Here is a 57,671-nt window from a genome sequence, read left to right as displayed (position 1 = left end):
TAACCAAAGCGCTTATTCATGCTCTAGAGAGTAATAAACCTAAAATTAGATATCGAATTACCGTACCCACTAAATTGTTTGCAGTTTTTAAACGTATTTTACCAACGCACTGGTTAGACAAGCTATTATCAAAAGGCTAGGGGCTGTTGATCTTTCGCGGTTAAATTTTGTTCGAGATAAAAGCGTTTTAATCGCGGCGGACAGTGTGTTGCCTAGTCATTCTAAGCAAATACTGTTCAACAAAGAATAAAACGCTTTTAGCCGAATCCTTCGGACAGCGTTTGTTGGTCATTTTTACTGCGTTATCACCTTTTTATGTGGAACAACCACACGACAAAGGCTCTGCCTTGTATAAATACCCAACAAAAAGCTGCAAAAACAATCTCGAAAGATCAACAGCCCCTAGTAGTGTTTATGCTAATTTTTATATAAACAGCAAATCAACATGAATAAAGCTCCTTTATTTATGTTGATGAAGTATTAATGCATCAACTCTTCATCACTTTCAATAAATTCAGTAATACTACCATTTGGGTGTAAATCGGCAATATACTCAGGCGAGCCATCTTCATTAAGCTCCAAATAACCTAAGGCCGCTTTAGGCATCAAACGCTGATGACCTAAGCTCAGTGGTTTATGTTTTTTCTGATCACCACTCTCATTTTTGGTAACTAACTTTCGCCCGGTTACACGCATAGCACGGCGTTTAGTAAATAAGTTTAGCGGCGAATAAGGCCCATAAAGCACACGGTTCAGACGATCTAAAATACCAATAAGTGGTTGTGGAAACTGGTTTTTAATACCGCTGGAAGTAATTTGCCAAATTTTAGGAGAGTTACGGCTAAAACGTAGTTCAATGTCGTAAACAAAAGAGTAATGCACATCGCCTGATAATATAACAAAATGTTGTGGCGTTTTCGGGTGTTTAAAAATATTTAAAATAGTACTGGCAGAGCCTGAATGTGCCATCCAGTTTTCAGCATCAACCGCAAGTGGTTTACCTATGATGGTTGCCATGCGCTGAATGGTTTCAATCACTTTAACCCCAAAAATAGGCGCAGGTGAAGCAAGTAAAATAGCATCATGGCCAATCAACTCTTGCTGTAATTCACATAACGCCTCCCAGTCCATTAACCCTGAAGGCTCAGCCAGTGATTGCTCTGAGCGCCAGCGCCGAGTTCTGCTATCAAGTACCACTAATTTAGGCGAGGTATCAACAGTGTATTGCCATTGAGAAAAGCCAAGTAGGTAATCAATCACATTATCTTGGTTTTCAGCATTAGGGGATTGTTGATAGTTATTCATCATTTGCCAGAAGTCGCCTTTGAAATTCTTAGGTTCGTTACCCCACCCTTGGCATAGCCAATAAGCAAATAAACTATTTCCAATAATGCGTTTGGCTAATGGATTTTCATAAACCGCTTGTTCCCACTGCGCTGTTAAATTCCAGTCATCGGTTACATCGTGATCATCAAAAATCATATAAGTAGGGATATGAGCTAATAAGCGCTGAACATTAGCTAAACCTTCAATAAAACCTTCTAAGGCAGCCACTTCATTTTGATGAGTTTTTTCATGCTCTGCAGGCACACTAAAACCTGTTAACTCAACTTCTTGCCACAGTGTCGGCGACCAAACTAATAAGTACATTGCCATCATTTCAGCAAAAGTGATTAAATGGTTATGTGCATACGTTGAAGTAAAAATAGGTTGTGCCGATGATGGACTATACCACGGACTTGATAGTGTCGTTCTAGGTAAAACGTTTTCACGTTTAAAGTACTTGTCGGTTAACTGGTACAGCTGCTCACTATCGGTTAACGTTATGGTATTCGCTTTAGCTGGCCGCTGGTACGATTTTTTATTATTATCTGACTTTTTAGCTGAGCTTATACCTGAACTTATGCCTGAGTCTTTGGGGTGGTTTTCTTCATCAACAAAGTCAACATTAGTAAATTTTTCACCATATAAGCCCAATAATTCAATAACTTGATGAATAGCATACAAAGTAGCGCCTGCAACATGATCCGCATAAATTTGATCACCGTTCATCATCAATAGTGACGGCCTTTGTGTCACATCGGTTAATGCGTCTGCGACTTTTTTATCGCCCACTAATAGGCTATCACCACTACTGTTATGTGGGTTTCGACACGAGCCATGTAATAAGTTAGTAATAGTTGACTGAATAATAAAAGAAGGTCTAGTGCAATTATCATAGGTTATATGCGGCACTGTTTCTGATAAAGGTTTACGCACTTTTTTATCTGTTGCGGTTATCAGCAGGTCATATTCAAGGTAGGTTTCGCTCGGTAGGCTAATATCAATATCGAGTAAGTGTACCACCGCGTATTCGCCTACTCTAAAGGTTGATAAGTTATCACTCGTTAACTCAACCGTTAGTATTTTTTCATCTTCCTCAAAACAACAGAACTCCCCTTGACACTCATAGGGACTTAGCCACCATAATACGAGTTGCTGCTCGGTTAATCGGCGTAATATCGGCCCTGCTAAAATATCTGCTAACACCTAAAAAACACCTCTACTACTAACAATTAATAAAAAATAAAAGCCTGTTATCCCTTACTTTACAGGTAATAGCAAGGGTAACTTGTTACTAAATTTATCTTCTTAAACCTTAAATGGTAATTTAACGATACAAGCTTTCCACAATGATTTTTATACCTTGTACGCACTCGGTCTCACTCATTGCAGCAAATCCCAAACGAACAAAACGATAATCCTCCTTTTCGCTATCTGTAGCTAAGCTGAATTCAACTTCGGTTTGTAAGTAAACGTTTTTACTTAACAGCGTTTCTTTTAGTCCGACGATTGATTTTCCCATATTAACCCAAAGCGCCATACCTCCGGCAGGACAAGTAAAAGATATTGGCAGTCCTTGCTGCTGATAACCTTTTAGTACATTAATCATAAAGTCACGCCGCTTGTGGTATAAACGGGTCATTCGCCTTAAATGTCGCTCAAAACCACCTTGTTGCATCCATTTAGCCACCGTTTGCTGCATCATAACGTTCGTTTTATGATTAATTAACGCTTTATAGGCTGTTAATTTAGCGATTAACTCTGTATTTGCCACTACGTAGCCAATACGCGCACCACCAAACATCAATTTAGAAAAAGTAGACACATAAATCACTAAACCTAGCGGATCGTCTGCCGCCATAGGTGCAATGGGCTGACTGTTATAATGAAATTCATGATCATAATCATCCTCAATAATACCAACGCCATATTGAGCAGCGAGTTGGTAAATTTTCATTCGTCGACTTACCACTAAAGTCACTGTCGTTGGGTATTGGTGCAAAGGCGTTAAATAAATCAGTTTGATATTGCAATGGGATAATTGCACCGCCAAATGCTCAGGTATAATGCCATATTTATCTTGCTTAATAGTGACTAAGTTAGCGCCAGTACTTTTAAATGCAGCCCAGGCCGGTGGGTAGCCACGCTCTTCAACAGCTACTCCATCACCTACTCCCAGCAATAATTGTGAGATTAAATAAAGCCCTTCTTGTGAGCCATTGCAAACTAATAGCTCTTTATTTTTGATCGAACGAACACGCCTTAAATACTTAGAAATTTCACTAATTAGCTCAGGCTCGCCTGCCGAGTCACCATAAGATAATGAAGGTATTTTAGGGCGCTGACAAAAATCATTAAAACAGCTTTTAAATTCATCAAAAGGAAAGCTATTCATATCAGGGTAACCGCCAGAAAAATTGTAGCGATAATCACTGGCCTTTTTAGCTAGCGATACTGCAACAGTTGCTTGACGACGAAACCGCCATTGAAAAGTCGCTGGATTTATTTCATTGATCACACTTTTATTACCCTTTTTTATGATAATAGGGCTCAGCGACTTACTTGTTTGAATAGGTAAAGCAGCCGCAACACGATAACCCGAGCGTAATTTTGTTTCTAACCAACCTTGAGCGACCAATTCAGCTAACGCTGCCATTACCGTATGACGGTTAACATTAAGCTGTTTAGCAAGTGTTCGGCTTGAAGGTAAAGGCTCATCTGGCATCAAAAAACCTTGCTTTATCGTCTCTCTAAACGCTGCTGCGATTTGTAAGTACTTAGCCTGCTTTTTAACGGTGATCATTTGCTGCGCGAGGTATTGCTTTTCTAAATTAAGAGATAGGGCTTTCACTTTGGTATAGCTACTTTATATTTTTTGGTTGTAGTTGTTATACCAAAAATAACGATAATCACAACATACTTAATATATACACCTCGTAATTTATTTTGCCATCCAGAAGGAAATGACATGTTAACGAAAACAATACTCGAAAGTCAGCTTATTAAGCTTGAGCCGATGACCCTTGCACACCTCAATGATTTTTACTTCGCAGGAAAATCCCCTAAAGTATGGCAGCATATGCCGACAAATCGCTGTCAAGATAAAGCAACCGCTCAAGCTTGGATGCAAATAGCTATTAATGAGATGAGCCAAGGGCAACAACTTGCTTTTATAACGCGCGATAAAGTGAGTAATACTGTGGTCGGCTCAACGCGGCTTTTTAGGCTCAACCAGCAAGATAAAACTATTGAAATAGGTCATACCTTTATCACTCCTTCATATCAGCGGAGTTATGTTAATTCTCACGCTAAGTTTTTAATGCTTCAATATGCTTTTGAGGTATTAGGTATGGTGCGTGTTGAAATTTGTACTCATGAAAATAACCAACAATCACGCAGTGCCATCACTCGCATAGGTGGCACCTTTGAAGGAATATTACGCAAGCATAGGCGTAGCCCTTGCGGTTACTCTCGTAATACGGCGATTTTTAGTATTATTGACGATGAATGGCCGAAGATAAAAGCTCATTTACTCAAAAGCGGTAAAAGTGAAGAGGAGTTTTGCTATGTATCCAGCTAAACATTTCATAATTGGTGCTAACCGCTTAACTCATCACTGTAAAATTGAACTTCCACTCATTAATTTAATTGAGCAGAACCCGTTAGCGACATTGATTGTTCAGCAAACCTTATCGACTGAGGTTGTAAAGAGCACAGTGACAAACGCTTTAACAAATAAACCACTACACATTAGCCATATACCTTGTCACTTCAAACAAATAAAAGATCAAGAGGATCATCAGAAAAACAAACAACTTATCACTCATGTAAGTAATCAGCATCCGTTAGCAAAAATGTTAATGGCAAACAGAGATAGCAAGCAAAATGATATTGACAATATTTGTGTCAACTTAGTGTTTCACGGAGAGCAAGGCTATATTTCACCTAATGATCTTACTGCACAAAATAGAGAGGATCATAAAGTACCAACGTGGAATTATTGTAAAGTACAGTTAACCGCTGTGGCTACCGAGGTGGCCGATGAAGCACAAAAATATCACTTAATGAGTCAAACCAGTCAGTATTTTGAGCGCAATAGTGATAATCCATGGCTAATCACTGATGTTCCTGTCAGTGCAATTAAACAAATGCTAAAAGCGATTACTTTTATTGAGTTAACCATTACCATGATTGAAGGAAATTTTAAGCTAAGCCAAAACAAGCCAAACGTAATTACCAAGCAGTTAGCACAGCAGCTAATCGTCAAAAATAATGCACCTTTGGCAAAACAAATGCTAATGCAAATATCAAATAATGAACTAAAAAAGTAATGAACTAAAAAAGTAATGAACTAAAAATGCCTAGTTTATTGAATAATAAGCAAAGCAAGTGATACCGTTACGTTATTAACGTTGAAAAACCTGACTATACTACTTTAAAATAAGTAGGCTAAACTTACTTTATAGACGGATAAGGTGTCACTTTATGTTCAAAACATTGCTACTCAGTCTATTATTTTTAATAAAAATAACATCAGCTGTAAGTGCTGAGGAGAGTAGCTTTAAAGTAGTTTTTTTAAACCCTGGTCACGCTAAAGAGAATAGTACCGGAAGCTTTTGGCCAAACGTCAGCTTATTTATGGATGCTGCTGCAAAAGACTTAAATATAGAGTTGATCACCTTATATGCTGAGCGAAATCATATTGTAATGAAGTCACTCGCAACAAAAATACTTGCTCACGATCCTAAATATATTATTTTAGTTAATGAAAAGGGGATGGCTTTAAACCTTATTAAAGAGCTATCCCCCCATAATATCCCTGTATTCATGTTATTAAATAGCTTTAGTGAGCAAGAGTTAAGCTTATTAAACAAACAAGAGCAAAGCATTATCAAGGGGAGTCTAGTCCCTAATAATTACCTTGCTGGTAAAAGGCTAACAGATGGTTTACTGGATATTTACTATGCGCCATCAAATAAAGAAAAACATCGCCCTTCGCCAAACTTATTAGCGCTAACGGGCGACTATAGTACACCAGCAGCTCTTGAACGGGAGCAAGGCTTATTAGACGCAATAAAAACAAGGCCTACGATAAATATATTAGATAAAACCGCCGCTAATTGGTCTAAAGAGCAAGCTTACAATAAAGTAAAAGGCATATTACATCATGCCCGTATAGATATTATTTGGGCCGCCAACGATGCTATGGCATTTGGCGCAAAAAAAGCGGTAATGGAATCTGCGCTTAGCAACCCTGTTATTATTGGCGGGGTGAACTGGGATATAGATGATATAGACTACCCTGTTAACTTATCTTTTGGCGGGCATGTCACCTTAGGAGCATTATCGTTAGTGATGCTTAAAGATATTGAACAAAACAACTTACCTGTTGCACAACGCTTTAAAGTCATTGATATCTTTGAGTCGAGTTTGCACACCACTTTTACACCTTTTACCAAGTACTTACAGTTAAAAAAAATTAACAACTTTAACTTTTCGAGGTTTTCTCAAAGCTCAACACAACGCTTAAACGTTACCATAGAGGGCTTAATTCAAAGCTATCAAGAAGATTAACCTTTACATTCGTTACACATGATATTTTTCAAGACTGCTAAATAAAAAAGTAAACGATAATAAAAGTAAACGATAATAAAGGTATAGTACTGAACAAGTGCTGCTTCACTCAGCAATACACATGTTTATTACTTTATTAACACTATACTGAGCTTATGCCATTATTTATAAAGTATTTATTACTAACCTTATTAACATCATACTCTTGTTTTGCATTAGCTAAATTTGACGAGTGTAAAACCTCATTAAGACTATCATCAACATCTGAATGGTACCCTTATATTTATCAAGATGAAAACGGGGTAAGTACAGGTACTGATGTTGAATTACTCTCACTCATTTTAACGCGTATGGGATGCAAGTTAGAGGTTTTCCACTTTCCTGAACGTCGTGCCTTATTAGAATTAAAGCTTGGGCGATTTGATATTGTACTGGGCGCTAGTAAAACGGCAGATCGAGCTAAAGAATTTTTTTATTCAACCGCTTATCGTAATGAAATAAACAAATTTGCCTATCGCGCAGATGATGCTGATATCACACCGACAAAAAGCTTACAGCGGCTATTAAACTTGAACAAGATCATAGCCATTAATTATGCGGGTTGGTATGGCGAAGAAATCGAAACAGCTAAAAGTAAATACCCAAACTTCAGTTATAGCCCTACAACGACTAATCGGTTAAAAATGTTACACTTAGGTCGTGTCGATGCCGTAATAGATGACGAAATGGTATTATGCAGTGAGTTACAGCGTAATGATTATCGCAATATAGTTATTAACACTGAAGTCCTTTTTGAAACCCCTATATATTTTATTTTTAACAAAGAGTCCGTTACCCCTGAGTTTGTGACAGAGTTCAATAACACCCTCGAGAGTATGAAAGTTGATAAGAGTTTAGCTGAACACTTTTATCAACAACTCCCTAAACGCTGCAAAGCAGAACTGGCAACAAGCTGAGCAATAATATTAAACCTTCAAACAAAACACTCTTTTAGGAGTTTAGGCTTACAACGGCAACTTAATTACTGTTAATGCTTTTTAAGCTCATTCGCTTTAAGTAGCATTAATTTGCTTTCTTCCAAGAAAGTTTCAGCATAATCACCAAACCAATCAGAAACGTGCTTGAACATATCAACAAAGGCATCTTTGTCATCTTGCTCAACATCTTCTAATAACTCTAAGAAACGATAAGCAAAGCGCTTCATCATATTCACATTTTCTTTGTTTGAGAAAATAATATCTGCATACAGTACTGGGTCTTGCGCAAAGAGTCGCCCAACCATAATCAGCTCTAAGCGATAAATAGGTGAACTCATATCTACCAGTTTTTCTATATCAGCACCTTCAGCCATTAAATGATAGCCGTAAGCGATAGTAGAAAAATGACGCATCACTTGCACCATTGACATCGCTTGATCATGCTCATGGGCTTCAACGGGATAAATTTTTGCTCCCCACACTTGAAACTGTTGTAGTAGCCACTGATATTTTTCAGGAAAACGCCCTTCACAAGCAATAATTGTTTGCTTAATTAACCCGGTTACATCAGGACCGAACATTGGGTGTAAACCAACGACAGGTCCTTGGTGCGCTTTTTTCATTTCATACAAAGGTGACTCTTTAATGCTGGTTAAATCAGCCAAGATACAATCAGAAGGTAATTGATTTAAATGATGAATAACCATTGAGGTTAGGCGAATAGGCACCGCAACAATCACAACACTGGCATCAGCCAAAATAGCTGCGCTATTTGGCCAATCTTCTTGTTCAATAATCGCCACTTGATAATTTGAACGAGTAAAAAGATCAACAAAAACACTGCCTAATTGACCTTTACCACCAACCACAACCACTTTGTTGCAGTCGGGGTTTACACAACGATAACCGCTCGCATCTTGACTTACGTAGGAGTCGCGCATTAAACGGCGCAGCACATCTTCAATAAGCGCTGGAGATAAGCCCGCTTCGCTCGCTTGTTGTCGGCGTTTTTTAAACAAGCTCGCCTCACGTACAGGGTCATAAATAGGCATCCCAACACCGCTTTTTAACTCACCCACTTTAGTGGTAACGCTTAAACGTCGACGCAATAAATTGACTAACTCACTGTCAATATCATCAATTTCATTACGCAATGCATTAAGCTTATTATCAAAATCAGCATTGTTGTCAATATTACTCATAAATTCCTATTCTTTAAGCTTCCAACGAGCTATTTTTAATCACTATGCAATACGTGCGCTTAAACAGCTAGACAATTTAGTATTAGCATCAGCTAAGAGTTGCTCTGTGGTTTCAAAATCAATACAAGCATCTGTTACTGACATACCATATTGTAGCGCTTCTTTAGGTAGTTCACTGCTTTGATTACCCGCAACCAAATTACTTTCCAGCATAATACCAATAATAGACTTATTACCAGCACAAATTTGTTCTATAACGTCATTGGCAACAATACTTTGGCGAGTGTAGTCTTTGGTTGAATTACCATGACTACAATCAACAATAATTGTTGGGTCAAGCCCTTGCTTCGCTAAAGCTTCTTCACAGGCTAAAATACTATCAGCGTCATAATTTGACTTGCCGCCACCGCCTCGCAAAATCACATGGCCATCGGGATTGCCAGAGGTTTGAATAAGTGCCACCTGCCCTTCACGATTAATGCCCATAAAATGATGTGGAGATGCCGCTGACTGCATTGCATTAACAGCAACACCTAAACTACCGTTTGTGCCATTTTTAAAACCAATAGGCATAGATAAACCACTCGCCATTTCACGATGCGTTTGCGATTCAGTAGTACGAGCGCCAATAGCAGACCAACTAAATACCTCTGCTAAATATTGCGGGCTAATTGGGTCAAGTGCTTCGGTTGCTAACGGTAAACCTAGCTCTGTTAAGTACAAAATAAGTTCACGTGCTTTACGTAAACCTGTTTCAACATCAAACGAGCCATCCATATGCGGATCGTTGATTAAACCTTTCCAGCCAACTGTAGTGCGTGGTTTTTCAAAGTAAACACGCATCACTACATATAACGAACCTTGATATTTGTTATGCAACGCTTTTAACTTTCTCGCATAAGCTTTAGCCGCTTCAACATCGTGCACTGAACATGGCCCAGAAATCACTAATAAACGAGGGTCTCGTTTGTGAACAATATCAGCAATAGTTTTTCGAGCTTGTAATACAAACTCTCGACCACTGTCTGACAAAGGCAACTCTGCTCGTAAAGCAGCTGGTGTAATTAAAACGTGCTCAGCATTAACGTGAATGTTATTAGCACTATTTTTTACTGAATTATTTGCTATTGCAGTAACTGAGTTGGAGGCGGTCATGGCTGTTCCTTTTAAATAAGTTATTAGGGTAGTCCGCTAACTAAATAACATGAGCCGAATATCAAGATTTACCTTAACCATTACACTGTGTTTTTAACGCTACACAGACAAGAAAAACCAAAAACAAGAAATCGTAAACAATTATTTACGCGATTTGTAATTATAATTTTACATTCTTTTTTGCACTTGTATAGTGCTAATTTGTTAAAAACACCTTAATTTGAGTAAAAACTTTAAAAAAACTCGGTAATGCCCCCCTCAATGGCGTAAAAGTGCGTTAAAAGGAAGAATTAATCTGAATAAAGTAGATCGTCTTGCGCTTTGTTGGTGCATAGCTTAAATTGAGATAGTGCATAAAAACAGACACAAGAACGCAGACACAAAAAACAAGCAACTCATACGAAAAAGGGTTTACTAGGGAGTGATATGGTACTTATTGACGTAGTATTAAGTGTATTGGGGTTAGCTCCTCCCCAAGGCCTCGCGGACTCAATGAGTCAGTCAAAAACATTAACCTTAATGGTAGTTATTGGTTTGCTTTTATTTGCTGGTTTTATTGGCTTTTAGTTTATATGGCAGGCCTATCATAAAAAACGCTACTAATATCCGGTAATAGAGCTTCCCTCCCCTTGCTGGCAAGCTACCCCAAAAAACACTCTTTCCCCAGTAAAATCGCTAAATAATACTATTTCACTGCTAATTAATTTATCATAGCGCCATTGAACAGTTGTCCTTCCTATAAAGCATGAATATAAGTGAAAGCGAGCGTGATGCGCTCTACAAAGTGATATTCTCTCGTCGTGATGTTAGAAGTGAATTTTTACCAACCCCCATTCCAAACGATGTACTTTCTAACCTTTTAAAAGCGGCACACCACGCGCCAAGTGTTGGCTTTATGCAGCCGTGGGACTTTATTGTAGTCGATAATGAACAAACAAAAGTAGCCATTAAAGCAGGATTTACTCAAGCTAATGAGCAAGCAGAATCTCTGTTTTCAGCCGACAAGCGCTCACAATATAAAAAACTAAAACTTGAAGGTATTATTGAAGCGCCATTAGGTATTTGTGTTACTTGCGATAAAAGCAGAAACGGCCCAGTGGTATTAGGTCGTACTGTCAAAGCAGAAATGGATTTATACAGTGCAGTTTGCGCCATACAAAATATGTGGTTAGCCGCTCGAGCCGAAAACTTAGGTTTAGGTTGGGTTAGCATTATTGAAGATGCTGTATTACGCGATGTGCTAGGGATTCCTGAGCATATTGATATTATCGCTTATCTTTGTATCGGCTATGTCTCTGAATTTAAAAATAAACCAGAGTTAGAAGAAAAAGGCTGGTTACCTCGTATGGATATTAATGATGTGATTCATTTCAACCGTTGGTCAAAAACTTAACATTAATGAACTTACTCAGTCTTATAGGTTGTATTTATGATTGAAATAATAATACTGGCTCTTGCCTTAAGTATGGATGCTTTCGCTGTTGCTATAGGTTTAGGCTCAAAACATGATAAAAAAACAAAATCATTAGCACTCATGGTTGCACTTTACTTTGGCCTATTCCAAGGTGTTATGCCTTTAATTGGCTATGTAGGGAGTAAAGGGCTCTTAGGTTGGGTGGCCTCATATTCCCATTGGCTTGCTTTTGCTTTGCTACTACTTATTGGCATAAAGATGATTTATGAATCCTTAAGTGAGGGCATAGAAGAAAGTATTGCCAAAATAAGTCACAAGGTAATTTTAGTGTTGGCGATAGCAACCAGTATTGATGCAATGGCCGCAGGGTTCACCTTAACCTTACTAGATGTTAACCCCTTTATAGCCTGTTTTATTATTGGCATTACTACATTGTTTTTCAGTTGGATAGGTGTGTTTATTGGCGCAAGAAGTGGTACTTGGCTTGAAAGTAAAGCCGAACTACTTGGTGGAATTATCTTAGTTTTAATTGGCTTTAACATATTATTGTTCTAATATTTTAGATGAGATAAGCATGAAGAACGCGCAAGTAAATGGAGCTTTATTACTTAGTGTTACGCTTAAAGGGCCCTCCTTAAAGTAAGTATTAAAAAAACCATGCTTTTCATCCTCGCCAACTTAAACAAAAGGAGCATTTGTTATGGCTAACAATACGACTGTAAAAGATAAAAGTGGCTATGTATTTATTGCTAGCGGCATTATATTTGGTGTCGCCGCCTTTATTAGCGCTGAACTTGCTTTTTATGCTATTGGGGTAATGTTTATTATTTTAGGTTTAGTTAACTTACATAATAATAAGCATATTAATGAGTAAGACAACATTAAATAATACCCAATAAAATTGACCCGCCCTAGTATGGGTTGGTAGTAATTGAATAAAAAAAAGCGCCTTACGGCGCTTTTTCAAATTTATCAGTCACAAAGCGATAGCCACTAAGCATATCGCTTTGCTAATTCAGTGTTATTAACCGCCATGAATAATACGTTGGTCAATTAAGTTTTCAACAACACTTGGGTCTGCCAATGTTGAAGTATCACCTAAAGTATCAACGTCATTTTCAGCAATTTTACGTAAAATACGACGCATTATCTTACCTGAACGTGTTTTAGGTAAACCCGGTGCCCACTGAATGTAATCAGGCTTAGCAAAACGTCCTAATTCTTTAGCAACAAATTCTTTAAGCTCAGTGTTAAGCTCATCAGACTCTATAGCATTACCCATTAAGGTAACATAGCAGTATACGCCTTGACCTTTAATTTCATGAGGGTAACCAACAACTGCCGCTTCAGCTACAGCAGGATGAAGCACTAAAGCACTTTCAATTTCAGCTGTACCTAATCTGTGACCTGATACGTTTAATACGTCATCAACACGACCTGTAATCCAGTAAAAACCATCTTCATCACGCTTAGCGCCATCACCGGTAAAGTAGTTACCCGGGTATTGACCTAAATACGTTTGGTAGAAACGGTTATGATCGCCATAAACGGTACGTAATTGACCCGGCCAGCTTGCCGTCATCACTAATAAACCTTGGTTTTCACCTTCAAGGGTATTACCGTCTTTATCAAATAAAGCAGGTTGAACACCAAAGAAAGGTTTACCAGCACAACCTGGTTTCATATCAACCGCGCCTGGTAATGAGGTAATTAAAATACCGCCGGTCTCTGTTTGCCACCAAGTATCAACAATTGGACAGTTACGCTTACCAACAACTTCGTAATACCAGTTCCACGCTTCAGGATTAATTGGCTCGCCTACTGAGCCTAATAAACGTAACGACGATAAATCAGACTGGTTAACTAATTCGTCACCAACGCTCATTAATGCACGAATGGCTGTTGGCGCTGTATAAAATACGTTAACTTTATGCTTTTCACATACTTGCCAAAAACGACCTGCATCAGGATATGTTGGAACACCTTCAAATACTAGCGTAGTGGCACCGTTTGCTAACGGGCCGTAGAAAATATATGAGTGACCTGTGATCCAGCCAGCATCGGCTGTACACCAGTAAATTTCACCTGGCTTGTAATCAAAGACATATTTATGTGTCATTGCCGCATAAAGAATGTAACCACCACAAGTATGTACAACACCTTTTGGCGTACCCGTTGAACCCGAGGTATAAAGAATGAATAATGGATCTTCTGCATCCATCACTTCAGGCTCACAAATCGCAGATTGCTTAGCTACCGCTTCTTCATAATTAATATCAGTTTTTTCATTCCAAGCAACATCGCCACCCGTACGAGCAACCACAATAACTGAATGTACATTTGGACAATCAGCAACCGCAGCATCAACATTTGCTTTTAATGGAATGCGCTTACCACCACGTAAACTTTCATCGGCAGTAATAACCACTTTACAGTCGGCGTCAAGGACACGGGCTTTAATTGATTCTGTAGAAAAACCACCAAATACTACAGAGTGAATTGCACCAATACGTGCACACGCTAACATCGCGTAGCCTACTTCTGGGATCATTGGCATGTAAATACATACGCGGTCACCTTTTTTAACGCCGCGCTCTTTTAATAAGTTAGCAAAACGACAAACATGATCATGTAGCTCTTGATAAGTAACTTTAAGGTCTTCAGTTGGATCGTCACCTTCAAAAATAATCGCAGTATCGTTTGCTTTTGTCGCTAAATGACGATCAATACAGTTATAACTTACGTTTAATTTTGCGCCTGAGAACCAGTTAATTTCAGAATTTTTTAAATCAACCTTACTAACGCTATCCCATGGTTGGTACCAATCGATAAACTCTTTAGCTTGCTCACCCCAAAAAACATCAGGTTGCTCAATAGATTGCTTATACATTGCATCGTAAGTAGCCGCGTCAATATGAGTATGCGCTTTAGCTTTTTCTGACACTGGATAACGAGATTGTAATTCTTTCATTATTTCTTCCTTCGGACTTAACTTGAGGTTATTAACTTGAAGTATTAGTTTATTTTTATAAGTTTAATTATTTTTAATATTAGTTTTTCTATATGGCTTGTTAGCAATTTTATCTGTGCTACAAAATTTTATCTGTGCTACAAAAAGTACATTTAATAAAAATATTAAACACTTTTATCGCGATAAAACACTTACCACAAACGATAAAGAGTACGTTTTCATTATTTGATAGCCAACATGCTAGAATTTTTATGACGCTTTTTATATACGCCTTTAGTCTTAATTTACGTTTTTACTCTATTAAATAAGAAATAAACAATAAATTAGTCTTACTAACCCATAACCATAACACTGAAAAATAATACTGACAACGCTGTCATCTAAACAATAACAGCTTCTGCTATAGTTGAATGTAACAACATATGACCCAGCAAGGAATTAAAAGCTTAGCTCAATGTTAAATACCATCGAACGACCAAAAATAGCACGCGTATAAAAATTAGCATTATCGCTATAAGCAATACCATCACGAGGGTTACCTTCAGTGATCCCAACCGTATTGGTGATGTTTTTAGCCAGTAATGCAAGCTTAATGTTATCGGTTAATGCTGTACTAATACCTAAATCAACTACAGTGTAAGCAGGTAAAGCAAAACGGTTGGCAATATCTGAATAGCGCTTACCTATATAAGCTAAGGTCATAAACACTTCGCTATTATCGAATTGGTAACTTGGCATTAATCGCAACTGTAATTCAGGTGTTCGTGTTATTTGGTTACCGTTATAAGTACTTTCTTTCAGTGCATTTGGAATGCCACTAAAAATAGCTTTTTGCCAAACACCTAAGCCAGAAAGATGAAAGCGATCAGTGAGGTTTATATCAAACTCAAACTCAACGCCTCGGGTATTAGTGTCAATAAACAAGCTTTCTTGATTGTCGTATAGCCCTCGAAAAACCGTAAAAGCTAGCGGATTAAACCGTGTTTCAAAAAGGGTTGCGGTCATACGCCAATTATTATCAGCCATACGCAAACCACCTTCGGCAAAATTCAAGGTAACTGGTTCGCCAAAACCCACTTCAGCTGGAATACTATCTAAGTAATCGCCCCAACCTATTTCATTGCCAAAGGTGATTAACTTAGGCATTTCAAAGCCACTAGCAAAATGAAAAAATAGTGCTGACTGTTTTGTTAATTGATAATTACCACCAACACTCCATGCCAGCTCAGTAAAGCTCTCCTTTTTAGTAAAAGTGTAGTCACTCTTATAAACAGCTTGAAATTGACTATCATCAAGGTCGTATATTTTATCAGTACTGGCACTCGACTGTAGTGATAGGTGCTCTAATCGTATTCCTAAATCAACAATGAGCTTATCTAGCGGTTGCCATTCAATATTCCCATATAAAGAGTGAGACAACACCCTACCGTCACCATCTAAATAACCAGGCCCAGCATAAGAGGTAAAGCCATTTTCACTGTAAGTTTCGATAATTTGACTTTCTTGATCAAGCGCAACAATATCTAAACGCTTAGGTTGATGTTTAACTTCAGTTAATATTTCACCTTGCCACTTGTCTAGCGGTAAACTATCAAAACTATTTAACGCTAAAATGTGGCCAAAACTTAAGCGCCAATGTTCTAATTCAATATCAGCATTAAGGTGGTTAAGCCATTGTTGCTGCTGATAATGTGAATACAAAGGATAAGCAAAAGTGACTAAACCATTACCGTTGAGGTGTTCGGGAGCGTTAACAATACTCTGATCATGACTATAACTATAAGCCGCTTTAATGATTTTATTGGGGTGTTCTGCTTGAGTTTTATTAATAAAATTTTGCACAAATGGGCTGTTAAGTTGCTCTGTGGCATTAAGAATGGTGTCATTACCTAAGTTCATCATTGCATACATAGTATTAGCCATATCAGCCACACTAAACTTATTATTGAGGTGAACAATATCGCTAATATCCCACTGTAAATTCATATCAAATCGTGTCATTTTCGTTTTTTGGCCATCATCAATATCTCTTACGACGATACCCTCAGGAGTTTTAAAGTGCAGCTGATTAAAATCACTACTTAACAATGTCCCATAGTTAGCATTAATACCCGAAATTGCCTGAGGCTCTTCAGCATTAGTCATCGCTATGGGAGGGAAAAAGGTCGTTGTATCGTTTAAATGTTTCAGTGAAAAATTCGCTTCCCCCTGTGTAAAGCGTTTGGTTAGGTTAAGTGTTACTTGTCCGCCCTTATCTGCAATATAACCCGGCGATCTAACCCCATCATTAAAGCGATAAAAGCCACCAAGCGCGTAATACCAGTTGTCAGTAATAGCGCCACTTGATAATGCGTCTATACGGGTAAAGTCATGATCAACACCTTGGCTGAATCGCCATTGATTTTTGCTAACATCAGAGCCCTTCTCACTAATAAAGTTAACCACGGCGGCAGGACCATTGACCGTTAAAATAGCACTATTACCACCTCTAATTGTTTCGACTCCAGCCGTCATAAGGTCTTGTCGTAGGAAAAAATCTGGCCAAACACCATCATAGACAACAGGTAAACCATCCATCATTAAACTGATAAAACGGAAACCTTCCCCACCTCTTAGCCCTCGAGGAGCAACATTATTATTGGTTTCACCGCCTGAGCCTTCAACCCAAAACCCAGGGACTTGTTGTAAAATTTCAGCCGTACTCTCACGTGATAATTTGGCTAATTTATCACGATTTAAATAAGTAACAGAGGTAGATGACGCCAAAATACTCCGATGCTGACTACCTTGCGCCGTAATTAAAATGTGCTCCCAAGCATCATTTTCAAGTATTTGCTCGCCATGAGTACTTAACGCATCATTAGGTTGTAGTACCGCAGCTTTCAAGCTAATTAAAATTACCTGCTCGTCAAATAACAACTGATATTCAAAACCACTATCGGTTAACAAAGTGGTTAAAATATCACTTAACGGAGCGGTTAAGGTTAGCGGAGTTAACGATGCCTTAGATGACACTGAACGCATAACTAATTGCATATTAGTTTGCTGAGCGAGCTGTAATAGTGCTTGCTCGAGTTGTCCACCTAAAAAAACAAATGTAAATATCTCCGTGGCGTTAATAACATCCCGCTTAGCTTTTTTTACATTAAGTTGAGCTAACTCAGCTTTAACCGGATCGACGCTAGCTTGTTCAGCCAAGACAGAAAAACCAGAAAGTAGCAGACATACAAAAGCACCATTAAGAACAAAACGTTTAATGGTGCTTATCCAGGTGAGAAAACGTGGAGACCTGTTTTTAATCATATTACCTAAAACAAATAAGCATCGTTTGATGCTTTATCTTTGTTGTTTTTATTATTTTGTTTTTAGTTTTTTACTTTTTACTTTATATTATTTTATCTACAGTATTCTGCGCTCTGCAATATGTAAGCTATAAAATGGCTCTTTTAAGAGAGAATGCTATTTATTCGTTTACCGTTATTGCTCCTTACTTGCTCTAATAACCACCGTATTACCATAGCGCTCAACTTCAACAGGGAAAATATAAGGTAAGGCAATTAACCAATCGTCAACTTTATCGTAAATAATGCTGCCGGTATAACCCATATCAGCCACCGCTTGGTCGGCAATATGAATATTTAAATTCGAGTAACGCTTTAAGTCAAAAATTACATTAGCTAAATTAGTATCAACATAGCTACTACGCCCCTGTTGCCAAGCCATTTCGTCGCTTAGCATCATAGTTAACGCGGCACTTATCTCTCCGCTTTCTTTAACCTGCACAGTTTCTCCGGCATTAAGCTCAACGCTGTTATCAATAAGTCGAGGACTTTCATCTGCACTTTGTTCTACATAGCGTTGCGATTTAACTTTAACAATCCCTTCAAGTACCGCAACAGCAAGTAACGTTTTAGACTCTTTTACATTAAAAATGGTACCAATAGCCTGCACGGTTCTCCCATTATTGTGCACAATAAACGGGCGGTTTTTATCTTTAGCAACGGTAAATAATGCCTCGCCTTGATGTAAATAAATATTACGCTCATGCTCGGTAAAACTAACCGTAAGGTGTGTTTTTGCTGCTAAATAAATAACAGTGCCATCGGCAGTAGTTATCGTTTTATGTTCTGCAACATCGGTAAGCCACTCGTTATTAGCCAGCTTAAGGTTTTGTTGCTCATCACTTTGTTGCTGCGCAATAAGTGATTGCGTAGAGATGTTTCCTGTAGAAATAACTAACAATGACACCATCAATAAGGCCGTGCTAAATGCAGCATAATATTGAACTTTTTTTATTGTAAAGGCGCCAAATAATTGATGTGCACTTTGTTGTAGCTTTGCGATCAAGCTCTGCTTCTCAGGTAACATAGCCAGATCTTCAGCGAAGTCATCAATTGCTAATGCATCAGCAATTTCCCACATATGCTGTGCTTTTTCAAAAGCACTTTGATGCTGCGGATTATTTTGTAACCATTGTTCAAAAGCTTGACGCTGTTGTGTGCTTGGCTCATTTTCAAGCGTCAGTAACCACAGTGAGGCTTGCTCATTAATGTGCTCGATTGAGTCTTTATCTTTTAGCGCTTGCTCGGAAATATCAGTGTTTTTCATAGTTTACTCTAGCCATAATGACTACTTTTTTGTCCATTAAATTACAAGTCAGATTGAAGTTCATCAAAACAATGTCGTACCGCACGTAGCACATATTTTCTTACCATACTTTCAGATATATTCATCTGGGTAGCAATTTCGGTATAACTTAAACCTTTAATTTTATATAAGATAAAGGCTTGTCGACATTTTAACGGCAGTGATTTTATCGACAATGTCATTTTTTCTAATAGCTGTAACGACTCATTTTTTCGCTCAGGCGAGGTAACATCGTTATAAAACAGCTCTTGCTCAATGCCTTCATCTTCTGGGCTACGGGCATTATGGCGCATCTTATCAATCGCTAAATTAAAAGCTATGCGATATAAATATGCCTGAATGTAATTGCTAATGTCTTTATTATCGAGCCCTAATAGACGAACAAATGCTTCTTGAACAACTTCTTCAGCCTCACGCTTACCGAGTCCTTTAGCCATCACTCTTTGCATTAAATTTTGGTGGTGATTTTGATATAGCGCTTTAACCTCAGCAACGCGTTGCTCGCTACTTGAGAGCGTATCAAACGACAGTTCGTCAAAGCTTTTCATTGCTTCATTCATCATAATCCCTAATGTAACTCATTAAACCTACCTTGTTTTCAAGCCTCTTACTTATATAACGATTGAGACGGCTACTTTGGGAATTTTAAAGTAACTTAAATTTTTAAGCGCATGTTTTTAGATACACCTTGCACTATGCTCTTATACCGTGCAGCTAACAATTAACCTAAGCTTTAACCTTGTACGATGCGAAAAAAGGGTTTCGCATCGTACAAGCTAGAGTATTAAATATACCAGTTAATAAACGACTATTTCATCAATATATAAAGGTAATTCAGGTATTTGTGGATCAGCAGAGTTTTTACGGTTTTGCGCAACAACGCGTAAATAACGATAATTTACTGGCCTAAATTTCATATTAAGTACAGGATGATTTAAGGCGGCGTCAGCTTCGGTCAATAATGCCAGTGACTGCCACTGCTGGGCATCATTTGAGCCAAAAATTTCAACACGTTTCGGCGGATGAAGCTGTCTATGTTTACCAGTATCAACTCCCATAACGACTTGGCTAATTTTAGTCTCTTCAACAAAATCTATCGTGGCATCTAAGTCTTCATCATAAAAAACGGCAAAGTCTTCAACATTATAATATTGATCGTAGGCCATTACGCCATCGAGAATTCGCTCACGCCCAGAACGCGGTTCATGCACAAAACTAATTTTTTTCCCTAACGCTTTATGGGGAGCTACCGTAAGTTGAGTATTACCAAAATACTGACCACCTTGTGGTGCTTGAGTAACAACTTGATAGGTTGTTGGCATATTCACTGTTATTGCCTTTTGGTATGGTTGCCATTGCGTTAATGGCTGTTCTGAAGCTTTTTCAGAAAACTGCTCAGCAAAAATGGGGAGATAAGTACGATAAAATATATGTTGCGAGCTTATCTCACTTTGCATGCTTACGCTCAATAAAGCAGCGTTACTGGACTGCGCACCTTGCTTAATAATATTCGCTGTGGCTGTGGCATTAAAGGCGCTATAGCTTGGGTTCAATCCCATATATTGGTAACGTGTTAGCAGCGCTTTAATGCCGCCGCTATAACGTTGCCAGTTTTTCTGCTCGGGCTTACTCCACATCACCTCAGCTAGTGCACTTAAACGAGGAAAAAGCATATATTCAGCATGACGCGCGGTTTTTACATACTCAGTCCATAAAGCTCCTTGTACACCTAAAATATGCTTAGCGCTGTCTTTGGGTAAATCCGCAGGTACAGGCTCATAGTCGTAAACCATTTTCAATGGTAAAAAGCCGTGAATCGCTTTAGGCTCGTCAACAGAACGAGATTGATAAGCATCTAAATAGGTAAACTGATAAGGGCTCATAATGGCATCGTGATCTTTTTTACTGGCACTAATACCACCTTGCGTACCGCGCCACGACATAATTACCGCATCCTTAGCAATACCTCCTTCCATAATTTCATCCCAGCCAATTAAGGTTTTATTAAGCTGGCTAATAATAGCGCTGACCCGTTTAATAAAATAACTTTGCACTTCTTCTGGGCTATTTAAATTTTGCTCTTGCATTAACTGTTGAACAAAGTAACTTTCAAGCCACTGCTTTTTAATCACCTCATCGCCACCAATATGAATGTATTTAGAGGGGAACAACGCCGCCACTTCTTGATAAATTTTAGTCAGCATGGCAAATGTTGCTTCTGTTGGGCAAAGTACATTTTCAAAAATACCGAAACGCTCTACCACTTGAACCGCTTGTTGATGGCATGAATATTGTGGATAAGCCGCCAGTAATGCTGAGGTATGCCCTGGTACATCAATTTCTGGAATAACTTCTACATGGCGAGCTTTAGCGTAAGCCACTACATCTTTAATTTGCGCTTGTGTATAAAAGCCACTGTGCGCTTTATTGTCAAATAACGATTGATAATCGTAGGTATGCCCAACGACGGTTTGCTTTCGATATGCCCCTGTACGAGTTAACTCAGGCATGCTGTTAATTTCAATGCGCCAGCCCTGATCATCGGTTAAATGCCATTGAAAAACATTCATCTTATGAAAGGCCAACCAATCAATATAGCGTTTTACAAACCCAACATTAAAAAAGTGGCGACTTACATCTAAATGCATCCCCCGGTGATTAAAGCGCGGTGAATCATTAATTTCTACGCCGTTAATTAGCCAATGGCTTTTATTAATCGGCATTCTCGTTTCTATTTCTGCGGGCAGTAACTGTCTTAATGTTTGCACGCCATAAAATAGTCCAACCTCACTATTAGCACGCAAAAATATTTTTTTGTCGGTGACTTTAAGGTAATAACTCTCGGTTTTATCTCTTGATTTTATAAGAGAGAATTCAATAACATTACTGTTATCTCCGTTATTGTCTCTTACTTCATTAGTATTTTTTTGAGCACTTATGTCGATAAGCTCGGGTACGTACCCAGTAGCAGGTTGAATAAAGTCACTAAAATAATGCGCTACGGTGCTAGCTTCTTCACTGTTATAAGTGAAGCGAGTATTTTGGTTAAATTTGAAATGCTGTTCGCGCCAAATAACGGTTTGTGGTTGAGGAAACAACCGTTGTTGCTGGTGTTGTGGTAACTCCTGTTGGAATACTTCACTCGCTTGTTTGGCGGCACTAGGAAAGGTCACTCCTAAAGATATAGAAACCGCTAATACTAGGTGAGTTAAACAATTAATTGTTGGTAAAATCTTCACTCTCGCTATCCTTAAAAATAAAAAACCCGCACATGATTTAGGGAGAGTGCGGGGGCAAATAAAGGGTGAAGCATTAACATAACGCGCGTTAATACTTCACAATGCCATAAACGTGTGTTCGGGTGGCTCTAAATTATTTAAAAATCAAAGGTTAGTGAAGCATTAAACGTACGCCCTAGTATTGGGCGAGCATAGTAATAATCAAAACCTGCCTGTTGGTCGTTTATCGCTCTTGGGTTACCTTCTGTTAAGCCTATTTCATTTGATAAATTAGTGCCTTTAAGGTGCAAGCTTAGCCCTTCTGTAAACTGATAAATAACCCCAGCGTCAATCGTAGTATAAGCGGGTAATTCAAACTCATTTTGCCCGTCAGAGAAACGTTCACCTAAATGATGAACGGTTAAGTAAACATTACCGTTATCAAAATGGTAGGTAGGGGTTAAACGTAGTTGTACTTTAGGGGTACGCTTAACTTGATTACCTTCCCAGTGACTAAAGTCGCCATCAAAGCCTTCCATTTCAGGGTTTTGTAGCACACCAGTCAGCTCAAATGATAAATCATCAGTCGGCTGCCAAATCGCTTCAAACTCTACACCCGTTGTAATGGCATCAACCGTTTGGTTAGACACTTCACCATTACTGCCAGTAAAGTTACGCTCAGTTAAGTCTTCAAAGTTAGTATTAAATAGCGTTACAGATGTTCCTAAAGTATCACCTGAGTAACGTACACCTATTTCACCAAACGTTAAGTGTACGGTGTCATTAAAGTCGGCATCTGCTCCTGAATGAATACCTTGACCATGGCTTAATAAACGTGGCATTTCAAATGCGTCCGCATAACGACCAAACATCGCAATATCTTCATTGAAGGTATAATTAAAACCTATAGTCCATGCCGTTTCGGTAACATCTGTTTTTTTATTGTAAAAAACATCTGATGGCATATCGGTATAGTTATTGGCCATGATGTTATCGGTATCATTGCCATTGGCATCAAAAGCGCCATCAACTTCTTGCGCAAATAATGTTCCCGATGCGGTACTATCTAGCGTTAGCCTTTCAATACGTATACCACCATCAAGTCGCAAATTATCAGTCGCTTGAAACTCTTCATTGATAAATAATGAATGTGAGCTTGTTGTACCGTAGGCTGTTGCTTGCCCCCAACCTGGCGCATAACCCGTTGAGCCTTGGTCTGTTAATTGCCCAACGACTTCATTTTGACTATTTAAAGCAACAATATCTAAACGGCGAGCATTATCTCTTACTTCGGTTAAATACTGTGATTCCCATTTATCAACGGGTAAGTCATCAGCATCTACACCAGCGTATAGCCAGCCAAAGGTTAAGCTGTGTTGCTCATTTTCGTAGGTAAAGCTTAATTTACTCACCAATTGCTCAGCTTCATAACGAGAATAAAGTGGGTAGCTTGTGGTCACTAAACCATTACCATTTAAGGTACTTGGATTTTGTAATAACTCTCCTGAGTTAACAAATCGATAAGCGGCATTGACCGCACCTTGATCGGCAAAATGCGCCAGCATAGTGTGAACATCATCGGCTTGTAGGCGAGTATTCGCATCAACGAGCGTCGAGTTGTCAAAATTTAATAAAATATACATGTCGTTTTCAAATTTTGAATAACGCGCTTTTGCATTCATGAACCAGTAATCAGATAAATCCCAATCAAAATCAAAGCCAACACTGCTCATTTTAGTGTGCTGACCATCTTCTAAATCACGGGTTAAATAACTACCATCTTGTTTTAAGTAACCGAGCTTTTGTTGATCTTTGCCCAACAAAGTCCCCGATTGAGGATCAACCCCAGGAATACCTTGTGGGTCGCTTTGATTCTGCAACGGAATAGGAACATAAAAAGTAGTATGGTCATCAAGATATTTAGCTGATATGGTTAATTGACCATCATCAAAGTCGCGTACTAAATTCGCACGAATTTGACCGCCATTATCCGCGGTAAACTCCGTATCACGAACCCCGTCTGATTGACGATAAAAGCCACCTAACGACATTTTCCAGTTTTCACTAATTGGCGCACCATAAAAACCATCAAAGCGCATCATGCCATAATCGGCATAAGAAAGTTTTACCGTTCCCTCGGCTTCATCAGTGGGTTTACGCGTAATAAAGTTAACTAATGCTGCTGGGCCATTGGTTGTTAATAAACCACTGGTGCCGCCTCGTACTGCTTCCATACGGTCAATGGTAACATCTTGTCGTTGGTAAAAATCAACCCAAACACCATCATAAACCACCGGTAAACCGTCTTCTTCAACGCCAATATAACGAAAGCCTTCACCGCCACGTAAACCACGTGGAGCAACATTGTTATTAGTTTCTCCGCCTGAGTCCTCAACCCAAAAACCGGGCACAGACTCTAATAAGTCAGCAGTCCCTAAAGGCATTTCACGTGCCATTTGCTCGGCATTAAGTGAGGTAACAGAAACTGACGACTCTAAAATAGTTTGACCTCGCCCCGCACTACCAGTCACCACAATACGTTCTAAATCGACTAACGACTCTTTTTTCTGTGACGGTTTATCCTCGGCTTGTTCAGCAAAAGAGTGTGGTGCAATAAATAATGCGGTCATTACAGCGCAATACAGTGCAGACTTTTTTATTTGGTGTTTTTGAATACTCATCATGTCCCTCATAACACTCTTGATAGAGCGTACTTTCATTGAATGGGCTTTAATCGCACTATCTTGGTAAGCACGCAATTGCCCATTACTTAATTATTGTTTTAGGTGTTTTTATAAGGTCTTGACGATATGGCTTATGCCCTAGCGCACTTTTATAAACCTTACGTAATATAGAAACGAACAGCAGTGGTATTTTGGGAATTGCTTTTCAATTATTTTTCAAGCTGAATTAACAAAGCGAAAAAAAACAAACACTTAATTTAAATTAATATTTTTAGAATTAGAGAGAGTCACTAAAGTGATTTAAATGAAGTGACTTAAATGAAGTAATTAGTGAGATAAAACACTAACTCTTGAACTAACGCATTGATATAGTACTAATTCATTAATATTTCACTGAAAAGACAATTTGCATGCATTCTTCAACATTTAGCAATCAATCGATTGACTCACAAACCTTGCCTGATCTTGAGTTACTACCCAAACAGCCATTATCGAGTCGTTATGCTAAAACCAATATGGTCGTTATTTTGGTGAGTACAATATTAGCGATATTGGTGGTGTTAGCTGTTAAGTATCAGCCATTTTTAGAAATACCAGCGCATATTACCAACTTACTCGGCTTTGCCATTTGGTTAATAGCGGCCTTGGGCTTCATCATGATAGTTTATCGACGATTAGCCGATCCTCTGAAAAGCTACGCTTTACGGGAACATGATTTAAGCTATAGCGCAGGACTCGTATTTAAAAAAACAGTAACTCAACCGATAGTACGCATTCAGCACATAGAATTAAAACGAGGGCCAATTGAGCGCAAAGTAGGTTTAGCTACTATCCAAGTATTTAGCGCAGGTGGTGCATTAGAAACCTTTCAAATCCCTGGGTTACCTTTAGCACAGGCACAAAAGCTACGTGAATTCATTTTACGTCACAAAGGTTCTATTGAGCATGCCTAATACCAAACTCTCAGGCAATGATGTCGCAAATACTCATGAAGAAACTACTAGTGAAGTTAATGCTCATGAGAGTAGCCACTTAACCGGTAGCCACCAGAATAATCAAGCACAAACAAAACAGTGGCAACGCTTATCGCCCATTGCTATTTTGTTTTTTGCTATGAGTTTTATCCAAGGATTATTCGGGCAGCTTATTTATATTGCGCCAGCCTTGATTATTGGTTACAAGCAAATTACTGAAAACCCAACACTGTGGTTGCCTATTGTTATCACCTTATTAACGGTATTAGCCATTTCTGCTGTGCTTAAGTTTTATTATTTTCAATACCGCTTATCTAAAAATACCATTGAGATTCGTGCCGGTGTTTTTAAAAAATCACACACTAATTTACCTTTTTCACGCATTCAAAATGTTAAGTTAGAGCAGCCTATTTATTACCGCTTAACCGGCTATGCTTGTCTACAGCTTGATACTGCGGGCTCAAGTAAGCAAGAAGTAAAAATTGCAGCGTTGCCATTAGCCTTTGCAGAAGCTTTAAAGAAAGAAATTTTAGCTCAACATGAAAAACATAATAATGAAGACTGTTCTGATGATAAAAAACCTTTAGCAAGTACCCTAAGTACTCATGACACTAACTTAACTAGTGCCCAACAAGAAACCTTGCTAAATACACGTTCAGTAAAAGATTTAATTATTCATGGAGTTACCAGCAACCGTATTTGGATTTTTTTAGGCGCAAGTGCTCCTTTTTTTGATAATGCTTATGCCTTTATCAATGAAAAACTCAGTAATTACGGCATTAATTTAGCGGCCGCTTTTGATTTGAACACTCATTCATGGCTAGAAGTTGGTTTATATGCTCTAACGATTACCTTTTTAATGATGTTCGCCTTAACACTATTTTCTATTTTGGGCTCGGTAATGACCTTCTATGGCTACACCTTATCTAAAGTAGGCGATAAATATATTCGCCGTAGCGGACTGTTTACCAAACACGAAGTCACTATGCGCTTGTCTCGTTTGCAAATGATTATACAAAAGCAAGACTGGCTTGATATGGTACTCAAGCGCATTAACCTAAAATTTGAACAAAGTGGTGCTAAGCTTTACGGCGCCAGCACTCAGGCACTTAATAATAAAATTATGGTGCCATCAATTACCCCTGAGCAAAGTCTGCAATTAATTAATGAAGTGTACCCCGAAAACAATCTCTCAACGGTAAACTTTACCGCGATTAGCAAACACTTTTTAGTTCGTTACTTGGCGTATATGCTATTGCCACTATTTGCTTTTTGTCAAAGTACCTTATTGTATACGGCGCAATATGAGCTTGCCGCAAGCCTAATTGTTCCATTTGTTTTTATCGGTTTTCTTATTGTAATGCGCTGGTATCGCTGGGGCTATGCAAGTGACGAACACTTTATTTATGTGCGTAAAGGTTATGTAGGTGTAGATTACTATTGTTTTCCTATTTACAAAGTACAACAAACCACCCTTAAGCAAAGTATTATGATGGAAAAAAGCCAACTCGCTACTACAAGGTTTATTCTCGCTGCTGGCGTAATAACTATCCCTTACCTATCGCAAAACGCTGCTTATCAATTACTCAATAAAACCTTAATACAAGTAGAGTCGAGCGATAAGTCATGGATGTAATGATTAAAGCATAGGCACAAAAAAACCGACGCATAGCGTCGGTTTTTTACTCGAAAAGTTAGCTAGCGCGATTAACGTGAAGCGCTTGTATTAACTTTTTATCTTAATTTTTTGTCTTAACTTCTTATATTAACTATTTAAATTAACTATTTAAATTAACTAGTTAAATTAACAACTAATATTAACGATTAATCTTCGCTATCAAAGTCTTCATCATCTAAGTCAAAGTCATCATCTGACAATGCACGTACAGGCTTGTTGGCCGCTTTAGCGATAACTTCAATATAAAACGACGTTAATTTTTCAACTTGCGTTTGATCAATTAACTTATTTATTTGTGATAAATGTACTGTTTTCGCTTCAGCTTGGGTATTACCAAACTTACAATCAAAGTCCCAAAAGTCAGCACCTTCAGGTAACGTTTTTTTGCGCTCTCTTTTTAAGTATTTTTTTACTTCATGTTTAACAGCATCAACACGTCTTTCAATTTTAATTTTTGGATGAGTTAATTCAAATGTTTTTTTCATAATGCCCTTCAAAGCAAGTCATACTGAGCAATACGTTAAAATTAGCCCAATAAAGTGTAAATATCCGTTAAGTACAGCTTAACGGTAATAAAATAATAGCGCTATTTTACGTTAAATTTTACTAAGTAGCGACAGAGTAATATCATTTGATTTAACGTTATATTTATTTAATGATTTTAATGCCAAATACTTGTACTTGTACTTGTACTTGTACTTGTACTTGTACTCAATTATATTATGAATTGCTTATAGGAATAAGCTTTTATCTAACAAGGAATGAACCATGATAAAGAAAATACTATTTACTACATTCATACTACTATCTACACAAACACTTGCAAAGAACCTCCCGCTGTACTCATGTGATAGCTGTAATAGCGCCAAAAGTGTCTCTTTAGCAAAAGAGCTAGCGCCACCTTTACAGTGCCATAGCAATACTAAACCAGGCGAGATAACCGAGATTGGTGATGAGGTTTGTTACGCCACCAATAAAATACTTTTTATTGCTAATCCATTAACTAAACAAGCTTATAAATATCAAGTCGATAGTGATACCAATGGATACAATAAAGTCATAACAGTTCACCCCTTAACAATATCGGCAGATGAACAAGAACTCATTGATGCATTTTATAAGATTGATGCTCAGTATAGAAAAGCCGCTAATACTATGGTCGATGTTGGCGTAAATGCTAGTTTGTCGATTAGTACTTTAAGTAACCAAGCTTCGGCAACATCTGACAACCATTTTTTTAATTTAAGTAATGAAACAGCATCTAGTGATAGCTGTCGCTCACACCCTACAAATTACTTTACCCCAAGAGGAGAGCACAAAGTTGAAGAGCGGCTTAACGCTGAAATAGCTAATAAAATTGGCAACGCTGACTGGACTGAATCTTGGCAAGATACAACTATATCAGGGCTAGGGTTAACAATTGGTAGAGGAACATTTGGTATTGATGTAAAATTTACAAAAAATACAACAGGTGTTTTTGCTACGATGTTATATGGTAGTAGACACAACCTATTAAATTTTGAAGTAACCTACCATGGTGATTATTACCTTGATGGGGTTCGAAACCTAAACTTAAGCTTCAAACTGTTACGCGGTTCCAGCAGTATTGATGGAATTCGCTTAAAAACGTTATTTCCAGAAAGTGGTGGCTCACTAGACTTATCACATACAGGGGTCACTAATTGCTTATTAGACTATATCGAGTCCATTGCAGTAAAAATAGAATACAATAACCCTTCATCAGGCCAGCCTGGTGGGACACCTGGAGGCGGAGGTGGTGCTTCTGGCGGGTTTTGTACTAGAACCGTACATACAAGAGCAGGAAATAGAAATCAAGTTTTTATTTTTGCGAGTCCATGTCAATAAACTCTATATAATTCGTTAGTATGCAAATGCTATTTAGCCACTCTAACTAAGCTCAGTTACAGTGGCTTCTTTATTATAGTGTAGCCTGATAGAACAATTAAAATACCTACGACAGCGTAATATTATGCAAGCTGTTTTATTTTTATCACGGTTGTTAACTTATAATCCGTATAACCAATGTAAGCCTTGAATAACCGTGGTTGGAAAAGCCGTTTGATGATTAGCTTCTTTAATAATCAATAACTTGGCATTTAATTTTGGTTGCTGCCATGCCAGTACTTGCTGATAAAATTTTTCAGAATCGCCCACCATATCGTAATTACTATCAAGACCAATAGTTTCACGCTCGCCAATCGCAATAAAAACATTAGCCTCAATCACTTTTTTACTACGTTGAAACGCGGTTTCCAGCTTAAAAATCATATGTTCATCAAACCAGTATGACGGACTGCCTAAAATATAGTGGTTAAATAACTCTGGCTTAGTCAGCAAAATATAAGTACCTAATAGCCCGCCTAGCGAATTACCAACAAATGCTCGATCATTTGGCTTTGCTCGGTAATTTTTTTCAATATAACTAATCACATCGCGCTCAAGAAATACCATGTATTTAGCAGCACCACCGGTTTTTTTCTTCCATGCGCTATTAACCGTTGGCGTATAATCTAACACTCTACTGCTATCACCTTTCGACCCCTTCGCATAAGAAATACCAACAATAATCGCCTGCTCCATTGCTCCTGAGTTCATAGGATAACGAGTTGCCCCAGACACTATTTGAAAGCTATACCAAGCATCGGTTAAGTAAATAACTGGATAGGTTTTATCCGCAGAGTGCTGATAATTTTTAGGTAACTTAATAAACAACGGATAAACCGCCTCGCTGGTTGAGTCTTTTACATCAACCACCACACTGCGCGGGATTTTGAAGGCTTGGGTTGCCATTGAAGCAGAAGAAAAAACAACGTTGATTAAGATGGATAAAAAAACAAAAATTAACGTCTTTAAAGATGAACAACTTACATGAAATAATTTCAATGTTACGGGCCTTTTTTAGTGGTTTTGGTGATTTTAATGCTTTTGATGATTTTTACCGCTCTAACCAAAGCAACAACTGCTGTGCCAATGCTTTTGGCTCAGTTAGTGGTAACATATGAGCGCTACCTTGGGTTTTAATCAAGGTGATATTATTATTGTTAGCTTTGTTAACTAGTGCTTCAAGCCATAGAGTATTGACCATAGTATCTTGCTCTGCATAGTAAAAAGTTATGGCGTTACTCAGCTTTGCCAAAGTACTTTGTAAGTCATCACGCAATGACGTATGTTCAATTTGACTTGAAAACTCCGCTTCACCTAACTCTCTATCCATTTGTTGAATTAACCTAGCTAGTTCAGTCGTGTTTTTTTCAGTTTTTTGATTACTCATTTCAACACCTAAAAACTGATTAATGCGCTGCTGGTTAATTCCTTGATAACCATAACGCTTAACCGCTGATAATATGGTTTCTCGCTGACTTAACTCTGCTTGATTTAACGCACATGGGCTATTGGCAATAACAAAAAGCTGAGCCACTCGTTCAGGAAAACAGCAATTAAAATAACTGGCAATATAACCGCCTAATGAAAACCCCATCAGCGCAACAGGTGTTAACGGTAAGGTGTTTGCTAACCACTGTGCCAATTGCGCAAAGCTTTTATTAGCTGGAATAGCTAAGTGTACAAACTCAACATCACTTACAGCACAAGTAAGCTCAGGTAATAGCTTCGACCATAAAAGCTCGTTACACATAGTGCCCGGTAGTAAGTACACTTTATTTTTCATGGTGTTGCTTCCTTGTTCGCTATAAATAATGACAGCTATATCATCGTTATACCGTTAAAACAGAGCAATTAACAGCCAATAGTTTATTGGTTGAGGTATTGGGTTGCACTAAGGCTTTAGTAATTTTACCAAACTGAGGCTTTACAATAGGCTGATTAATACTGCCGCTGGGCTTTCTTCCTTGCCACTGAGTAAACAAGGTGAAATCTGCGCTCAAATTAGCAATAAAACCCGTTGATTTATGTGCTTTGACTTGCTTGTGATTGCCCTGCTTTTGGGCTCTATTCGCCTCAAAAATTAAGGAAGCCGCGGTTGCGTTATTAGTAAGGCTTTTTTCACGTGTTGCGCCGAGTAAACAAATTCTATTTTCAGCCGCCCGCGCTAATAATTGATATTGCACTTCACTTGCTTCTTGAACATCAAAAGGTACTAGCAATACATGAATACCTTTTATTGCTGCTATTTTGACAATTTCGGCAATGTTGGCATCATCAGCGGTTAACATCGCAATTGTGATACAGCCTTGCTCTAACGGTACTTCAATAATATTTAGGTGATTACCTAACTCGGTCCATTGGTAACGCTGACAAAAGTGCAGTTGCTGCTGCATAGCGATAATACCTTGCTCACTAATTAACACCGCTTGATGTTTACCGTCAATAACTAAGCTGGTACAGACATATTGAAAAGGTCTTAATACTTGAGATATTTGTCGCTCCACGGTTTTACTAAAGCTTTCTAACGCGCTGCGTTGTTCGCTATTCTCACAAACACTTTTATCGGCTAAAAAGAATAACTCTGGTAACTGAATAATATCGCTGAGGTTATTTTCAATATAAAAACAAACATCTTCAAGTGCTTGCTCATGGTTAGTGTAAGTGGCAAAAATGGCGGTGTTAACAGTATTAGGGGCAACTCGCTCAGCATGAGTATTTTTGCTGTTATTGTTTGAGCCTAACAAGGTTTGATAAAGCTCAGGTCGGCGCTGTTTCAAAATATCGCTACCGTCTGGGCGCTTTTTAATATTGGCATCAGCTAAGTTAATATCTGCCCAAATAACCCCTTCTTCATTAGCTGACATTTGCGCTAATACCGCCCCCGTTGGTGAGAGTATTTGACTTTGTCCTACAGCCACTAAATAACTTTCGGGTAGTGTATATTGCGCGAGAAAAGCATCGCGATGCGCAGGTTCAATGAGCATTCCCACTTTATTGGCTGAAGCAATAAATACTTTATTTTCACTGGCACGTGCAGGGCTATGTAAACTACTTTGATCTACTGCAAAAGTACTGGTTGAATGACACAAAAGTTGCGCGCCAGCTAAGGTCATTGCACGGGCTTGTTCAAAACCTAAGCTGTCGTTACCAACCAGTAACCCTATATTGCCAAGTTCGGTATCCGTAATGGTTGATTTAGCGCTAGTACAAACAAAAAAATCATGCTCACAGCCAATTAAGGTTTGCTTATCATTGTGTGCTATTAACGCGCCGGAGGGAGCAAACAAACATGAGCTAACACTAATATTTGACTTTACATCACCGTTTTGATGTTCACGTATATCATCTCGTCGTAACGTAACACCAAGGGTAATATAACAATGGTGCTGTTTAGCTTGTTCCGCAATGGTTTGTAAAAAGCTCCCCTCAAGCGATAGCGCTGATTGCCATGCTTGGTTATGATCTTGATACCAACAGGGCGCATTACAATATTCAGGTAATACGATCACATCGGCTTTACCAGCGGCTGCTTCGTTAATCATTCGAATTGACGTACTTAAATTGTTTTCAACACTGTCTGTGCTGGCAAACTGACAAACCGCTACGCGCATAGGGATATTTCCATTGGTTACTGCTTAATACGATCACTTTTTAAATAAAAAGCTAACTTTGAGAATAAATATCAAGCGCTAAAGCCCCAAATAAAACCAAAGATTAAGACAACATGATAAAACGGACAATAGTTTAGCATTTCTTAAGATTAGCGATAGCGTATTTTTGCTCGCTTATAGCACTATCATCAAGTGATTATCCTATGTTAGCATCAGAATAATTTTTACATAGTGTTAACAACACATCACCATAACGTAAGGCAACAAGACCAATGAACTCTAAGATAGGTTATTATCTCTGCCAAGTGATCGGCACCTTACTTTTCTTCTCATTCATTGCTTGGGCGGGTATCTCCAGCCACATTGAAGAAGGGAAAGCGATTGATTTAATAGATGAGCTGCTAACCTTTATTAAACTTGTCACGCTGTCCTTCTTAATTTCACATTTTTTCGTTCGTGCTTATATTAAAAAACACTTAACGACCAAAGCTTCTACTTTTAAAGTCTATGGTGCTGCGGTTCTATGCGCTGCTACCGTTGGCATGATTGCACATACGATATTTGGTTTGGCATTTGGTGACGGTGAAAAAGCTTACCTTGCTTTTAGTAGCCTTTCGAAGAGTTTCATTGTTAACGGCTTATTTTTTACGCTTTGGAGCCTATTATATTTAGGCATTGGCTCGATTATTGATCGAGCTAGAATTAAACAACAATTAAAAGATCATGAGCTCGCCAGCTTAATGAATCAAATTAACCCACACTTTTTATTTAACTCACTCAATACTATTCGCGGTATGATTTATGAAGATAAAGAAAAGTCCGCCGAGCTAGTCACTAAGCTCTCTACTTTGTTTCGCTATAACTTATCAAACGACACCAAAGCCCATACCAGTTTAGCTGGTGAGCTTGAAGTATGTCAGCATTACTTAGCCATTGAAGATATTCGTTTAGGCGATCGCTTAACACTTGCGTTTGATATATCTCCTGAAAGTAAAAACGCTAAAATCCCAACGATGGGCTTACTAACCTTAGTGGAAAATGCAATAAAACATGGCATTTCAAACTTACAACAAGGAGGAACTTTAGTGGTTAATAGCCGCGTTGAAGATAATAAGTTGTTAGTGCAAGTAAGTAATCCTTTTAAAAAACAGCTAGTAAAATCAGGTACGCAAGTGGGGATAAAAAATTTACAGCAACGTATTAGTCTTATATTTGGCACAGAAGGCATGTTAACTAACAATACTGATGAGGCAAACTATACGGTAAATCTAACCCTTCCTTATGAGCCTGTTTGATATTTTCGGCAACGCGCACTATTTTCGCAACTCGCACTAAGTTAAAGGCTGAGCTGCACTTCACATAATATTACCTCTTGTATCTGTTTCAGCTAAAACTAGCTGCTAGCAATTACTGACCATAGCTTACTGAACTAGTTTACTAAACAATAGCTTACTGAACTCGTTTTAAGTTATTAAGACACTTTCTTGCATTAAGCGTCATTAGTTAACAAACATATCTGATAACACAACTGATAACGCCACTGATAAAGTAAGCTCAGGTTAAATTATCTTCCCTAACCACTCATCACTTTTTATAACCGTTTATCATTTTCCCGACGTTATCAATTTTAATCTCGATATTATAGCTCCATCAAATAGAGACCTGCCAAGCAAGTGCTTGACTTACGATTAACAATTAACAGGGAAGTCAAATGAAAATAATAACGTTATCAGATCTGATTGTCGGCGTGATCATGATGCTCGCTTGTATCTTCGATGGCTACAAAAGTGCACATCTTGAAGCAACTACCGCAACCGCTTGCGATAGCTCTGCTGAGCGAAAAGCATCGGTAATAGTAAATAATAATCATCACATAACATGCGCTAAGGTAGAAAGCGCTCACCTAATTCAGGAGGAGGGCTAATGCCACTAATTATTATCCTCGTTGTGCTTATTGTCACGGCGCTGTAGCAGTTCAAACTAACATCAAAAAAAATTAACTTAAAAGTAAAAAATTAAAAATAAAAAATAAATAGTAAGGAAATCATATGTCAGCAAATACAGACCCAAGTAATTTAGCAGCAAGTAGCGCTAACGCAACTGACGTTAACATCACTCAGGCTCAACCTAATAAACCATGGAGCGCTAGTGCCACATTAGGTCTTAGCTTTTTACTTTTCATTTTATACTGCCTATTAAGCGCTTTAATGCTAGGAGCTGTCTCTCTTTTTGAAACTGCAAATCCCCCCTCTTCCGATGCATTGATGATGGATGGTGACTGCTTGGCCATAAATTATCTCTTAACAGCACTAGCTTTATCCCCTTTCATTTTTTACTTTGCAGGCAAACGAAAACTAACTACTGCATCGGCTTACCTTGGTTTTGATAAGCTACCGAGTAAAAAAATGTTCATCAACTTTACCTTAGTTTTATTCGCCTATTTCGCCTTAACTTATGTCGCAAGCGAGTTTTTCGCCATCGAGATGCCGCAAAGCATGGTCGATATCTATCAAAGCACTGATTACCTTATTTTACTTTTTATTGTTGTTGTCATCGCTGCGCCAGTTTTTGAAGAAGTAGTATTTCGTGGCTTTATGTTTAAAGGCTTAAAGCACTCTCGTTTAGGTGTTATTGGAAGTATTATCATCACCAGTATTTTATTTACCTTACTTCATGGCGGCCAATATGAACTATCGGTACTCGTAATGTTATTTTCACTTGCCGTTATTTTAGGGATAGCACGTCAGCGTAGTGGCGGTATTTACTTGCCAATTTACTTACACCTAGTGAATAATTTAGTGTCTTCTATAGATTTGTATTTGACCTTAGGCTAAGGAGCAAACCTTTAACAACCTGTGTTAAATTATATTAAGTTACTGTTAATCTAAACTTAACTTAGCCAACTTAGAACGATATACTGGTTGGCTAAGTCCTTGTAAATAGTTACAAGCACAGACTTAGCTTAAAAAAGACGTAATAGCGTTGACTTAAGTTGGTCATGATAATCAATCAACCTTTATCATGAATAAAGGCAAACATTACCAAGCGGATAAAATGTCTGAGTCAATAAAAAATAACCTCGCCTATTACCTTTGTCAGCTAATCGGTTTTGCCATCATTATGGTTTTTACTGCGATAGGGGTGCTCTCTATGCCTGGGCATGCTGATGAAGTAATGCCGTTGCCTATAGCTAAAGAGATAATAAGATCTTTCTTGTCTTATTCCGTGACTGTATTACTAAGCCATTACTTACTGCGCTCTTACCATAAACACAGTCCATCAACGACATTTATCGCCTACTTCAAGGTAATTTTACAGTGTGCAGTTATTGCGACCACAGTGGATAAGTGTTTATCTTTACTACTACAAACCCACACGCCTGATTTTTTTATTTATCAACATGGTTTACTCGTTGAGTTAGCGAGCTTAGTTTTATTCAATATTCTTTTCTTCATGTTATGGAGTTTAATCTACCTCACTATTACTTCTATTCGCGACCGGAGAAAGTTGGCTGAACAACTTAAAAATCAACAATTAGCCAGTTTGATGAATCAAATTAATCCACACTTTTTATTTAACTCGCTCAATACTATTCGCGGTATGATTTTTGAAGATGAAGACAAAGCCGCCGAGCTAGTTACCCAACTATCAACCTTGTTTCGTTATAACTTATCAACCGACACCAAAGCCCATACTAGCTTAGGTAAAGAGCTAGCCGTATGTCAGCATTATTTAGCTATTGAAGACATTCGTTTAGGCGAGCGGTTACGTATTGAACTTAACAATTCTGATGAAAGCTTGCTTGCTAAAATTCCAACCATGGGGTTACTGACCCTCGTTGAAAATGCGATTAAACATGGCGTTGCTAATTTGAAAGACGGCGGCACTTTAACACTTAAGAGCCAAGTTAAAGCAGAGCAGCTCATTATTGATGTCATAAACCCATACCAAAGTGATTTAATAAAGTCAGGTACAAAAGTAGGTTTGAAAAACCTAACTCAACGTATTGGCCTTATTTTTTCAGGGCAAGGCAGCTTAAAACAAACCACCGATAATAATATTTTTCATGTCACTATGACTTTACCATACGAGCCAGTTAAAAATGGATAATCAATTAAATGCCATCATCATTGACGATGAACGCATGGCACGACAAGAGCTACTACGCTTATTAAAAAAACACCCGCATATTCATGTTGTTGCACAAGCAGAAAACATTGAACAAGGCTTTGATGCGATAGAAATACATCAACCTGATATTGTTTTTTTAGACATTGAAATGCCTGGCGGTACTGGCTTAACTTTAGCTGAAAAGCTACAGGGCAAATACCCCATTGTATTCTGTACCGCTTATGATGAATTTGCCGTTGACGCTTTTGCACTTAACGCGATTGATTACTTAGTGAAACCGGTAGTGCCTGAGCGTTTAGCCGACACTATTGTTAAGTTTACTGCGCACAAAGAAAAAGCCCATAAACTCAAGCAAGAGACAGTGAATAAAAACGCTGTAGATGAGGAAGAGTCACTACCACCAGAGCCAACGTTAGCTGACGACTTTAAGTTAATGGTTAAGTTTGGCGATCATATGAAAATCATTCGACTGGGAGATATTTTTCGCTTTGAAAGTATTGGCAATCATGCCGCTATATATACTTCACAAGGTAAAGCATATATACATAGCTCATTAAATAAAATTGAAGCAAAGTTAGATGATAACACCTACTTTCGCGCCAGCCGTGTCGATATATTACGACTCGACGCTATTGAAAAACTAGAGCAAACCATTAATTATGGCTTATTAGCACAGCTAAAAAATAATGTTGACGTAGAAATATCACGCCGTCAGGCAAGTAAGCTTAAAACGCAACTCGGCTTTCCGACATAGCCTGAGGTTACGTGAAGTTAACTTAAGCTCATTGAGCAAACTGAGTGAGTTGGGTTAGTTGAATGAGTAACTCAGCTAACCTAACCCACACATCACTACAAGCACGTTACTACCAACTCAAACCTACACTCTAAATTCAGTAGACAATTCTTGTAAGTTAACCGCTAACTGAGCTTGCTCGTGTCCAACAACTTGTAATTGATTGGCATGCTCAGATGCTGATAACGTTGCTTCATTAATCGCAGTAATGGCGATATTTATCTCTTCTGTTGTCGCAGACTGCTCGGTAGCCGCGGTAGCAATTTGATCAATTCGACTATGAATATTACGCACTTCATTAATAATATTGCCAATAACCGCTTCAACTTCTGAAGCGCCGGTTGAAACCTCAATCGACTTATCTAAGCCGCGCTTAATCGCCTCAAATGCAGTTTCGGTCAGGGTTTTAAATTGACTTATAATCCCCTCTATTTCACTGGTTGAATCTTGGGTACGCATGGCAAGCGTGCGTACTTCATCAGCAACAACGGCAAAACCTCTTCCTTGCTCTCCTGCTCGTGCAGCTTCAATCGCCGCATTTAATGCTAACAAATTGGTTTGATCGGCAATTGACTTTATTACCGATACCACATTACCAATACTGGCGCTATTTTCATGAAGTTGTGAAATAACACCATTAATACCCTCTACCTCTGTTGAAAGCGCTTCAACTCCCAAAGTATTTTTTTGCACTATGGAGACCGCATTTACCGCGACATCATTAATTAAACGTACAATATCAGCTGTTTCAGTGGAGTTTCGAGCCACTTCTTGCACGGTAACCGACATTTCTTCACTGGCAGTTGCCACTTGCTCTGACTGGTTTTGTTGCTCTGCCATCATATTTTTATTATCTTCTAACACTTGGTTAGTTTCCTCAGAAACCGAAGCCAATTGCTCACTTGCTTTAGCTATTTCTTTCAAGGCACCTGAAAACTTAAGCAACATACTATTTAATGCCTGTGCAACAACCCCTAGCTCATCTTTAGTAATAATAGCTGTGCTCGCCGTTAAATCTTTCTGCTCCGAAACTATTTTCATGGTCGATGTAATAGCTTTAATCTGTCCGATAATTTGACGATATAACACTAAAACCAATAACAGAATAACAACACCAACAACCGATAGAATACTTAACAGGGTATAAAAGTGACTACTCGCTTTTTGCTTTATTGTGTTAGATATTTGCAGTAAATCATCGCTTAATCGTGATTCAACGTCTTTTAAAGCATTTATTCTCACAGTAGCACTTTCAAACCATTGGGTAGCATCGGTATTAAACTGCCCTTGAACAAACCTTTCATCTGCGATTTTTCTATACGCATCGACTTGTACCACCGCATTAATGTTCATTTTATTATGGTAAAAGCTCATATGATCTTTTGACGTTGAGTTTAAAAACGTTGACATAAAAGCCTGTTGCTCGGTCACTAATGATACAAACTTTTTATACCCGCCCTCAGAGAATTCATTAGCACTAAAAGTCGCGCTTAATACCGCGCGCTCAATACCTGCGCGCTCTTTAGAGGCAATAAAATTATAAAATGAAAAAAGATGTGCGGTTAAGTTAGCGTCACTTGAACTATTTGAGATACTTAAGACGGCTTCAATAAAAACCGTATTAATTTCAGTGTAATATTTAACGGTATCGGCTAAGGATATCGTTTGGCTGGCGACTTGTTTTCGAATAGTGTTGATTTGCGCTAATTTCGTTTTAGCGGTATTTAATTTAGCGCTTATGTTGAGGTCAAACTTTTGCTCATTAAAACGTGAAAAGTCACTTTGCCATGCAGCTATTTTACTGTCGGTAGCCGCATGTTGTTGTTTCAATATATCAGCAAAGGACTTTCCTTGTGAGGCGATAAAGCCTGCACTTGCTCCTCGCTCTTTTTGTAATTCATGTACTAAGGCACTGCCTGCAATTGAAAGGCGAGTTAAACTGCCCACTTTATCAGCTTCATCCATAACAGATTTATTTTTACTTAAATCGGCGACCGCTAAAACAAGCAAAACGATCGCAACAGGTACGATCATTAACGCTATTTTATATCGAATGGGAAGTTTTTTTAATAGCTCATTCATCATGGACACTCCATTGCTTTTTATTACAAGTGTAGAAGAACTATTTTAGTTATGTTTAAAAATACTGAAATGTTGACCTTATTTAATCTGAACTCGATGTATGGATATTTAAAAAATTGAAATATCAGTAAAAATTACTTTTATGAATCGCTAGCTTGATAGTTTTTCTTTTTTCAGATGATAAGCAAGGAACATTTCGCGTCAATAGCTGGCCTATTGCAAGTAAATTTAACGAAGCAGTTAGAAAAAATAGCTGCTAGAGAAACATTTGTTAAGCCGAACTCAGGTTATTTATTATGTTAAATCAATATTAGCAAGTTAAGTCCATCGTTAACGGTTAGCTTAAATCCAACGCATACTTGCGTAATATTTCAAGGGGCACAATTTCAAGCGCTTTAATATGTGTTCTTTTTAAATAAACCCGCGGCGCTCTATCATCTGCTTCAGCTTGTAACCATCGTGCAGCACATAAACACCAAGTATCACCCGGCTTAATACCTTCAAAACCAAACTCAGGCACAGGTGTTGAAAGGTCATTACCTTTAAAGCGAGAATACTCTAAAAACTCTTGGGTCGCTTTAATAGACACGGTATGCGAGCCTAAGTCTTGTTCGCAAGTATTACACATATTGTCTCGAAAGAAACCCGTTACCGGCTCACCAGTACTGCCCTCAAGTGGTTCTCCAAAGACATTAATAGACTCATCCATTTCCATAACTTCACCTTTATAATTATCAATAACATTGCAACTTTGCGATTAACAGCAATATATCAGACAAGCGAGCTAATCACTAAAAACAATGATAAAAAATGATCTAAACTGGTGGGCTAGTATAATTAACCTAAATTCGGGGTAATAAATTCACCTCAAACTGCTATTTTCAACGCTACACCGCTTTACTCGCAAGCTCTCCTCATGTTGCAGACGTCATTACTCAAAATGATATTGCGCGCTATTTAGGCATTACGCCTGTAGCATTGAGCCGTATTAAAAATAAGCGAGAAAAATCATAAAAATACAGTTAATATGCACGTTATTGACTAGGGGCTGTAATCTTTCGAGATTGTTTTTGCAGCTTTTTGTTGGGTATTTATACAAGGCAGAGCCTTTGTCGTGTGGTTATTCAGGACAATAAGCTCCTGCATTGTCTAATAAGCTACATCCATGTAGCGTCACATAAAAAGGTGATAACGCAGTAAAAATGATCAACAAACGCTGTCCGAAGGATTCGGCTAAAAGCGTTTTATTCTTTGTTGAACAGTATTTGCTTAGAATGACTAGGCAACACACTGTCCGCCGCGATTAAAACGCTTTTATCTCGAACAAAATTTAACCGCGAAAGATCAACAGCCCCTAACAATTAAATCCCCAAGATTAAGTTGTGTATTTTAGCGCCAACAAGCAACAGACGACTTACGTTTGCTGGCGAAATTAATGATTACCAAGGAATAATAATGAATGACTTAGCAGGACGCCGTCCCCTAAAGGTTAGAGAGCTAACCTTAATGACTAATATTGCCAAATGGTTAAGTAAAAAAGATATTACCCCTAACCAAATTTCTATCTCGAGCGTGTTTTTTGCATTATTTGCTGGCACAGTATTACTCGTTGTAAACAGCGGAGGCAATATTTGGTTGATGTGGCTCGCGGCGCTATTTATTCAATGTCGATTATTATGTAACTTATTTGATGGCATGGTGGCGATGGAGGGAGGCAAGTCTACAGCCTCTGGAGAATTATTTAACGATATTCCAGACCGTATTGCTGACCCACTTATTTTAGTGCCTGCAGGCTATTTATTAACAGGGTTTTCTTGGGGAGCAGAGCTAGGCTGGTTAGCAGGAATACTGGCTGTCATGACGGCTTATGTACGAACTTTAGCAAGCTCAATGGGAGCGCCCACTTTATTTACTGGGCCAATGGCAAAACAACATCGCATGGCTTTGATCACCATAGCATTATTACTATCCCCCTTAGAGCATTTATTATTTTCAACCCCTGGTTATTTATTATTAATGGTGCTTGTCATTATTTGCTTAGGCTCATTAATCACCATTTATAACCGCACACGCGATGCTTACCTTTATTTAGAGTCGCCGAAAAAAGAACTAGACCACCCAAAGGCATCTGAGCATGTTTAACCTCCCTGAACATTCATTTTATATGATGCTATTTGTTACCTTGCTATTGGTCACTGCTAGCGTCGCCCGTTTATTACTAAAAGTAAAAAATCCACAAACAGATCACACCGAATTAAAACAGCGCATTCAGTCTTGGTGGTGGATGATTATTATTCTCTTTGGGATTTTAATTGCCTCACCAACAGTCGCAACTGTATTTTTTGCGCTATTAAGCTTTTTAGCGTTAAAAGAGTTTTTTTCAATAGTGCCCACCCGCCAAGCCGATAGACGTGTTTTACTTTGGGCTTATTTGGCAATTCCAGCGCAGTATTATTGGGCATCATTAAACTGGTATGGCATGTTTATTATTTTCATTCCTGTTTATGTATTTCTCTTTTTGCCCATGCGCGCTGTATTTATTGGAGAAACAAAAGGCTTTATTCGCTCTTTAGGTACCATTCATTGGGCGCTAATGCTCTCTGTATTTTGTATTAGCCATATTGCCTATTTATTACAGCTCCCTGTACTCAACGAACAAGCCGGTGCGTTAGGCTTAGTACTTTTTCTTATTTTCATCACCCAGTTTAATGATGTCTGCCAATATATTTGGGGAAAAGCTTTAGGCAAAAATAAAATCATTCCTAAAGTCAGTCCTAATAAAACATGGGAGGGTTTTATTGGGGGTGTGGCAACCGTAACTATTGTTGCTGGTGTTCTAGCGCCGTATTTAACGCCATTAACGTTATTACAAGGTTTGGTTGCCGGAGCATTAATAGCTGTCGCTGGCTTTGTTGGTGATGTGGTTATTTCATCGGTAAAACGAGATTTAGCAATTAAAGACAGCGGTACACTTATTCCTGGTCATGGCGGATTATTAGATAGAATTGACAGCTTAATTTATACCGCACCATTATTTTTCCATTATCTTTATTATTTGCATTACTAAGGGCGGTTATGAACAGATTGTTAAAAATATTGTTTTTCGCGTTAGTGGTAAAGCCTGTGGTGTTTTTTTGCTTAGGGCTCAACGTATTTTTTAAAGCGCGATTACCCCGTACAGGGCCTGCTATCATAGTAGCAAATCATAATAGTCATTTAGACACTATGGTATTGATGAGCTTATATCCACTGTTAAGTATCCATCGCATTAGGCCTGTTGCCGCGGCAGATTACTTTTTATCGAACCGATTTTTAGCATGGTTTTCCTTAAACATTATTGGCATTATCCCCATTAAGCGTCGCGCTGGCAGTGCTCATTCAACACTTTTTGATGAATGCCATAATGCGTTAAATAACGGGGATATTTTAGTGTTATTTCCTGAGGGGTCTCGTGGTGCGCCTGAGCAAATGAGTGAACTTAAACGCGGTGTTCATCACCTAATAAAGTCACGCCCTACCCTAAATGTTGCGCCGGTTTTTTTACATGGTTTAGGTCGGGCATTACCAAAAGGCGAAGCCCTGTTAGTGCCCTTTAATTGTGATGTGGTTATAGGTGAGCCAATTGCTTTTGTTGATGATGCAAAGCAATATATACACAACGTCGGCAAAGCTTTATCCTTATTAGAAGCTCAATGCCTAACACGCCAATGTGCTGTAACAGATGATCAACAACGAGAAAGTTAACCTTATGTACTTAGGAAAATGCTTATGTGGCGAAGTTGCCATAAAAATACAGGGTGACATTAGCGACATTATTCATTGTCATTGTTCACTGTGTCGAAAAAACAGTGGAACTGCGTTTGCAACCAATGGCTTTATAAACGCCGAAGACTTTACGATTTTAAGCGGTGAAAAAAGCTTAACAACTTTTTCATTCAAACCAGGCAAAAACAGACATTTTTGCAAGCACTGTGGCTCACCGGTTTATAGTTCAAACGATCAAGACCCGAGTCGTTACAGAATACGATTAGGTCTTTTAGACTCTGATATTAGTGAAAAGCCGCTATCACATAACTTTGTTTCATCAAAAGCTAATTGGGAAGACCTTGATGCTGCCTTACCAAGATATGATGCTTTTGAGCCAAACAGAAAATAAGCTCGAACAAAAGTTAACCGTGAAAGTTCAGCAGCCCTAGCGCTTCAAGTTGCAAACGAGTTAATAAAAAAGGCTATAGCATTACTGCATATAGCCTCACTTTCATTTTAGCTAGTGAATTTTACCTAGCAAATTGTTGCTTAACGCTTTGTGCTTTCCCTACTTTACTACGCACTAATTAATCGTAAAGTCAGCGTTAAAAAGTATTAGCGCAAGTGTTAGTTAAGCATTGCTAATCGCGTTGCATAATTGTCTTGCTCGCGTTCAACATATTTAGCCCATTGCTGCGCTGTTGCTTTGCTGCTTGGTACTTTTAATGCCTTAGCAAAAGCGGTAAGAGAGTCTTCAAACTTTTGTAAGTTAAAGTTCGCCATACCTTGTGCAAGATACATATTACCTAAGTAATTTGGCGTATTCTCTTCGCTTGATTGTGTTTTTTCTGCTTTAGTAATGGCTTGGTTAGCAGCACTAATCGCTTGCTGCCACAGCTCATTATTAAGGTAAGTTTGCGCCAATAATGCATCATATTTGCCATCCTCGGCCATGGCACTAAGCTGAGTTAACACCTTAATAGCCTTGTTGTCTTCTTTGGCGGCTAAATAAGAGCGTGACAATAAATCTAAGTTGCTTTCATCAGCAGGTACACTGCCTTTAGCAACCGCTTCGGCCATTAATTGTGCGCTTTTATAAGGTGCACCGTGAAATAAATAAAGCTGAGCCAGAGTAGTAATTTCAGCAGCTTTAGTAATGTAGCCAGCTTGATAAGCGGCTTCCATTACCGCAACTTGTTTAGCCTCTTCACCTATTTCACCGTACATACCCGAAAGCTGTAACCAGTATTGTGGTTTATCAAACAAACGCACTAATTGCTCTAGCACTTTGGTTACTTGCTCTGGCTGTTTCAGCTCGTAGTAATTAGCACGTTGTAGTATTAGCCAATTTTCTTTTGGGAGCTTGTTGTCTTTGGCAACTAACGCCATAGCATTATCTAAATGCGTTAAGCTGTCTTGGAAGCGTTTATCTTGATAGTAAATTTGGGCAAAAAATACTTCTTGATTCGCCGTTAATGGTTTTGCATTAAGCTTTTGCCATTTTTTTAAATGAGTTAACGCTTGCGCAAAATTTTGCTGTTGCATTGAAAGCTGTGCTAGTGAATAAAGCGTTGAAATAATTAAACTATCTGGAATGACTTCTTCTGCGACAACTTTTTCAAAGCTATCAATCGCCATGGCAACATCTTCATTGGCGTAATACATAAAACCGTAAAAGTTAAAAAGCATGGCTCGTTCATAACTATTTAAGCTATCAAGACGATCTTTAACTTCGTCAAGCACTTCAAAACCTTGAATTTTATCGCCATCATCAGCGAGCTTTTGTGCGCGCGCTAATTGCGCATAAACTCTATCGCGCATTGCGGGCACTTTTTTAGTAGCGCGGTAGCTGCTTTTTTCTTGCGCTTCATTGGCATAAGCAACATTCATTAGTGCACTGCCCGACATTGCGCTAGTTACGGCACTGGTCAATACTAGTGTTTTTAATAGTAAACAAACTGACTTTTTCATTTGTTACTCCTGTTTTTTATTAACTTGGTTAGCGTTAGCTAACACTGAAAAATATACTTATTGTCTATTTCATTAACCGTTTACTTGATTAACCGTCTATTTCAAAAGTGATGCGGTTTTGCACGCCAGCAACTTCCATTGCTTCACCGTCAACAACCCGTGGTTTGTATTTAAACTTCATTACCGCATCAAGTGCTGCACGTTCAAACACGCCTTCTGGCTCAGCTTTTACTACTACAGGGCTATTAACCGACCCGGTTTTACTTACGGTAAACTCAACAATAACAAAACCTTCTAAACCACGGGCTTGAGCTCTGCGAGGGTAAACCGCAGCCACTTTAACAATGGGTAAGTAGTCACCATCGTTAGTATCTAAACTCAAACCACCCGACAAACCGTTATCCGCTTGAATATCAGCCGCAAAGCTACTTTTAGCGACATTCGCATTAGGATTAGCTTGTGGCATAGGAGGCGTATTCATTGGTGGAGGTGGCTCTTTAGGTTTTGCCGGCTTTTGTGGTTTACGCTCTTTTTTGACAATTGCGTCATCTTTTTTCAAACGAATAAAGTCAAGTACGTTACCCTTTACAGGGTCTGTCATTGCGTTTTCACCACCAGCAATAAGCTTTTGCATGCCCCATAGCAATATAAATGTCATTACTAAGGCAAGTGCCCCTGCTATAACAAATCGCATAGACTTCCTAATAATTACCTTTGCCATTTTCTTTTCCTTACTCTTTTACAAAAGAGCGCTGTTAAGCTTCTTGCGCGGCGATAGAAACATCAAAAACACCTGCGGCACGTGCTGAGTCCATCACTTTAATTAACGTATCGGTTGTTGATTTTTGGTCGGCCTGAATAACCACGCTACCTTGTGGGTTTTCAGCTTTCAAACGCTCAATGTTTGCTTGAACACTGCGAATATCAACTTTGCGTTTATTAATCCAAATATCACCTTTATCACTAATCGCCACTAAAATATTAGCGCGCTCTTTTTTAACGGCAGTAGCGGCTTCAGGACGATTCACATCAATACCAGCCTCTTTCACAAATGAAGCGGTAACAATAAAGAAAATGAGTAAGATAAAAACAACATCAAGCATAGGTGTCATATCAATTTCTTCTTTTTCGTCTTGCTCTTGCAACATTTTGCTTATGTGACGCATAATTTTTCCTATTTCACTTATGTTACGAACGTCAGTCAGTACGCCAACGCCGTGATAATATTTAACGGCTAAACTGTTTTAGCCTTGTATTGTTGTTAATGCTGAACGGTTAACTTGTCAGCCAATAATTCAGCTTCTTTTTTGGCATTGCGACGTAACCAGGTAATAGTAAAAACACCTGATAACGAACCCACCATACCCGCCATGGTTGGAATAGTTGCTCGTGAAACGCCCGATGCCATTGAACGAGCATTGCCACTACCCGATATTGCCATCACATCAAACACTTCAATCATGCCAGTTACTGTGCCAAGTAATCCTAATAATGGACACAGCACCACAAGCGATTGAATTAACACCAAATTACGATTTAACTTAGTGGTACCGCGCGAAATAAGCGCGGTACGTATTTGCTCGCTATACCAAGAGGTATGTTCGGTACGTTCTTTCCAGCAATTTACTAAATGTTTTTTTACACTACGGTAGCTATAAAAAACAAACACAAAGCGCTCAAAAATTAACAACCACATAATAAAGATAACGCCAGCAATCACCGTTAATACTTGACCACCCGTTTCCATAAACTCGCCAATGGCGCTGGTAGCATTTGAGATTTCAAGTAAGGCCATCACTATTTAAGCTCCTTGGCTCGCTTGCGAGGCTTTTTCGGCGCGTTCAGCTCGCTCGGCAATAATGCCCGTGCTTTCTTGCTGTAAAATATTAACAATGCCGCGGCTACGACCGTTTAAGTAAGCAAAGATAAATACCATTGGAATGGCAACCACTAAACCAAGCACCGTTGTTACTAAGGCTTGAGAAATACCGCCAGCCATAAGTTTAGGGTCACCTGTACCAAATAAGGTAATCGCTTGGAAGGTGTTTATCATGCCCGTTACCGTACCGAGTAAACCAATAAGCGGCGCAACTACTGAAATAATTTTAATTAAGGTCAAACGCTTAGATAGGTTTGGTACTTCACGTAAAATAGACTCTGACAGTTTTAATTCTAGTGTTTCAGTATCTAAATCAGGGTTATTATCTTTTACCTGCATAACACGCCCTAGTGGGTTGTCATTTGAGGCTTTGTCAGATTTCAATTGACGATTAACTTTAGCGCCAACATTGACTAAGTTGATGAGTCGCTCTAGCGCAATTAATAAACCAATTAAGCCAATCGCTAAAATGATGTAGCCTACTGGACCACCTTGGTCGACTCTTTCACGAGTGTCAGGTGCTTGCACTAATAAACTTAGAATTGAACCTCCGGTTGGGTCTAATGCAAATGCAGCGGTTTTGTCATTACTATTAAGTAAGTCGTCAACAGAGTTTAAATAACGCGTTGATGGTTGTCTTATTAGTTCTGCAACCGTGCCCGTTTCATCAATGTATTCTAAATATTTTCCGTTTGACACTAAGTTAAAACCACCAACACGTGTTACTGGTGCAGTAGTTCGTTCACCATCAGCTAAAACCACTTCGCGATTAAAGGTAGTAATTTTTCCGCTTTGGGTCATTTCACGTTGCAATTCAAACCATAAACGTTCAATTTCTGCAATTGATGCTAACTTAGCGCTTGAGCCCATGCTTTGTGCAAACTCATCTAAAAATACACCACGTCCTGTAATTTGAGCTGAAACTACTGAGGTTTGAAACTTACTGCGAGTATCACCAGAAACTTGCTGTAAAACACCAAACAATTCTTTTAACTCGCCTAAACGTTTGTCTAAGGCATCCGCTTTATTGCCTAGTTCAACTTCGTTATCGCTAAACTTAGTTTCAAGCTCAACACTTAACTTTAAGGCTGAGTCACGTTGTGCCGCCATATCATCAAGCATACGCTGCTGTTGATTAACTTTGGCTTTAAACTGCGCTTCACGTGCTTGGTTTTGTTTACTTTGTGCAATTTTACCTTGCTCAAGCTGCGATAATAAATCATCTAAATTAGCCGCTTGTTCAGCAAAACTTGCCGTGCTGGCTAAGGTTAATGTTAACGCGGTCGCGCTCAGTACTTTTTTAAAAGTATTAGTAGAGAATATCATCACAAATTACTCCGCAGCCGCTGTTAACGTGCCGTTTGAAATATTGGTCGTCAGGGGGATCATCATTAAATCTGGGGCAAGCTGTTTACGCGCTATACGTAAGGCTTTATTAACACCTAAACGATAATCTTGTGAAAGCGCTTGCCAGTCACCTTTACCGTTTGTTTGTTGCCATTGTCCTAACTGGCTACCGTCACGAGTTTGGTAAACTAAGCTAACGCGACCAACACGTAAAAAATCAACATCGGTATTTTGACCATTAAGCGCTAGCGTGCCGCTATAAGCTTCAATAGTACGTCCGTAATCTACTTCTATTTGATAAGCCTCTAACACGCGGCGAAATTTTTCAGAAACCGCAATATCTGCGCGGTTCATCATGGCTTTTAAATCGTTAACGCGTTTAGCACGCTCAACGGGTAAAAACGGCACATCAAGGGCAATAAAGTCTTCTAGAGTGGTGATCATACGTGCCATTAACGGTGAGATTTGACGCTCAATAACACTGACTTCTTCCATTGACTGTGCCAGTTGAGCTAACTCAGCCATTTGATTATCAAGCTGATTTTGCATTTGTTGGTTATACACGGTTAAACCGTCAACTTCTTTAGTTACCGTTTTAAATTGCTGTAACTTAGTTTGTACTTTTTCGGTGAGCTTATTAACTTTTTGTTGAGACTTAGCCGCTGATTGGGTGATGTTTTCACCAGCTTCAACCACTTTATTTAGTTGGCTATCTGCTTGGGTATTGGTTGTTTGTGCTAAGAGCGCACCAGTAAAAAGCAAGCTACTTGCTTGCAAACTTACTACTAAGCTAGCTTTAGCTAAGGGTGACAATTTCATATTGATACCTTTTGTCATTTTGATTACAGACTTAATTACAGATAAAAAGCAATAATTAAGCGCATTAAATTAATGTGACAAAGTGTACCGAGGTAATATGACACTTAAGTTGAAGAAATGTGACGCTTTGGTTTCATTGATATTTCAGTTTAATGACAGTGATTTATTTCTTACTTGATATGAGCCTTATCTTTAGAAAGTACATACGGTGCGTAAAGCAAGCTTATGATAAAACAATAAATAATAGGGATTAAAGCAACACTTAAGCCAGTAAGTACGGCTTGGCTATCTCCGCTTGCGCCTTGAAGGGTTAATATAGCGCCGTAGATAAACATTAGGCCACCACTAAACCAGCACACTTTAAAACTTGTATTTAATCGTTGGCTTATTGCTTTTTTGGGCTGTATAAATATCGCAGCAAGCGTAGGAAAAAATACGATTGCAATGGATTGTGGGTCGAAAAACATTACCCAGTCATTCAACAATACTAAGTCGACAATAAGGTAACTACAAATAACCCAATAAATAATTAAACCTATATTTCTCATTGTTAAAATCCTTTTAATATATTTGTATTTTTTATGACTGTTTTTAAGTAAAGCGCTATTAAAATCGAGTTCAGGCTAGTTATATTTTTGTAGTCACGCACCGAAGCATATAATCGTCTTGCAACGGGCCGTTAAAACATACTCTCTTTGCTGCTTTTATTGGTGGCTCATTTTTATCATAAGGGCTTTTTGCTTTATCTACACCGCCATATAAGTGGTTAAACAATGTTACTTTTGCGTCAAAGTCCATAAACCTAGCAATGTACTCATCGAAGTTTGGTAGGGCAATATCAGTTAAAACACTGCCAATATAATTTCGAATGAAAGATTTAGAGCCGCTTATATCAGCACCTGTGGTTTTAGCAAATTGCGCTGGAGTGAGTAACGACCTTTGCCCTAACTGCGTATAAACGCTCGCGTTAGCGTTCACAGTCATATTAGGCTTATAAAGAATACGGGTGATCCAACCAGGAAAATCGTCGCCAAGATGAAAAATTTCAGGGTCTCTATCTAACGCCTTTAGCATATAAAACGACATAGCAAACTCCCTTGCAAAGCTTTTACTCAGGTCTTTTTCCTCGTGGCTTAGTGTCTTAATAGTATCAAGGTTAAGCTGTGACTGAGCACCAATAACACTTAGCACATCAACAACTTCAGCCGCTTTCATCAAAAAGAATACCTTACCAATGAGATTATCTTGTAATGCTAAAAATTTTCTTAAGGTGGATAGTTGTTGCTGTAGTGCGGTAATAGCGCCCTGAGAATTCCCTGCTTGATGCGCTTTTATCGCATGCAGTACTTTAATACGCTCGGCTGCTCTTAGATATTGTAATGGTGGAAATACTTCGGTAATTAAAGGTTTAGTGAGTGTTTGGTAGTGGTTAAACTGATGAAAGTGATTAACCCTTGCAAGTAAGACTTGGTAATCTGTTTGTTGCAACTCGTCACTCAAATCAGAGGAAAACAATAAAGCTAAACAACCCTCTTCCCAAGCTCGACAAAAAAGCTCACCGCTGGGTAAAGGAAGTTTTTTTGCTTGCTCATACTCTACAACCTGATAAGAATCGTTTAACTCAAGCTGCTGGTACTGCTTAAATAACGCCTTGCCGACATCTGCTGGTTCATCGTTTTTATTGGCATAAAAACCTAATAAGTAAAAATAGGCTTCGTTGTATACTGGGGTTTCTATGTAAGCCATTAACTCATTGCTTTGAGAAGATAATTCATCATCTATTTGGGCTATAAGCACTAATGTGCTGACAAATAATAGAATAACAATAAGTGTTTTCATGAAAGCTAAATACCTCATATTAATTAGTAATACCTAAAGTAATTATTCATATCTGAAATAATTACTAATACCTAGAATAATTAATATGTGGACGACAAAGCTCCAACAGGTTAATTAAACATCCTTGTAATGCAACCTATTAGGTCACCTTAAATTTACAATGAAAAGCTATTTATTCAAAGTCTTATATTAAATTAGTTATCTAAACCGAAGTATAAAAAAATAAAGCCACTTTACGTGGCTTTATTAAAATGCTTTGACTCGTCCTGAGTAAGGTTGACACTTACGCTATGAAGATTTAGCGCTAATTAAAACTCCCACTTTAAAGAAACCTCAAAAGCAGTACCGCGTGTTTCGCTACGCATTAGCGTATCTTCAAATTCAATTTCTTTATCTTGGTTTAAAATGTTTTGCACTTTAAACTTTAGCGTTGACGAATACGTTGGGAAGTAGCTATAAACAAAATCTAGCGAGTGAAACGGCTGCTCAAAAGCATCATCTTTCTCATCCATACCTGGAATAATAATACGCTCAGCAAATACGTTATACGCGAGTGTGGCACTGTGATTACCGTTTGGTGCATCCCAGCCTAAGTTCATATTAACTACCCACGGCGAATGACCTGTCATAGCGCGTGTTGGGTTAGTGATGGTAGTTGATACCCCAGTTTGCTCTACAACATTCTGAGTATTAATGTTAATTTCTGAATCACTTAAAGTGACATTACCTGATAAGAAGAAGTCTGCGCCATTAACACCCGCAAACTCACCTAGTGAGGTAAAGTCTTTTAAGAACTCCATTTCAACACCGTAAACAAAACCGTCTTCTGCGTTAGCAATACGAATTAACGGCGGGCCATCTTGTGCTGGTGATTGCACCGCTTCAATTGGCTTATCCATGTCCTTGTAAAATAAGCCTACTGATAAGTTTTCACCTGTATCTAAATACCATTCCCAACGTAAATCGTAGTTGTTAATCGCGGTACTAGTAACACTTGGCGTACCGCCAATAGGGAAACCTGTTAACGGGTCAATATATGTTGCAGGTGCTACTTCGCGAATATCTGGGCGAATAGTGGTTTGCGAGAAAGAAGCGCGCACTTGCATTTCTTTATCTATTTCATAAGTTACCGTTAGTGCTCCAAACACATCATCTTCTTTGAAGCTTAGTTTTTCTAGGTCTTCTTCTGTTGGTATCGCCGGTAGGTCAAACAAACCTGTTGCGGGGTCAAGCGGGGCAACCACTTGACGAAAGTCTTCATAACGAAGTCCTGCGCTAATACGCCAGTTTTGCGCCAAAAACATATCGATTTGACCAAAATAGGCATCAATCATTTGACCTGAGTAGTAATCATCACCGTCAACTGAAGTATCGCGAATAATATTATCACTACCTTTTAGTGGGTAATTAAGCATAACATCATCATTAAGGATGACATTCATTTGATTACCACTTAAATCAAGGTTATCAAAAGCTAAGGTATTTACATCGATACGTCTTGCCATCGCATCGCGCGATTTAGTGACGAAGTTACCGCCAGCTTTCAGCTCAATTTCAGCACCAGAAACCATCAGTGGTAATGAAAATGTATAACCGTAGTTTTCAACTTCATCATCTAAGTCTTGAAAACTATAGCGACTTGCCGTAGTAGCTTTTCTTAATGAGCTTTCGTTAACTGGATCAAATATTCCGTCTTCTGGCTGACCATTTGAACCATCAGCAATAATATAACGTGTAGTAATATTACCCGGTGCATAACGATTTGAGCGAGAGTCAGAGTAGAACCAATCAAGGCCTAAGTTCATAAAATCAGTAAAGTTGTGTGTACCACGAATTTGATTAGTGATCATTTGACGCTCTTCGTAAATCACTTCGCTGTCACGTACACGTAAACCATCACTCATTTTAACGTTATTGGTGTTACCTAGCTTGTCACGAATTTCATCAAGTGTGTCATGCAAAATTAAACTAGAAAGCTCAATACGGTGATCACGCTTGTATTCTAAGCCCATGTTTAACATGCCAGAAAATCGTACTGTGTGCTCAGTTGATTGAATATCATCAAAGCCGCGCACTAGTGACCAGCTTGCTGGGTTATCGTTTGTTGCTTCGCTATAAGTAAAGTCTTGTCCTTCGTATCCTTCTGATACTCGCCATTTATTATCGTAAGAAATAGCGGTGAGAAAACCAAAACGAAAATCGTCAAAGTCGTAGCGGTTACCTAAGGTGATATCTAAACCGGTATTCGGGTTAATACTCGCACTTTTAGGGTCATAATCACGGTTCATTTGCGCCGCAATTTCACGATTATCTTGTTGTGACAAGTCATTTAACGAGCTATAACTTGCCCAAAGATTTTTTAAATCTTGTGGTGCTGCACGTGTGCCATCATCAATGCCGTACCAATCATCGTCACCACCGTTATAAGTGAGACCGTCATCAAAGTTATTGCTATTGCCGCCAATTTTTCCTTGAACATTAAAAACAAAGTCACTCGGAATTGATTTTAAGCGTACATCAACATTACCACCGGCAAAGTGTGCTGGCATACTGGCTGAGTAAGACTTTTGGACTGACAGTGACTCAATAATTGATGAAGGGAATAAATCAAGTGGGATAACAGTACGGGTTGGATCTGGACTAGGTACTGCAGCACCGTTAAGTTGTGTGCTTGAGAAACGTTCACCTAAGCCGCGTACATAAATATATTTTCCGTCAACCAAGGTAATCCCCGTAATACGACGAAGCGCTGCAGCAGCGTCTGAGTCACCAGTACGAGAAATTTGTTCACTACCTAAAATATCAGCGATAAACGCTTGGTTTTTTCGCTCTTGCATTACGGCGCTAGCTGTTCCTTTTAAGCGACTTGCTTTAACAACCACTTCTTCCATGGCCTGTTCTTGTGCATTGACCTCTGCTGTTTCTTCAACTTGCTCGGCATAAACCGCTGAAACATTAAGGCAAGTAGCTAGTGCGATGGCAACACGAGAAAAATTAAATCGGCTAAATAAGTCTGAGCGTTTAGCGTTTGTGTTCATTTGAAACCTCTTCTCTTAGAAAGAATGATGCGGTAACTCAAGTTATAAAGGAGTTACCGCATCATTAAAGACGGGCTAGTTAGGCGTTATTACTTTAAACCAACCGTCCAGTTAGCAGTCCAGTCGTTGCTTTTTGATACGGCGCCGATATGGCTGGCATTATCAAAGAAAGCATTACCTGAGAAGTCTTTTGCTGTTGTGGTATCTAAGGTGAAGATACCCTCAAGTACATCACTCATACCCGTTGCAGTAGAGTTAGCTGTATTTTGATTTAACACCCAATCTTGAGCATTAAGTAATACCGTACCGTCAGTTGCTTTAGCGTCTTTAAAGTTTTCACTACACGCAAATACTGAGTTACTGATAACTGTTTCGCCTGCTAATGCTTGGCTAGCGGTTACTGAGCTAGTATCACCACCTTCAATCTCAAAACACTCACCCGCAGCATTCGTTACAACAAAGTTATGTAACTGTGCTTTAGTACCTTCACGTAAATAAATACCTTCAGAGTCTTTATCGGCAGTATCAAAACCATTACCAATAATGGTCATGTTCGCGATAGTAGGATTAGACTGCGGCTCTTTTGCTGGTGATGAACCATCGTTATCTGCTTCAATAGCGCGGTTAGCTTCACCATCGTTATCAGCATGTTTAACAAGTACATATTGCATATTGCCTCGATAACCATTATCCCAATCTACGCTGTCATCTTTGTTACCTGTTAAAACAACATACTTTAAGTTAACCGTACCACCGAAGAATTCGACACCATCATCTGCATTTTCATGTACTTGAATGTACTCAACTTTAGTGCCAGAGCCAACACCACCAAAAGTAATGCCGTTTAGTTCGTTATCTGGGGCAATTTCATAGCCTGCGTGTTTAACAACCACATAACGCAATGTACCTGAGCTGTCAGTGTCATCAGTACCGCCAAACACAGCACCTTCTTCAACACCTTCTACCTGTAAAGCACAGTCTGAACCATCACTTGGACATTTATTTGACTTAGCATTACCTAAAATCACAATACCGCCCCATTGGCCTGCACTGGTTTCTAAGCCACTAATATCTTCACTTGAAGTAAAGGTAATTGGAGCACTAGCACTGCCGTTTGCTTCAATTTTAGAGTCGCGACTTACCACTAAATAATCACCGCCTGAGCGACCAAAAATAGTCGTACCAGCTTCTATCGTTAACGTAGCTGAACTGGCTTTATCGTCACCAACAAATACAGGACCATTTAACGCATATAAGTTATTTGCCGTTAACGTAAGGTTTTCGACGATACGACCACTAATTTGACAGGTGGTAGTTACGCCATCAGCCGGTGTGATTGATGTAGTACCTGTAGGACAACCTTCACTTTCTGCAGCAGCAGTTACAACACCGCCACCAAAACCAAATGCCCAGCCGTCACGCCAGTCATTACTGCCATCAAGAGCACCAACATAGTCAACACTGTCAAACCATGCATCTTGTGTATTAGCAACATTTTGACCCGCATCTGCCGCAATTAATGGTGAATTGCTATCAGGTACGCCAGCTTCATCAATAAGAACTGAGTTAGAAACGCTATTAGAGGTTTCATCACTAAACCAAGTTGCTAAGTCTAGTAATACAGAGCCGTCGGCTGCTTTAGCATTTTTAAAGTTCTCGCCGTTATTACAAGCCATTACAACATTTTGCATAACAATTTTGCCGCTTGTCGCGTTATCAACTGTTACTGAAGAAGTATCGCCACCTTCAAACTCTAAACACTCACCCATTTCGCTTGGGCCGGTTACCACCGTATTGAAAATTTTAGCTGCTGTACCTTCGCGTAAATAAATACCTTCAGAGGCTTTATCTGGTGTATCAAAGTTATTACCAATAATGGTCATATTTGAAATAGTTGGATTAGATTGTGGCTCTTTAGCTGGTGATGAACCATCGTTATCTGCTTCAATAGCGCGATTAGCTTCACCGGCATTTTTAGCGTGTTCAATATAAACGTGCTGCAACATACCGCGGTAACCGTTATCCCAGTCAACACTGTCATCTTGGTTAGCCGTTAACACTAAATGTTTAATGCTTGCCGCACCACCAAAAAACTCAACACCATCATCGGCATTTGAGTGCACTTGAATGTAATCAAGCATTGTTTGCGAACCAACACCGCCAAAAGTAATACCGTTTAACTCATTATCAGGTGCAATTTCATAACCTGCATATTTAACAACGACATACTTTAATGCGCCTGAGTTATCGTCCCAGTCAGTACCGCCAAATACAGCACCTTCAGCGACACCTTCAACTTGTAATGCACAAGCGCTGCCATCTGTAGGACACTTGTTTGATGGTGCATTACCTAAAATAACCATGCCGCCCCATTGACCTGCGCTAGTTGCTTCGCCTTTAACATCTTGTACTGAGGTGAAAATAATTGGCTTAGTTTTTGAACCTTCAGCCATGATTTTAGCATCGCGATGTACAACTAAATAATCATTACCTGACTGGCCAAATAAAACACTGTTTGGCTCAATAGTTAAGGTTGCGCCAGCCATCACTTCTAAAGCACCACTAATCGCGTACATCACTTTTTTACCATCGGCACTTGCCGTTAATGTGATATCTTCAGTGATTTGACCATCCATTATTTGCACTTGAACATCAAACCCTAACGCAGCTGATACTTCGTTACTTAAGGCTG

At 38.7% G+C, this 57,671-nt stretch carries 48 protein-coding genes and 1 pseudogene (2 of these 49 running past the window's edge); 22 read left to right on the top strand and 27 right to left on the bottom strand.

Annotated elements, in window-relative coordinates:
• Positions 1 to 140: the 3' end of an SDR family oxidoreductase gene (locus ABD005_RS14050; RefSeq protein ID WP_343818194.1), read on the top strand. The gene continues 685 nt to the left of window position 1, outside the view; the window shows 140 of its 825 coding nt (coding positions 686-825); its start codon lies off the left edge, out of view; the stop codon is at positions 138 to 140.
• 63 nt (positions 141 to 203) lie between these two features.
• On the top strand, positions 204 to 449 hold the full coding sequence (locus ABD005_RS14045; RefSeq protein ID WP_343818192.1) for a hypothetical protein: 246 nt from the start codon (positions 204 to 206) through the stop codon (positions 447 to 449).
• A gap of 31 nt (positions 450 to 480) precedes the next feature.
• Here the strand turns inward: ABD005_RS14045 and ABD005_RS14040 are convergent, their stop codons facing one another.
• Complete coding sequence (locus ABD005_RS14040; protein WP_343818190.1) at positions 481 to 2,529, bottom strand: alkaline phosphatase D family protein; 2,049 nt, start codon at positions 2,527 to 2,529, stop codon at positions 481 to 483.
• A 121-nt stretch (positions 2,530 to 2,650) separates the two neighbouring features.
• Positions 2,651 to 4,126 carry a MocR-like pyridoxine biosynthesis transcription factor PdxR gene (pdxR, locus tag ABD005_RS14035; protein WP_343818228.1) on the bottom strand — a complete coding sequence of 492 codons (1,476 nt, stop codon included), beginning with the start codon at positions 4,124 to 4,126 and terminating at the stop codon, positions 2,651 to 2,653.
• Positions 4,127 to 4,291: 165 nt separating this feature from the next.
• Between pdxR and ABD005_RS14030 the strand changes: the two genes are divergently transcribed.
• The 4 genes from ABD005_RS14030 to ABD005_RS14015 all read left to right on the top strand — a co-directional run bounded on the left by ABD005_RS14030 (position 4,292) and on the right by ABD005_RS14015 (position 7,853).
• Positions 4,292 to 4,903 carry a GNAT family N-acetyltransferase gene (locus ABD005_RS14030; RefSeq protein WP_343818188.1) on the top strand — a complete coding sequence of 204 codons (612 nt, stop codon included), beginning with the start codon at positions 4,292 to 4,294 and terminating at the stop codon, positions 4,901 to 4,903.
• A complete protein-coding gene (locus tag ABD005_RS14025; protein WP_343818186.1) occupies positions 4,890 to 5,654 on the top strand; it encodes an FMN-binding negative transcriptional regulator in 765 nt (254 codons plus the stop codon). Before ABD005_RS14030 ends, ABD005_RS14025 begins: the two co-directional genes overlap by 14 nt.
• Positions 5,655 to 5,808: 154 nt before the next feature.
• Positions 5,809 to 6,897 (top strand): ABC transporter substrate-binding protein, encoded by a 1,089-nt coding sequence (locus ABD005_RS14020; RefSeq protein ID WP_343818185.1) that lies wholly within the window; start codon positions 5,809 to 5,811, stop codon positions 6,895 to 6,897.
• A 155-nt stretch (positions 6,898 to 7,052) separates the two neighbouring features.
• Entirely contained in the window at positions 7,053 to 7,853 is an 801-nt protein-coding gene (locus ABD005_RS14015) for a substrate-binding periplasmic protein (protein WP_343818184.1), read from the top strand.
• A 71-nt stretch (positions 7,854 to 7,924) separates the two neighbouring features.
• Here ABD005_RS14015 and tyrA read toward each other — a convergent pair whose 3' ends face one another.
• Together tyrA and ABD005_RS14005 are read right to left on the bottom strand one after the other, a co-directional pair.
• Complete coding sequence (tyrA, locus tag ABD005_RS14010) at positions 7,925 to 9,076, bottom strand: bifunctional chorismate mutase/prephenate dehydrogenase (protein WP_215979357.1); 1,152 nt, start codon at positions 9,074 to 9,076, stop codon at positions 7,925 to 7,927.
• A gap of 42 nt (positions 9,077 to 9,118) precedes the next feature.
• The gene (locus ABD005_RS14005; protein WP_343818181.1) at positions 9,119 to 10,231 is read right to left on the bottom strand and encodes a 3-deoxy-7-phosphoheptulonate synthase; all 1,113 of its coding nucleotides are present in this window, start codon (positions 10,229 to 10,231) and stop codon (positions 9,119 to 9,121) included.
• Positions 10,232 to 10,657: 426 nt separating this feature from the next.
• Here ABD005_RS14005 and ABD005_RS14000 point away from each other — a divergent pair, with 426 nt between their 5' ends.
• The 4 genes from ABD005_RS14000 to ABD005_RS13985 all read left to right on the top strand — a co-directional run bounded on the left by ABD005_RS14000 (position 10,658) and on the right by ABD005_RS13985 (position 12,519).
• Positions 10,658 to 10,798 carry a hypothetical protein gene (locus ABD005_RS14000; protein ID WP_343818180.1) on the top strand — a complete coding sequence of 47 codons (141 nt, stop codon included), beginning with the start codon at positions 10,658 to 10,660 and terminating at the stop codon, positions 10,796 to 10,798.
• Between the two features lie 178 nt (positions 10,799 to 10,976).
• Complete coding sequence (bluB, locus tag ABD005_RS13995; protein WP_343818178.1) at positions 10,977 to 11,624, top strand: 5,6-dimethylbenzimidazole synthase; 648 nt, start codon at positions 10,977 to 10,979, stop codon at positions 11,622 to 11,624.
• 36 nt (positions 11,625 to 11,660) lie between these two features.
• Entirely contained in the window at positions 11,661 to 12,200 is a 540-nt protein-coding gene (locus tag ABD005_RS13990; RefSeq protein ID WP_343818176.1) for a manganese efflux pump MntP, read from the top strand.
• A gap of 145 nt (positions 12,201 to 12,345) precedes the next feature.
• Positions 12,346 to 12,519 carry a hypothetical protein gene (locus ABD005_RS13985; protein WP_343818174.1) on the top strand — a complete coding sequence of 58 codons (174 nt, stop codon included), beginning with the start codon at positions 12,346 to 12,348 and terminating at the stop codon, positions 12,517 to 12,519.
• A gap of 150 nt (positions 12,520 to 12,669) precedes the next feature.
• Here ABD005_RS13985 and acs read toward each other — a convergent pair whose 3' ends face one another.
• The 6 genes from acs to ABD005_RS13955 form a co-directional block, all read right to left on the bottom strand.
• A complete protein-coding gene (gene acs, locus ABD005_RS13980) occupies positions 12,670 to 14,616 on the bottom strand; it encodes an acetate--CoA ligase (protein ID WP_343818173.1) in 1,947 nt (648 codons plus the stop codon).
• A gap of 438 nt (positions 14,617 to 15,054) precedes the next feature.
• A complete protein-coding gene (locus tag ABD005_RS13975) occupies positions 15,055 to 17,919 on the bottom strand; it encodes a TonB-dependent receptor (protein ID WP_343818171.1) in 2,865 nt (954 codons plus the stop codon).
• 174 nt (positions 17,920 to 18,093) lie between these two features.
• Positions 18,094 to 19,224, bottom strand: coding sequence for a FecR family protein (locus tag ABD005_RS13970; protein ID WP_343818169.1), 1,131 nt, complete (start codon positions 19,222 to 19,224; stop codon positions 18,094 to 18,096).
• Between the two features lie 41 nt (positions 19,225 to 19,265).
• Positions 19,266 to 19,826 (bottom strand): RNA polymerase sigma factor, encoded by a 561-nt coding sequence (locus ABD005_RS13965; protein WP_343818168.1) that lies wholly within the window; start codon positions 19,824 to 19,826, stop codon positions 19,266 to 19,268.
• Between the two features lie 234 nt (positions 19,827 to 20,060).
• A complete protein-coding gene (locus ABD005_RS13960; RefSeq protein ID WP_343818167.1) occupies positions 20,061 to 22,502 on the bottom strand; it encodes a glycoside hydrolase family 20 protein in 2,442 nt (813 codons plus the stop codon).
• 137 nt (positions 22,503 to 22,639) lie between these two features.
• Complete coding sequence (locus ABD005_RS13955; protein WP_425544905.1) at positions 22,640 to 25,162, bottom strand: TonB-dependent receptor; 2,523 nt, start codon at positions 25,160 to 25,162, stop codon at positions 22,640 to 22,642.
• A 413-nt stretch (positions 25,163 to 25,575) separates the two neighbouring features.
• On the opposite strand from ABD005_RS13955, the gene ABD005_RS13950 reads away from it, so the two are divergent.
• Positions 25,576 to 26,118 carry a PH domain-containing protein gene (locus ABD005_RS13950; protein ID WP_343818165.1) on the top strand — a complete coding sequence of 181 codons (543 nt, stop codon included), beginning with the start codon at positions 25,576 to 25,578 and terminating at the stop codon, positions 26,116 to 26,118.
• Positions 26,111 to 27,775, top strand: a complete 1,665-nt coding sequence (locus ABD005_RS13945; protein WP_343818163.1) for a PH domain-containing protein — start codon at positions 26,111 to 26,113, stop codon at positions 27,773 to 27,775. Before ABD005_RS13950 ends, ABD005_RS13945 begins: the two co-directional genes overlap by 8 nt.
• Positions 27,776 to 27,963: 188 nt before the next feature.
• On the opposite strand, the gene ABD005_RS13940 is transcribed toward ABD005_RS13945, so the two are convergent.
• The gene (locus tag ABD005_RS13940) at positions 27,964 to 28,302 is read right to left on the bottom strand and encodes a DUF6172 family protein (RefSeq protein WP_215979369.1); all 339 of its coding nucleotides are present in this window, start codon (positions 28,300 to 28,302) and stop codon (positions 27,964 to 27,966) included.
• A gap of 283 nt (positions 28,303 to 28,585) precedes the next feature.
• Here ABD005_RS13940 and ABD005_RS13935 point away from each other — a divergent pair, with 283 nt between their 5' ends.
• Positions 28,586 to 29,683 carry a hypothetical protein gene (locus ABD005_RS13935; protein WP_343818160.1) on the top strand — a complete coding sequence of 366 codons (1,098 nt, stop codon included), beginning with the start codon at positions 28,586 to 28,588 and terminating at the stop codon, positions 29,681 to 29,683.
• A gap of 159 nt (positions 29,684 to 29,842) precedes the next feature.
• Here the strand turns inward: ABD005_RS13935 and ABD005_RS13930 are convergent, their stop codons facing one another.
• From ABD005_RS13930 to ABD005_RS13920, 3 genes are read right to left on the bottom strand one after another with little or no spacing between them, the layout of a single operon-like run.
• Positions 29,843 to 30,721 carry an alpha/beta hydrolase gene (locus ABD005_RS13930; protein ID WP_343818158.1) on the bottom strand — a complete coding sequence of 293 codons (879 nt, stop codon included), beginning with the start codon at positions 30,719 to 30,721 and terminating at the stop codon, positions 29,843 to 29,845.
• A 52-nt stretch (positions 30,722 to 30,773) separates the two neighbouring features.
• A complete protein-coding gene (locus ABD005_RS13925) occupies positions 30,774 to 31,505 on the bottom strand; it encodes an alpha/beta fold hydrolase (RefSeq protein WP_343818156.1) in 732 nt (243 codons plus the stop codon).
• A 46-nt stretch (positions 31,506 to 31,551) separates the two neighbouring features.
• Positions 31,552 to 33,333, bottom strand: a complete 1,782-nt coding sequence (locus ABD005_RS13920; protein ID WP_343818154.1) for a nitrilase-related carbon-nitrogen hydrolase — start codon at positions 33,331 to 33,333, stop codon at positions 31,552 to 31,554.
• A gap of 272 nt (positions 33,334 to 33,605) precedes the next feature.
• On the opposite strand from ABD005_RS13920, the gene ABD005_RS13915 reads away from it, so the two are divergent.
• From ABD005_RS13915 to ABD005_RS13895, 5 genes are all read left to right on the top strand, one after another.
• Positions 33,606 to 34,628, top strand: coding sequence for a sensor histidine kinase (locus tag ABD005_RS13915; RefSeq protein WP_343818152.1), 1,023 nt, complete (start codon positions 33,606 to 33,608; stop codon positions 34,626 to 34,628).
• Between the two features lie 416 nt (positions 34,629 to 35,044).
• Positions 35,045 to 35,257 carry a hypothetical protein gene (locus ABD005_RS13910; protein WP_343818150.1) on the top strand — a complete coding sequence of 71 codons (213 nt, stop codon included), beginning with the start codon at positions 35,045 to 35,047 and terminating at the stop codon, positions 35,255 to 35,257.
• A 124-nt stretch (positions 35,258 to 35,381) separates the two neighbouring features.
• Positions 35,382 to 36,167, top strand: a complete 786-nt coding sequence (locus tag ABD005_RS13905) for a CPBP family intramembrane glutamic endopeptidase (RefSeq protein WP_343818148.1) — start codon at positions 35,382 to 35,384, stop codon at positions 36,165 to 36,167.
• A gap of 187 nt (positions 36,168 to 36,354) precedes the next feature.
• Complete coding sequence (locus ABD005_RS13900) at positions 36,355 to 37,443, top strand: sensor histidine kinase (protein ID WP_343818146.1); 1,089 nt, start codon at positions 36,355 to 36,357, stop codon at positions 37,441 to 37,443.
• Complete coding sequence (locus ABD005_RS13895; protein ID WP_343818144.1) at positions 37,436 to 38,218, top strand: LytR/AlgR family response regulator transcription factor; 783 nt, start codon at positions 37,436 to 37,438, stop codon at positions 38,216 to 38,218. Before ABD005_RS13900 ends, ABD005_RS13895 begins: the two co-directional genes overlap by 8 nt.
• 123 nt (positions 38,219 to 38,341) lie before the next feature.
• Here the strand turns inward: ABD005_RS13895 and ABD005_RS13890 are convergent, their stop codons facing one another.
• The 3 genes and pseudogenes from ABD005_RS13890 to ABD005_RS13880 form a co-directional block, all read right to left on the bottom strand.
• Complete coding sequence (locus ABD005_RS13890) at positions 38,342 to 40,342, bottom strand: methyl-accepting chemotaxis protein (RefSeq protein WP_343818142.1); 2,001 nt, start codon at positions 40,340 to 40,342, stop codon at positions 38,342 to 38,344.
• Positions 40,343 to 40,676: 334 nt separating this feature from the next.
• A complete protein-coding gene (locus tag ABD005_RS13885; protein WP_343818140.1) occupies positions 40,677 to 41,054 on the bottom strand; it encodes a DUF2237 family protein in 378 nt (125 codons plus the stop codon).
• A gap of 273 nt (positions 41,055 to 41,327) precedes the next feature.
• A pseudogene (locus ABD005_RS13880) lies at positions 41,328 to 41,630 on the bottom strand (hypothetical protein).
• Positions 41,631 to 41,794: 164 nt separating this feature from the next.
• Here ABD005_RS13880 and ABD005_RS13875 point away from each other — a divergent pair.
• The 4 genes from ABD005_RS13875 to ABD005_RS13860 are packed head-to-tail and all read left to right on the top strand — an operon-like array spanning position 41,795 to position 44,495.
• Entirely contained in the window at positions 41,795 to 42,481 is a 687-nt protein-coding gene (locus tag ABD005_RS13875; RefSeq protein WP_343818138.1) for a CDP-alcohol phosphatidyltransferase family protein, read from the top strand.
• Positions 42,474 to 43,406 carry a phosphatidate cytidylyltransferase gene (locus ABD005_RS13870; RefSeq protein ID WP_343818137.1) on the top strand — a complete coding sequence of 311 codons (933 nt, stop codon included), beginning with the start codon at positions 42,474 to 42,476 and terminating at the stop codon, positions 43,404 to 43,406. The genes ABD005_RS13875 and ABD005_RS13870 overlap by 8 nt, the downstream gene beginning before the upstream one ends.
• An 8-nt stretch (positions 43,407 to 43,414) precedes the next feature.
• A complete protein-coding gene (locus tag ABD005_RS13865; RefSeq protein WP_343818135.1) occupies positions 43,415 to 44,083 on the top strand; it encodes a lysophospholipid acyltransferase family protein in 669 nt (222 codons plus the stop codon).
• Positions 44,084 to 44,087: 4 nt separating this feature from the next.
• Positions 44,088 to 44,495 (top strand): GFA family protein, encoded by a 408-nt coding sequence (locus ABD005_RS13860; protein WP_215981334.1) that lies wholly within the window; start codon positions 44,088 to 44,090, stop codon positions 44,493 to 44,495.
• 218 nt (positions 44,496 to 44,713) lie between these two features.
• Here the strand turns inward: ABD005_RS13860 and ABD005_RS13855 are convergent, their stop codons facing one another.
• From ABD005_RS13855 to ABD005_RS13810, 10 genes are all read right to left on the bottom strand, one after another.
• Positions 44,714 to 46,057, bottom strand: a complete 1,344-nt coding sequence (locus tag ABD005_RS13855; protein WP_343818132.1) for a tetratricopeptide repeat protein — start codon at positions 46,055 to 46,057, stop codon at positions 44,714 to 44,716.
• Between the two features lie 88 nt (positions 46,058 to 46,145).
• Positions 46,146 to 46,751 (bottom strand): energy transducer TonB, encoded by a 606-nt coding sequence (locus ABD005_RS13850; RefSeq protein ID WP_215981336.1) that lies wholly within the window; start codon positions 46,749 to 46,751, stop codon positions 46,146 to 46,148.
• A gap of 61 nt (positions 46,752 to 46,812) precedes the next feature.
• Positions 46,813 to 47,223 carry an ExbD/TolR family protein gene (locus ABD005_RS13845; protein WP_215981337.1) on the bottom strand — a complete coding sequence of 137 codons (411 nt, stop codon included), beginning with the start codon at positions 47,221 to 47,223 and terminating at the stop codon, positions 46,813 to 46,815.
• A 95-nt stretch (positions 47,224 to 47,318) separates the two neighbouring features.
• Positions 47,319 to 47,852: a MotA/TolQ/ExbB proton channel family protein gene (locus ABD005_RS13840; RefSeq protein ID WP_215981338.1), complete on the bottom strand. Its 534-nt coding sequence runs from the start codon at positions 47,850 to 47,852 to the stop codon at positions 47,319 to 47,321.
• Between the two features lie 6 nt (positions 47,853 to 47,858).
• A complete protein-coding gene (locus ABD005_RS13835; RefSeq protein WP_215981364.1) occupies positions 47,859 to 49,262 on the bottom strand; it encodes a MotA/TolQ/ExbB proton channel family protein in 1,404 nt (467 codons plus the stop codon).
• 6 nt (positions 49,263 to 49,268) lie between these two features.
• Positions 49,269 to 50,102 (bottom strand): DUF3450 domain-containing protein, encoded by an 834-nt coding sequence (locus tag ABD005_RS13830; RefSeq protein ID WP_343818130.1) that lies wholly within the window; start codon positions 50,100 to 50,102, stop codon positions 49,269 to 49,271.
• Between the two features lie 170 nt (positions 50,103 to 50,272).
• The gene (locus tag ABD005_RS13825; protein ID WP_343818128.1) at positions 50,273 to 50,650 is read right to left on the bottom strand and encodes a hypothetical protein; all 378 of its coding nucleotides are present in this window, start codon (positions 50,648 to 50,650) and stop codon (positions 50,273 to 50,275) included.
• A 79-nt stretch (positions 50,651 to 50,729) separates the two neighbouring features.
• Positions 50,730 to 51,941, bottom strand: a complete 1,212-nt coding sequence (locus ABD005_RS13820; RefSeq protein ID WP_343818126.1) for a hypothetical protein — start codon at positions 51,939 to 51,941, stop codon at positions 50,730 to 50,732.
• Between the two features lie 308 nt (positions 51,942 to 52,249).
• Positions 52,250 to 54,979 carry a TonB-dependent receptor domain-containing protein gene (locus ABD005_RS13815; RefSeq protein WP_343818124.1) on the bottom strand — a complete coding sequence of 910 codons (2,730 nt, stop codon included), beginning with the start codon at positions 54,977 to 54,979 and terminating at the stop codon, positions 52,250 to 52,252.
• A gap of 89 nt (positions 54,980 to 55,068) precedes the next feature.
• Positions 55,069 to 57,671, bottom strand: the 3' portion of a protein-coding gene (locus ABD005_RS13810; protein WP_343818122.1) for a hypothetical protein. 253 nt of this gene lie beyond the right edge of the window; only the last 2,603 of its 2,856 coding nucleotides appear in the window; its start codon lies off the right edge, out of view — the gene reads right to left on this strand; the stop codon is at positions 55,069 to 55,071.

Source organism: Colwellia asteriadis, from assembly GCF_039523295.1.
Classification (GTDB): Bacteria; Pseudomonadota; Gammaproteobacteria; order Enterobacterales; family Alteromonadaceae; genus Colwellia; species Colwellia asteriadis.
Note: the sequence above shows the minus strand (reverse complement) of the source record. Positions and strands in the feature narration are given on the sequence as shown.

Bases quoted from the DNA above. Each gene is read 5' to 3' on its own strand.
- pdxR (WP_343818228.1), bottom strand. From the start codon at position 4,126: ATGATCACCGTTAAAAAGCAGGCTAAGTACTTACAAATCGCAGCAGCG.
- ABD005_RS14030 (WP_343818188.1), top strand. From the start codon at position 4,292: ATGTTAACGAAAACAATACTCGAAAGTCAGCTTATTAAGCTTGAGCCG.
- ABD005_RS14025 (WP_343818186.1), top strand. From the start codon at position 4,890: ATGTATCCAGCTAAACATTTCATAATTGGTGCTAACCGCTTAACTCAT.
- ABD005_RS14020 (WP_343818185.1), top strand. From the start codon at position 5,809: ATGTTCAAAACATTGCTACTCAGTCTATTATTTTTAATAAAAATAACA.
- ABD005_RS14015 (WP_343818184.1), top strand. From the start codon at position 7,053: ATGCCATTATTTATAAAGTATTTATTACTAACCTTATTAACATCATAC.
- tyrA (WP_215979357.1), bottom strand. From the start codon at position 9,076: ATGAGTAATATTGACAACAATGCTGATTTTGATAATAAGCTTAATGCA.
- ABD005_RS14005 (WP_343818181.1), bottom strand. From the start codon at position 10,231: ATGACCGCCTCCAACTCAGTTACTGCAATAGCAAATAATTCAGTAAAA.
- ABD005_RS14000 (WP_343818180.1), top strand. From the start codon at position 10,658: ATGGTACTTATTGACGTAGTATTAAGTGTATTGGGGTTAGCTCCTCCC.
- bluB (WP_343818178.1), top strand. From the start codon at position 10,977: ATGAATATAAGTGAAAGCGAGCGTGATGCGCTCTACAAAGTGATATTC.
- ABD005_RS13990 (WP_343818176.1), top strand. From the start codon at position 11,661: ATGATTGAAATAATAATACTGGCTCTTGCCTTAAGTATGGATGCTTTC.
- ABD005_RS13985 (WP_343818174.1), top strand. From the start codon at position 12,346: ATGGCTAACAATACGACTGTAAAAGATAAAAGTGGCTATGTATTTATT.
- acs (WP_343818173.1), bottom strand. From the start codon at position 14,616: ATGAAAGAATTACAATCTCGTTATCCAGTGTCAGAAAAAGCTAAAGCG.
- ABD005_RS13975 (WP_343818171.1), bottom strand. From the start codon at position 17,919: ATGATTAAAAACAGGTCTCCACGTTTTCTCACCTGGATAAGCACCATT.
- ABD005_RS13970 (WP_343818169.1), bottom strand. From the start codon at position 19,224: ATGAAAAACACTGATATTTCCGAGCAAGCGCTAAAAGATAAAGACTCA.
- ABD005_RS13965 (WP_343818168.1), bottom strand. From the start codon at position 19,826: ATGATGAATGAAGCAATGAAAAGCTTTGACGAACTGTCGTTTGATACG.
- ABD005_RS13955 (WP_425544905.1), bottom strand. From the start codon at position 25,162: ATGAGTATTCAAAAACACCAAATAAAAAAGTCTGCACTGTATTGCGCT.
- ABD005_RS13950 (WP_343818165.1), top strand. From the start codon at position 25,576: ATGCATTCTTCAACATTTAGCAATCAATCGATTGACTCACAAACCTTG.
- ABD005_RS13945 (WP_343818163.1), top strand. From the start codon at position 26,111: ATGCCTAATACCAAACTCTCAGGCAATGATGTCGCAAATACTCATGAA.
- ABD005_RS13940 (WP_215979369.1), bottom strand. From the start codon at position 28,302: ATGAAAAAAACATTTGAATTAACTCATCCAAAAATTAAAATTGAAAGA.
- ABD005_RS13935 (WP_343818160.1), top strand. From the start codon at position 28,586: ATGATAAAGAAAATACTATTTACTACATTCATACTACTATCTACACAA.
- ABD005_RS13925 (WP_343818156.1), bottom strand. From the start codon at position 31,505: ATGAAAAATAAAGTGTACTTACTACCGGGCACTATGTGTAACGAGCTT.
- ABD005_RS13920 (WP_343818154.1), bottom strand. From the start codon at position 33,333: ATGCGCGTAGCGGTTTGTCAGTTTGCCAGCACAGACAGTGTTGAAAAC.
- ABD005_RS13915 (WP_343818152.1), top strand. From the start codon at position 33,606: ATGAACTCTAAGATAGGTTATTATCTCTGCCAAGTGATCGGCACCTTA.
- ABD005_RS13910 (WP_343818150.1), top strand. From the start codon at position 35,045: ATGAAAATAATAACGTTATCAGATCTGATTGTCGGCGTGATCATGATG.
- ABD005_RS13905 (WP_343818148.1), top strand. From the start codon at position 35,382: ATGTCAGCAAATACAGACCCAAGTAATTTAGCAGCAAGTAGCGCTAAC.
- ABD005_RS13900 (WP_343818146.1), top strand. From the start codon at position 36,355: ATGAATAAAGGCAAACATTACCAAGCGGATAAAATGTCTGAGTCAATA.
- ABD005_RS13895 (WP_343818144.1), top strand. From the start codon at position 37,436: ATGGATAATCAATTAAATGCCATCATCATTGACGATGAACGCATGGCA.
- ABD005_RS13890 (WP_343818142.1), bottom strand. From the start codon at position 40,342: ATGATGAATGAGCTATTAAAAAAACTTCCCATTCGATATAAAATAGCG.
- ABD005_RS13885 (WP_343818140.1), bottom strand. From the start codon at position 41,054: ATGGAAATGGATGAGTCTATTAATGTCTTTGGAGAACCACTTGAGGGC.
- ABD005_RS13875 (WP_343818138.1), top strand. From the start codon at position 41,795: ATGAATGACTTAGCAGGACGCCGTCCCCTAAAGGTTAGAGAGCTAACC.
- ABD005_RS13870 (WP_343818137.1), top strand. From the start codon at position 42,474: ATGTTTAACCTCCCTGAACATTCATTTTATATGATGCTATTTGTTACC.
- ABD005_RS13865 (WP_343818135.1), top strand. From the start codon at position 43,415: ATGAACAGATTGTTAAAAATATTGTTTTTCGCGTTAGTGGTAAAGCCT.
- ABD005_RS13860 (WP_215981334.1), top strand. From the start codon at position 44,088: ATGTACTTAGGAAAATGCTTATGTGGCGAAGTTGCCATAAAAATACAG.
- ABD005_RS13855 (WP_343818132.1), bottom strand. From the start codon at position 46,057: ATGAAAAAGTCAGTTTGTTTACTATTAAAAACACTAGTATTGACCAGT.
- ABD005_RS13850 (WP_215981336.1), bottom strand. From the start codon at position 46,751: ATGCGATTTGTTATAGCAGGGGCACTTGCCTTAGTAATGACATTTATA.
- ABD005_RS13845 (WP_215981337.1), bottom strand. From the start codon at position 47,223: ATGCGTCACATAAGCAAAATGTTGCAAGAGCAAGACGAAAAAGAAGAA.
- ABD005_RS13840 (WP_215981338.1), bottom strand. From the start codon at position 47,852: ATGGCCTTACTTGAAATCTCAAATGCTACCAGCGCCATTGGCGAGTTT.
- ABD005_RS13835 (WP_215981364.1), bottom strand. From the start codon at position 49,262: ATGATATTCTCTACTAATACTTTTAAAAAAGTACTGAGCGCGACCGCG.
- ABD005_RS13830 (WP_343818130.1), bottom strand. From the start codon at position 50,102: ATGAAATTGTCACCCTTAGCTAAAGCTAGCTTAGTAGTAAGTTTGCAA.
- ABD005_RS13825 (WP_343818128.1), bottom strand. From the start codon at position 50,650: ATGAGAAATATAGGTTTAATTATTTATTGGGTTATTTGTAGTTACCTT.
- ABD005_RS13820 (WP_343818126.1), bottom strand. From the start codon at position 51,941: ATGAAAACACTTATTGTTATTCTATTATTTGTCAGCACATTAGTGCTT.
- ABD005_RS13815 (WP_343818124.1), bottom strand. From the start codon at position 54,979: ATGAACACAAACGCTAAACGCTCAGACTTATTTAGCCGATTTAATTTT.